Genomic DNA, 56,768 nt, shown 5'->3' with positions numbered 1-56,768 from the left:
ACGTGCTCATGACCGGCAGGCTCGAGGTGCTCAAGGGCGACATGGTGGTCGCCACCATTGCCGAGCCCGGTGCGGTGCTGGGCGAGATGTCCGTGTTGCTGGGGCTGCCATACACGGCGACGGTGCGGGCTTGCTCCGACTCGGTTGTTTACGAATTCGCGGATGCTGCCTCGCTCCTCAAGCGGGAGCCGGAGGTCGCGCTGTTGATCGCGCGGATGCTGGCGCAGCGGCTCAATGCCGCCAACACTTATCTTGCCGATCTCAAGCGGCAATATGCCGGTCACGGCACGCATCTCGCCATGGTCGGCGAGGTGCTGCAGAGCATGATCAACCTGCCGCCGCTCGAGGTCTCGCCAGGCTCGGATCGGCAATCCGATCCAAGGATGTGAGCCAGTCCGGTGGCAGCTCGATAGTCGACGCCGGTCGCTTCAGCGCTGCATCGAGGTCGATCCACTGCGCCTCGCCCGCCGCCAGCCAGAACGCCTTGTTTTCATCCATATCGAGCACAAGGTATGTCGGCGGCCGTCCCGGCTGCAGGCCTGTGTTGAATACCCAGGTCTGACCCAGCCGGTCGAACCACGAGCCGTCCGTGATGAAGGGGGATTGATGCACATGGCCCGAGATCACCATCGACGGCTGATATTGTGTGATCCACTGCACCAGCTCGACGTCGCCGAAGAAACGTTTGCCGCCCCAGCTCGTCGGTGAATTGGCCGGCGGCGCGTGATGTGTCCAGATCCACCGCTGCGCGCGGTTGAGCGAGGCGTCGTGCAGCTGGTCGACGATGCGCTGCTTCACCAGCGGTCCGTCCCACCACGGGCACACCGTGAACAGCGTGTCACCGATGGTGAGATTGTCGCCGTCGCACGCGATGCCAAGCTCGCGCACCTCCGAGATCCAGCGCGAGATCTTCTCGCCCTCCGCATTGCGCTCGTCGAGGTCGTGATTGCCGGAGCAGAGAATGACCCTGGTCTGCGCCGCGATCAGTGCGAGGTATTTCTTCACCACCACGATCTGGGCGCGGAAATCGACCATCGAGCCGATGTCCAGCGCATCGCCTGCGAAGATCACGAGGTCGAATTGGGGCGCCGCGCTGACCAGCCAGTCGAACTGCGGCAGCGAGTAGTGCAGGTCGGCCACGACCAGGCAGCGCATCGATCATCCGTCGGAGAGAGGGCGAAATGTCTGGGAATTCCAAAATGCAATGAAGCAAGAAGCGGACCAGCGCGCCCGGGAGCATGCCGCGGCGTGTGAAATCGGGCAGAGTGTCGCAGGCTGGACCGGGCCGTCGAATTCTGATGTCGTGGAGCACCCTTCATCGCGGCTGTTCGTATGATTTCCTTCAAGACCATTCGTGCACGCGCCGAGAAGCGCAAGGGCGGCCCCAAGGCGCTGGACAGGCTGATGCCTGACAAGCCCGATCTGAAGGGCCTGGCAAAGCTCGGCGACGATCGGATCCTGGCCGAGATGACCAGGCGCGTGTTCTGCGCGGGCTTTGCCTGGAGCGTGATCGACGCCAAGTGGTACGGTTTCGAAGACGCCTTTCTGCGCTTCCAGCCGGCCAAGCTCAGCTTCCAGCCTGAGGATTACTGGGAGGCCCTGCTGCGTGACGCGCGGATCGTGCGCAACGGCGCCAAGATCATGTCGGTGCGTGACAACGCCGCCTTCGTGCAGGAGATCGCGAAAGGGCACGGCAGCTTCGGCAGGTTTCTGGCGAAGTGGCCGCCATCCAACGAGATCGGCCTGCTCGATCTTCTGACCAAGCGCGGCAGCCGGCTTGGCGGCAACACCGGGCAGATGTTGCTGCGCTTCGTCGGCTGGGACGGTTTTGTCACCTCGAAGGACGTCGTCGCCTGCCTGCGCGATGCCGGCCTCGACATCGCCGAGGAGGTCAAGTCCAAAGGCGATCTCGCCAAGGTGCAGGCGCAGTTCAACGCCTGGGCCGAGGAGACCGGTCTGCCCTACACCTATTTGTCACGCATCTGTGCGCTGTCGGTTGGCGAGAACCGAAGCGAGTAGCTGAGGGGATGGTTGGCGCGGAAGCGAGTGGATCGTGGACATCATGTGGCGATCCCGCGACGTGAGCACGGCAGATGCAATGCGCGATCACGAAATGCATTTCCGAGGAACATTTGTGCGCAGCACCCGTTCGGGAATCTGAGCCAGGCGGCACAGGCGCGGGGAACGCGCGCGCTCCGGCCAAAAGACTTGGTTCATGCCATGAAACCCGACATGATGGAACGGAGCAGCTCATGAAGCTCACATCCGAACAGGTGAAGCAGACCGTTAACCAGCTCGGCGCGCAGGTGCTGCCCGACGAGCATCCCGCCATGCCCCAGCTCAACAGCATGTTCGGCGAGCACACCTTCTTTGTCGACGAGATGGGATTGAAAGTCCTCGAGCCAACCCCGTCGATCAGTGCGGATCGAGAGACCGGCGAAGTCGTCAGCCTCGCCGACTGGAGCGATGCAGATCTGACGCGCCTGATGGCGCATGAGCCCGAGCCGACTGGTGTGATCGTCGTGTTCGAGCATGTCAGGCACTGAAATCTGCGAGGACGAGGGCCGCGTTTCGGCCCCCGTCCGGATGCTGCGAAAGATCAGTTGAGATCAGGGGCGGTCGAGCGGACGGCGGAGGTCGCCGGGGCCGCCGAACAGGCCGCGGAAGAAGCCGGCAATGCTTCCCCAGAAGCTTCCGCCGGCGATCGTCTCGAGTTCGGTCTCCGTCAATTCGCGAGCCATGTTCTGCATTTGCAATCTCCTCATGTCACATCGGGCGGATCATTCCGCGCGACACGAAGAGAATGTCGTCGACCACGCTGCGTCGCCGTGACGGAGACCACACAGGCGGCTACCACCCCTGGGCGCCGAAGGGTGGTTGGAGCGGACGTACGACGCGTTGCTGATATCAGGACCCGATCAACGAAGGGCCGGCGCGATTGGTCGCGCGGCTCGGGCCTGTCCCGCCGCAGGTTGAACCTGTCAGCGAGGCCTTCAGCGACTCCAGGAATTTTCGAGCAGGTCGATCGTGCTCTTGATGGGCTCGGCTGGAATGACGCCAAGTCGCATCCCGTGCTGCGTTGGTCCCGGCAGTTGGATTTGCCCGGTCGGTCGGCGATAGGCACGGGAGCTGGCGCGGATCCGTTGGGCCTTGGCGGACGGGTTGCCCAATATAGCCATTGAACAATCGGAAATATTTAGAAGCAGAATAGGCGGCTTTGATGCGATACTCTTTCCCGTTCCTTTAACAACGACGATTTCGATCGGACCGCTGAATCGCATGTCGACCCTGGAAGCCGCGCTGCGAGGAGGGGCAGTCGTCATTCTTCTCTTCCGCGTGGCGATGGCTGCGCGCGACGCGCGGCGCAATCCCATCAGCCGCTATGTCGTATTGCTGAACTTGAGCATCGCGGCCTATATCGTCGACTCGGCCCCGGGCTTCGATGCGCTGGCTCTGCCGCTGCGCATGCCGGTCCATCTCGTCAGCGTCGTGATGCCGGCGGCGTTCTGGATTGTGGTGAGCGCCATCTTCGTCGACGAGTTTCGCCTGCGGTGGTACCATTGGGTCGGCGGCCTTGCGTTGATGGGGTTCGCGCTGGTCGACATGTTCAGGCATCCGATGTCGGTCGATGTGGCGCGCACCTGTCTGTCGGTGTCCTTGCTGCTGCTCGGCGTCTGGCACGTGCTGTCGGGGCGTGCGACCGACCTCGTGGAGAAGCGGCGAAGGCTCCGCGTCTGGTATGCGATGGTCACCGCGCTTTATGCACTGTTCATCATCGGCTCGGACTGGCTCTGGCCCGGGGGCCTTTCGGCGGCGTCGCTCAGCCTCGCCAACGCGGCCGGCCTGACGGCGCTGATTTTCCTGTTCGCCGTGCTGGGCACGCAGGCCTCGGCCGAGACGTCGCTGATTCCTGCGCCTGCGCTGGCAAGGACACTGACAAGCACGCTGGAAAGTCAGCCGGCCACGATCCCGCGCAATCCGCCGTCCGCGGTGCTCGCGACCGAGCCCAATGCCGCCGAACTTGCGGCGCTGCGCGGGCTGCTCGACCACGACAAGGTCTTTCGCGAGCCGGATTTGAGCATCGCAACGTTGTCACAAAAGCTCGACATTCCGGAATACCGGCTGCGCCATCTGATCAACCACCAGCTCGGCCATCGTAATTTCAGTGCCTTCGTCAATGGCTACCGCCTGGCGGAGGCCGAAGCCGCGCTGGGTGCCGATCCTGACCATCGCGCTCGACGCCGGCTTCGGCTCGATCGGGCCCTTCAACCGCGCCTTCAAGGCGCAGACCGGCCTGACGCCGTCCGAGTACCGGCGCGCGCGTGCCGACGGCGTCGCCGAAACCTGACCGATTCCCGGTTTTGGCTGGCCTTTTGCGGGAATCGGCCAGTCCTCGTTGAGGAATCGGCGCGCCACCGCGCTTTGTCGGTGCGATCCATTGCCCCGCAGGCGAGTCGTCTGTGGACACGAGGTTGACATGAAGCCGCTGATTTCCGTTTTGCAATTCGCCCTTCCCGCCGTGATCGCGATCGCGACGCTGGAGGGGCTCGTCCTGGCGCTGGTGATGCGGCGCGACTACAATTGGCGCGCCTATTGGGCCTCGCTGGCCGATGCGCTCGGCCGGCAATATCTGGTTTACACCTTGCTGCCGCTCAGCATCGCGCAGCCGCTGGTCGACCTGGCCTGGAGCCACCGGCTGTTCACCGTGCCGCTCAATAGCGCGCTCTCGGTGGTCGTGCTCGTGATCGCGCAGGATTTCAGCTATTACTGGTTCCATCGCGCCAGCCATCGCGTTCGCTGGTTCTGGGCGACGCATGCGATCCACCATTCCTCGAACGAGTTCAACCTCGCGGCGTCCTACCGCTTCGGCTGGACCGGAAGGCTGACCGGCGCCGCGGTCTTCTACGTGCCGATGATCTGGCTCGGCTTCGCGCCGGGGCCGGTGTTCATCGCCGCCGCCATCAATCTGCTCTACCAGTTCTGGCTGCACGCGGAGTGGATCCCGAAGCTCGGCTGGCTGGAATATGTGCTCAACACGCCGTCGCACCATCGCGTGCACCACGCCTGCAATGCGGAGTATCTCGACCGCAATTATGGCGGCATCCTCATCGTGTTCGACCGGATGTTCGGCACCTTCGTCGCCGAACGCGACGAGCTGCCGTGTCACTACGGCCTGGTGAAGCCGCTGCGCTCCAACAATCCTGTCATCATCGCGTTTCACGAATGGGCCGCGCTGGGGCGCGATCTCTGGCGCGCGCCAACCTGGCGTGCCCGGTTCGCCTGCCTGGTCGGCCCGCCCGGTGATGGTCCGGCGGTGCCGACGGCCGCGCCGGCCAAGGCGTACGATGGCGGTCAAAAGGTCGGGGCTGCAGCGGGATGAAATGGCGCACCCGACACGATTCGAACGTGTGACCTTTGCCTTCGGAGGGCAACGCTCTATCCAGCTGAGCTACGGGTGCAGCGAGGATTCATGTAGCCGATTGGCGAGAGGTGGGCAACCGGTCTTGCCGCGGCAATAGCCGCGCTTTAGGCCGATTTGCGCCGGGCAGGGCCAGGAACCTGACCATTGACCGGCCCATCGTCCCGGCCGAGGCCGGCGAACTCGGCCAGCACCCGCTCGGAGCAGACGACACGGTTGCGGCCGAGCCGCTTGGCGGCATAGAGCGCCTGGTCGGCCGCACCCAACAGCCGGTCGGGGGCGCCGTCGGTCTCGCCGGGGACGTGACTGGCGACGCCGACACTGAGGGTGACGTGGTTGCCGGCCCCATGGGCGCCATGGGCGATCCGCAGGGCCATGACGGCACAGCGGATCTCCTCGGCGATGGCGCAGGCATCGTCGCGGCTCGTTTCGGGCAGGATCAGCGCGAATTCCTCGCCACCATAGCGGCTGGCAAGATCGAGCGGTCGCATCGCATGGCGGCTGACGACGCGCGCGACCTCGCGCAGGCACTCGTCGCCGGTCTGGTGGCCGTGCTGGTCGTTGAACAGCTTGAAATGATCGACGTCGACGAACAGCAGCGCCAGCGGCTGCTGCGTCCGCTGCGCGCGCGCCCATTCGCTCATCAGCATCTGGTCGAACGAGCGGCGGTTCGAAAGCCCGGTCAGCCCGTCCTTGGTGGCAAGCTCCTTCAGCGCCATCTCCGCGCGCTTCTGGTCGGTGAGGTCGCGCAGCGTCTCCACCACGGCGATCAGATTGCCGGCCTCGTCATGAATGGGGCCGGCGTCGATCGCGAGATAGAGCTGGCTGCCGAGCTTCGGCATCACGCACCAGTTCTCCGCGCTGAAGCCGAGGCCGTTGTGGCCGCGCGCGGCATATTCCGAATAGAATTCCGGCAGCTGCTCGGGCCGGTCGAGCGCGACCAGATCGGCGAGGCAAGGTCGCTTGGTCTCGTAGAAGGCCTGCCAATGCTTGTTGGTGCCGATCACCTCGGTGGCGGCAACGCCGGTCAGCCGCTCGCAGGCCCTGTTCCAGATCACGACGCGGCGCTTCGGATCGATCACGAAGGTCGGCACCACCAGATGCTGCATCAGCCGCACCGCGTAGGAATCGGCGACGTCGATAGCCTTGGTGGGAGCCGTGATACGCTTTGCCATCTCAGGCCACCGCCGCCACGGGCATGGCGTCGCCTCGGCCGAACAGCTCGCGCACTTCGGCCGCCGGCTTCGGCCTGCTGAACAGATAGCCCTGCATCTCGGTGCAGCCGAGCGCGCGCAGCATCTCGCGCTGCGCCTCGGTCTCGACGCCTTCGGCGACCGTCGTCATGCGGCTGGCGGAAGCGATATTCACCACCGCCTGCACGATCACGGGCGCACCGCCGGCATCGGCGATGTCGGCCACGAAGCAGCGGTCGATCTTGATCTTGTCGAACGGGAAGCGCTTCAGATAGCTCAGCGAGGAATAGCCGGTGCCGAAATCGTCGAGCGCGATGCGCACGCCGATCGAGCGGAGCTGGTGCAGGATCGAGAGCGCCGCCTCGTCGTCGCGGATCAGCACCGCCTCGGTGATCTCGAGCTCGAGCCGCCGCGGCTCCAGCCCGGAGGCGGCCAGCGCACCCGCGATCCGCAGCGCCAGCGTGTCGCATTTCAGCTGCACCGGCGAGACGTTGACGGCGACGCGAACATGGGCGGGCCAGGTCGCGGCCTCGTTGCAGGCCGTGCGCAGCACCCAGTCGCCGATCTCGTTGATCAGGCCGGTGTCCTCGGCGATCGGAATGAATTCGGCCGGCGAGATCATGCCGCGCTCGGGATGGCGCCAGCGCAGCAGCGCCTCGCAGCCGGAGACATCACCCGATTGCAGATTGACCAGCGGTTGGTAGTGGATCTCGAAGCCGCCATTGATCAGCGCCTGACGCAGATCCTGCTCCATGGTGAGACGGGCCTTGGCGCACGCATCCATTTCCGGAACGAAGAAGCGATAGGTGCGCCGTCCCTCCGCCTTGGCGCCGTACATCGCGAGGTCGGCATTCTTGACCAGCTGGTCGAGATCGGCGCCGTCCTGCGGCGCCAGTGCGATGCCGATGCTGGCGTCGGTGGAGAGTTGGTGCCCGAGGCAATGATAGGGGCGGCGGATCGCCTCATGGACCTGCGTCACGAAGGCCAGCACGTCGGTGGAGGATTCGATTCCGGTCTGGATCACGGCGAACTCGTCGCCGCCGAGCCGTGCGATCAAATCGCCCGGCTTGAGGCAGGCGCGGATGCGGCCCGCGATCGCCTTCAACAGCTCGTCGCCGACATGGTGGCCGAGCGAATCGTTGATGCCCTTGAATTCGTCGACGTCGATATAGAGCAGCGCGAACTGTTCGCCGCCTGCGACCTTCTTCAGCTCGCGCTCGATCTGCTCGCGGAACAGCACGCGGTTGGGCAGATCGGTCAGCGCGTCGTAATGCGCCATATGCGCGATCTTGTCATGGGCGCGGCGCCGCTCGGTGACATCCTCCACGACATTGATGAGGTAGCGTGGCTCGCCGGATTTGTCGCGGATGCCGATCCGGGTCGAAGTGATGTAGCGCAGCCCCATGGTCAGGCTCTGCCAGGGATGTTCGTCCTTGAACAATCCCTCGGCCGTCTGCAGCGCCGCGCTGTCGTCTTCGCTGACCGCCCTTGCGGTGTCTGCCGGATAGATGTCAAAGGGGGTCTTGCCGAACACGGCCTCGCGCGATTGGCCGAACTGCTCTTCGGCGGTGCGGTTGATCAGCAGATATTGCCGCGTCCTGGCGTCCTTCACCGTGATCTGCGACGGGATGTGGTCGATGATCTCGCGCAGGAACGTGTAATTGCGGTCACGCTCCTGCTCCAGACTGCGCCGCTCGGTGATCTCCTCGATCGTCGCGACCCAACCGCCTTGCGCGAGCGGCGTGTTGATGACCTGGAAGGCGCGGCCGTTGGGCAATTGATGCATCTTTGTGGCGACCTTGCCTTCGGCGACGCCCTTCATGACCTCGGCGCAAAACTCCTCGACATTGCCGCTGAACGCGTTGCGCTCCTTGCGGTGGTACATCGCTTCATGGATGTGACAGCCGGGCTTGATGACGTCGTGGGAGAGGCCAAACATGTCGGCATAGCGACGATTGCAGGTGACGATATAGCCGTCGGCGTCGTACAGGATCAGTCCCTGGGACATATTGTTGAGGGCGGTGTCGAGCCGTAGCCGCTCCGCCTCCAGCCGCTGTTGGGCCTCGCGGTTCTGCCGGTTGATCAGGCGGATGATCAGGAACAGGATCAGCGCGATCACGGCCGCCGACAAAGTTGCGGTGGTGACCATGAATCCGGTCTGCTGCCGCCAGTCGGCTAACGCGGCCGACGTGGTGTTGGTCGCCATGATGACAAGAGGGAAATGGGTCAGCGATACGGCCGAGCCGAGCTTCTCTTCGCCGTCGACCGGGCTGGTGACGCGAAGCGTATGCTGGCCACCTCGGGTCAGCACCCTCTGCATCAGCGGCGCGCTCTTGTAGCTGGTCCCGATCATCGATTCGACACCCGGGTAGCGCGCCAGCATCACGCCTTCGCGGTCGAACAGCGAGATCGCGGCACCCTCGGCCAGCGCGACGGAAGCGAAATAGTGCTGATAGCTGTCGGGATCGATCCGACGGACCATGGCGCCGACGAAGGTGCCGTCCGGCAGGCTGAGCCGGCGCGCGACGACCGTGGTCCATTTGCCGATCAGGAAGCTGCGTACCGATTCCAGCAGCACCGGCTCCGCCATCGGATTGGTCTTGAAGGTCTGGAAGTAGGCCCGCGACGAGATGTTGATCTTGGGCAGGGGCTGGGCACGGGACCAGGAGATCAGTTCGCCGTCGGCGTCGTAGATCGCGATGTCGCCCAGGTAGGAGACGGCGCTGATCTTGCTCCTGAGCATCCGGTCGGCCTCGGGCCCCGACATGCGCTCGCGGAACATCTGCGGCGAGGCGATCTCCGGCAGGCGCATCTGCCCGATCAAGTCGGCTGCGACGACGTCGGAATCTTCAAACTGCTGATCGAAGTGCCGTGCAATCAGCTGCACGGTGTTTTCCAGCTCGCGCTCGCGATTGGTCAGCGTGCGTTCGCGAAACTCGCCGACGGCCATCGCGGTCACCGCAAAGATGCCGGCGACCAGCAATGCGCCCGAGAGTGTCAGCCACAGCACGGGACCGCGCCGCATGGCAGCGTCCCAGCCGCCCCTTGCGGTTCGCGACAATCTGGATGCCATGCCTAGAACTAGGTCGCGCATTTCCTCCCCCTGGGGAACAGAAATACACCGCACAAATGGCGCAAAGCTTAGGAAAACCAGTTACCTAAGCATTAATCCGGTTGCGCAACCGCATCCCTGTGCAGCGCTACGCGAATCGTGCAGTGGTTGTGCGGCTGCGATCGCAACCGCTGCGCTACATCGTTAATCGAAGCTTAATGCGAGGCGCCCGCGCTCTTGTTGCCGCCGCCATGGCGCAGCCGTCCGACCACGCCCGTCGGGAAGAAGTACACGCTGGCAATGAATAGCAGCCCGAGCCAGAGCAGCCATCGGTCGGGGTGGAGCAGCCCCGGCAGCAGCGGAAGACCGGCCTCGGACGCCGCCTTCGATGCGACGCCCATCAGCGACTGCAGATAGTTCTGGGCGAGGATGAAGATCGTGGCGCCGATGATCGCGCCGTAGATGGTGCCCATGCCACCGATCACGACCATCAGCAGGATGTCCAGCATGATCGAGAAGCTGAGAGAGGTGTCCGGGCCGGCATAGCGCAGCCACAGCGCGTTCAAGATGCCGGCGCCGGCCGCGACCAGCGCGGCGAGGCAGTTGGCGTAGGTCAGATGGAAGACGGTGCGGAAGCCGAGTGCCTCAGCGCGAAAGCGGTTCTCGCGGATCGCCTGCAACACCCGCCCGAACGGCGAGTTCACCACGCGCAGCAGCGCGAGGATCATCAGGGCCGAGATGGCGAACACCAGATAGAAGGTCAGGATGCGTCCGTTGATCTCGAATCCGAACAGGTTTTTCGAGATCAGCACCGTGCCGGGGCGCAGTAGCTCGGGGAGCTGGAAGCTGCGCCCGTCCTCACCACCGGTCAGCCAGGAGAGTTGCGACGCCAATACCTGAAAGGCGGAGGCGACCGCGAGCGTGATCATGGCAAAGAAGATCGCGGCGACGCGCAGCGAGAACAGGCCGATGGCGAGCGCGAGCAGCGCGGCCAGCGGCAGACCGACGACGATGCCGGTTGCGACCGCAGCCCAATTCGGGCCCATCCCGTACAGCGCGATCGCGATCGCGTAGCTGCCGATGCCGTAGAACATCGTATGCGCGAACGACACCGAGCCGGTGTAGCCGAGCAGCAGATCGTAGGAGGCGACCAGCGCGGCGAAGACGCAGATCTTGGCCGCGACGTTCAGCGCCTTGGCTCCCGGAAACAGGAACGGCGTCGCCGCCAGCGCCAGGATGATGACGACGAGAACGAGCGTGAGGACCCGGCTGCGCGGCGGATCGCCTGATAAAATCATCATCGGCTGGTCACCGCATAGAGGCCGCGCGGCCGCCACATCAGTATGGCGACCATCAGCAGGATGTTGGAGACGAGGGCGAGTTTCGGCACCAGGAAGCCGCCGTAATTGGCGACCATCGCCACCAGGATCGCACCGATGAAGCAGCCGCCGATCGAGCCGAGCCCGCCGATGATGACGACGACGAAGATCAAGACGGTGAGCTCGTCGCTCATGGAGGCGTGGACCTGCTCGCGATAGAGCGCCCACATCACCCCGCCGAGGCCGGCCAGCGCCGATCCGGTCATGAACACGCCGAGGAAGAGACGGCGGATGCGATAGCCGAGCGCCTCGACCATCTCGCGATTCTCGACGCCGGCGCGAATCAAGAGGCCGAGCTTGGTGCGGTTGAGCACGAGCTGGATTGCGATGAACACGGCCAGCCCGATCAGCATCGCCAGCACGCGATACTTGGCGATGGCGACGTCACCGAGGATGAAGGAGCCGCGCAACGACGCCGGCAGCGGCATCGGGATGATCTGCGGTCCCCACAGCGCATAAAGCGTCTGCTCGGCGACGATCAGGCCGCCGGTCGTCATCAGGATCTGTTTCAGATGCTGGCCATAGACCGGCAGGATCAGCACGCGCTCGACGACCAGGCCGAGGGCACCGGAGACGGCCATCGACAGCAGCGCCGCCGGCGCCAGCACCGCAAGATTCACCCAGAGCGTATCGGCCTGCACGGAGGCCGCGAACGGCGCGAACACCAGCGTCGCGATATAGGCGCCGACCGCGATGAAGGCGCCGTGGCCGAAATTCAGCACGTCCATCAGGCCGAACACCAGCGTCAGGCCCGAGGCCATGATGAAGATCATCATGCCCATGGCGAGGCTCGCGGCCGTCAGCGTCAGCCAGGTGCTGGGCGAGCCGACCAGCGGGATCATGATCAGGGCGAGCACGATCGGCAGCAAGATTGGCGCGATGTCGCGCTTCGGCTTCGGCAACGGATCGGTTGCGGCGAGTTCGGTCACTGATGTGCCTCCAGGCTCAGGCCCAGTAGCCGCTCCTGCAGCGGCACGTCGGCGGCGAGCGCCGCCATCTCGCCGCGATGGACGATGGTGCCGTTGTCCATCACCAGCACGCTGTCGCCGAGCTCGCGGGCGGCAAAGAAGTTCTGCTCGACGAGGAGAATGGTCGCACCCTTGCGCTTGATCTCCTTCAGGCACTCGATCAGCGCCATCACGATGGCGGGCGCTAGGCCCTTGGTCGGCTCGTCGATCAGCAGCAGCTTGCGCGGCTCGATGATGGCGCGGGCGATCGACAGCATCTGCTTCTGCCCGCCGGAGAGGCTCCCCGCCCGCGACAGCCAGAACCGGCGCAGCGCCGGGAAGAAGCCAAAGATCCAGTCGAGCTGGGTGTCGTCCATCGGCGCATCGCGGGCGGCGAGGACGAGGTTCTCTTTCACCGTGAGGTCGGAGAATACGGCCATGCTCTCCGGCACGTAGCCGACGCCGAGCCGCGCGATGTCGGGCGTGGTGCGGCTCTCGATGCGCTCGCCGCCGAGCGTGATCTCGCCTGACGAGGCCTGCCACAGGCCCATGACGGTGCGCAGCGTCGTGGTCTTGCCGGCGCCGTTGCGCCCCAACAGCATCGTGACCTGTCCTTGCGGGACCGCGAGGTCGATGCCCTGCAGAATGTGATAGCGCCCGATATGGGTGTGCACGCCGGAGAGTTTGAGAAGGTCGGTCATGCTGCACTCTCTGCAGCGTTCTTGGGAGCCACGCCGAGATAGGCTTCCTGCACGATCGGCGAGGCGATCACGTCGGCGGGCGGGCCGTCGGCGACAAGCTGGCCGTTGTGCAGCACGATGATGCGGTCGGCGAGCGAACGCACCACGTCCATCTTGTGCTCGACGAGGAGGATGATCTTGCTCTTGTCCTGCTTGAGCTGGGCGATCAGGTTCAGCACGACCGGCACCTCGTCGATGCTCATGCCGGCGGTCGGCTCGTCGAACATGAAGACTCTTGGTTCGAGCGCGATCATCAGCGCGACCTCGAGCTTGCGCTGGTCGCCATGCGACAGTGCGGTTGCGGCTACGCCGCGGCGATTGCCGAGCGCGACCTGGTCGAGGATGGCATCTGCGCGCGCGATGAGGTCGCGGCGCACCATCCAGGGACGCAGCATGTCGTAATGGGTGCCATCAGCGGCCTGCACGGCGAGGCGAACGTTCTCCTCGACGGTGAGGTTCGGAAACAGATTTGTCAGCTGGAACGCGCGCCCGAGACCGGCGCGGGTCCGCAGCGGCGCGGAATGCTGGGTGATGTCGGTGCCGTCGAACAGGATGCTGCCGCTCGAGGCGCGGAGCTGGCCCGAGATCAGATTGAAGTAAGTGGTCTTGCCGGCGCCGTTCGGACCGACAATGGCGGTGAGCTCGCCCGGGCGGAACGTGCAGGTGACGTTGTTGACGGCGACATGGCCGCCGAAGCGGATGGTGAGGTCGCGGGTCTCGAGGGTGAGCGTCATTGGCAATCTGTTGAATGATGAGACGAAGCTGTATCCGCGATCACGCTGCGCTCCCTCCCCCGCTTGCGGGGGAGGGGTGGGGAGAGGGTGTTTCCGCGGGCGAGAACCCCCAAGAGGAGAGAGCCTTCTCCCGGCCTCCCCCGCACGCGGGGGAGGTGAAGCAAGAAAGCTCAGCGCTTGTTGCGGACCGGAACGTCCATGTCCTCGATCTTCAGCTCGCGCACCGGCTCGAGCACAGCCCAGGCAACATTCGGATCGACCTTGACCTTGAAGGCGTACATACTCTGCAGCGCCTGGTGATCCTCTTTCCGGAACACCATCTTGCCTTTCGGCGTGTCGAACTCCATGCCTTCCATCGCGGTGATCAGCTTCTCGGTGTCGGTCGACTTCGCCTTGGTGACGGCGGCGACGACGGACATCGCGGCGGCGAAACCGCCCGCGGTGAAGAAGTCCGGCGGCGCGTTGAAGCGCTTCTGGTGCTCGGCGACGAGCCAGTCGTTCACCGGATTCTTCGGGATGTCGTAGTAATAATAGGTCGCGCCCTCCATGCCCGGCAGGCCCTTGTAGGCGGCGAGAGCCGGCAGGATATTGCCGCCGGTCGAGAGCTCGATGCCGTAGCGCTTCGGATCCATGTCCTGGAGTTTCGCCAGCGGATTGCCGGCGCCGGCCCAGATCACCCAGATCACCTTGCGGCCCGGCTTGTCCTTCAGCGCGTCGAATAGGCGCTGGCCGACCGCGGTGAAGTCGGTCGTGCTGGTCGGCGCATATTCTTCCGCGGCGAGCGTCGCGCCGGTCTTGGCGAGGGCCTCCTTGAAGGCGGCGACGCCGTCACGGCCGAAGGCATAGTCTTGCGCCAGTGTTGCAACGGTGACGCCCTGCTTGCCGATCGCGACCGCATTCGAGATCGCGTCCTGCGACGAGTTGCGCGCGGTACGGAAGATGTAGCGATTCCACTTTTCTCCGGTAATCTGGTCCGCGACTGCAGGCTCGACGATCAGGATCTTCTTGTTCTCCTCGGCAACGGGGAGAATGGCGAGCGCTGCGGCCGACGACGTCGTGCCGATCGCGATGTCGGCCTTGTCGTCCTGATAGGCTTCCGCGAGCGCGGCCTTCGAAAGATCAGGCTTGCCCTGGTCGTCCTTGGTGATGATGACGATCTTGCGACCGTCGAGCGTCATCGTGCCCTTGGTGGCGTATTCAAAGCCCATCTGCAGGCCGGTCTCGGTCTGCTTGGCATAGGCTTCGAGCGGGCCGGTCTTGCCGTAGATCAGCGCGACCTTGAGATCGTCTGCGTGCGCGGAGGCGGCCGCGGCCAAGCCGAGGATGGTTGTTGTTATGATGAGTGATCGACGCACGATGGTCCCTCCTGATTAGGATTTTCTGGGCAATAGCGATTTGCACAGCCTGACGCACATTGCAATTCAACCTTCCGGCCGAGACTCCGCATGCGAGGCTGCATCATTTTTGAGCCAGCCGCGCAGCCTGTTGCGCGCCGGTATCTGACGCCGCACCTTCGATCTGACGCCAATCCGATTGCGCCTCGTCGGCGCTCTCGAAAATATGCGGCGCGACGCCGCGCCGCTCCAGCGCCTCGCCGAGCTTGATGCGCAGGAAGCCCGACGTGGTGTAGCGGGATACGCCGACATAGAAGCGATCGACCAGGCCGCGCACCATGGCCGAATAGTCGTCCAGCAGCTCCGGCAGTATCGAGAAGTTGTCATAATTGACGATGGCGTAAACCTTGCGGCCGAGCGGGCTGAGCCTGGCCGCGACAATTCGCCCGATCTCGTCGATCTCGGCCTTGCTGCGCAAGGGATAGCGCTCGAGATTGATGAAGAACAGGTTCTGCTCCTCGTCGAGGCTGAAGCGCTGGTCGAGCGGGATGGTCAGCAGCCGTTCGCGCAGGTCCATAGGGCCGTCGCGGAAGACGCGCGCATCCATCAGGGCGGGATCGCGCGGGATCAGCGGCTTGAAATCCATCAGGCGCAGGATATCGCGCTCGATGTCGACGCCGGGCGCGACTTCCATGAGCTCGAGCCCGTCGGGGCGCAGCGCGAAGACGCAGCGCTCGGTGACATAAAGTACCCGCTGCCCGCGCGCCGCGGCGAACGGGCCGCTGAAGGTGACGTGCTCGACCGTGTCGACGAATTTGCGCGATTTCGCTTCCTCGGCGATGGCGAGACGTCCGTCCTCGACCGCGATACGCTGCTTGCCGGCGGCAAAGGTGCCGACGAACACGACCTCCTTGGCGTTCTGGCTGATGTTGATGAAGCCGCCGGCGCCGGCAAGCTTCGGCCCGAACTTGCTGACATTGAGATTGCCGGTGCGATCGACCTGCGCGAGCCCGAGAAAGGCGGCATCCAGGCCGCCGCCGTCATAGAAGTCGAACTGATAGGGCTGGTCGATCACGGCCTGGGTGTTGATCGCCGCGCCAAAATCGATGCCGCTCGCGGGAATGCCGCCGATCACGCCGGGTTCCGCGGTCAGCGTGATCAGGTCGATGATGCGCTCTTCATTGGCGACGGAGGCAATGCCCTCGGGCATGCCGATACCGAGATTGACGACGCTGTTGGCCTTCAGCTCGAAGGCCGCGCGGCGCGCGATGATCTTGCGCTCGCTCAGCGGCATCAGCGGCAGCGAGGCCGCGCGCACCCGGATCTCGCTGGCGAAAGCGGGATTATATTGCGTGCCAAACGTCTGCCAGTGATGCTCGGGCTTGGCCACGACGACGCAGTCGACCAGCACGCCGGGAATCTTGACCTGGCGCGGATTGAGGCTGCCGCTCTCGGCCACCCGCTCGACCTGCGCGATGACGATGCCGCCGGAATTGTGTGCCGCCATGGCAATCGCCAGCGCCTCCAGCGTCAGCGCCTCCTTCTCCATGGTCAGATTGCCGTCGGGATCGCCGGTGGTGGCGCGGATGATTCCGACATTGATCGGGAAGGTCCGATAGAGCAGGCATTCTTCACCGCGCAGCGTGATCAGCTCCACCATGTCCTCGGTGGTGCGCGCATTGAGCTTGCCGCCGCCGTGCCTGGGATCGACGAAGGTGCCCATGCCGACGCGGGTGATGTGGCCCGGCCGGTGTGCCGCGATGTCGCGGAACAGATGCGTGATCACGCCCTGCGGCAGGTTGTAGGCCTCGATCTGATTGGCGATGGCGAGCTGCTGGAGCTTTGGCGCAAGACCCCAGTGCCCGCCGATCACGCGGCGCACCAGGCCTTCATGCGCGAAATGATTGAGGCCGCGATGCTTGCCGTCGCCCTGGCCCGCCGCATAGACCAGCGTGAGGTTGCGTGGCTTGCCCTGCGTGTAGGGCGCATCGCCCTCGCTGGCCAGATAAAGTTCCTCCAGCGCCAGCGCGATCTCCTCGGCAAAGCCGATGCCGACGAAGCCGCCGGTGGCGACCGTGTCGCCGTCGCGGATCAGCATGACGGCCTCGGCCGCCGTGACGATCTTGCCCTTCTCTGAATTGGGCAGGTAAGCCAAGGCAGGATGCTGGCTCACGGCGTGTCCTCCCATGTTGTCTTGTCAGGAGCGGCCTGCAATGGCCGCTCCGTTTTTGCGGCTCCGTCCGGAGCTAACCGACCTTGCGCGTTTCGGTGGCGAAATAGACCGAGACGATCGTGATGATAGCGAGCGCGATCATGTAAAGCGAGATCGGCCAGGTCGCCGGCGCATAGGCCGTCATCAGGCCCGTCGCGATCAACGGCGACAGCGCGCCGGCGAAGATCGAGGCGAGATTGTAGCCGAGCGAGACGCCGCTATAGCGCACCTTGGTGCCGAACAGCTCGGAGAGGAAGCTCGCCTGCGGCCCGTACATAGCGGCGTGGCCGACGGCGAGGCCCAGCACGATCGCGATCCAGGCGAGTTGCGGGTTCTTGGTCGAAAGCAGCATGAACAGCGGGAACGACATCAGCGCCGAGAACACGGCACCGAAGATGTAGATCGGCCGCCGCCCGACCCGGTCGGACAGTGCGCCGAAGGCCGGAATGGTGAAGGTCTCGACGGCGGCGGCGATCAGCACGCCGTTGAGCATGTCCTGCTTGTTCATGCCGAGCGACTGCGTCGCATAGGCCAGCACGAAGGTGGCGTAGATGTAGAAGAAGCCGTTCTCTGCAAAGCGCGCGCCCATCGCGAGCAGGATGTTCTTCGGATACATCCGGATCGCCTCGAGGATCGGCATCTTCACGTCCTGCTTGGTATCCTTGACCTTCTGGAACTCCGGCGATTCCGCGATGGTGAAGCGGATCCACAGGCCGACCAGCACCAGCGCCATCGAGAACAGGAACGGGATGCGCCAGCCCCAGGCCAGCAGCTGCGCGTCGGTCAGCATCGCCGAGACCACCGAGAACACCAGCGTGCCAAGCACGAGGCCGAGCGGCGCGCCGAGTTGCGGCCAGCTTCCGTAGAAGCCCTTCTTGTCAGCGGGTGCATGTTCGACCGCCATCAGCACCGCGCCGCCCCATTCGCCGCCAAGGCCAAAGCCCTGGATCAGGCGGCAGGTGACCAGCAGGACCGCGGCCCAGATGCCGGCGGTGTCATAGGTCGGAAGGAATCCGATCGCCGCCGTCGCCGCGCCCATGATCAGCAGCGTGAGATACAGCATGGTCTTGCGGCCGATCTTGTCGCCGTAATGGCCGAACACGACCCCGCCGAGCGGACGCGCGATGAAGCCGAGCGCATAGGTCGCGAACGCCAGCAGCGTGCCCATCATCGGGTCGAAGGTCGGAAAGAACAGCTTGTTGAAGATCAGCGCCGCGGCGGTGCCGTAGAGGAAGAAATCGTACCACTCGATGGCCGTGCCGATCAGGCTCGCGGTGGCGACCGTGACGTGCGAGGGCTGTCTCGCCTGAAGCTGATGGACTGAGATCGCTTCACTCATCTTGCGTCCTCCCTGGTTGCAAATGCGCATGTGCAGCACGCGTCATTGTGCAAAGCGAAGAGCAAGGTCCGCGCCAGATGCCGTCGGTTTGTGCAAAACGACGGAAAATCCAGCAGATTCAGTGTGGGCGGCGTAGCCAAGGCGCAACGCGCCCTGTTAGGAATCCGAGACTCCGGACACGCATTGTCTCGAAACTCAGACGGATTCGGTGCCCGAGGCGAGGCCGAACTTGGCGAGCTTCTTGTAAAAGGTCGCGCGCGAGATCCGGAGCATCTTTGCGGCTTCCGAAATCTGGCCGTGGCTGGCGGCGAGCGCCTGTTCGAGTGTGTGCTTCTCGAATTCGGCTTCCGCCTCGGCATAAGGCAGGACGAGACCGGCCGGCCGCATGGGTGCCGCGGGAATCGCCTCCGCCCCAACGGGGAGAATGCGATCGAAGTCGTCGCTGGTGAGGCGCCCCGAATCGCTCAGGATCAGGGCGCGTTCCAGGATATTGCGCAGCTCGCGGACATTGCCGGGCCAGCCATAGCGCGCAAGCGCAGCCAGACCGCTCGGCGTAATCCTGACGTTGAGATAGTCGCCGGACGCGCTGATGTCGTCGAGCAGCCGTCCGCAGATCTCGGGCAGGTCGTCCAGGCAGTGGCGCAGGGGCGGCAGCACGATCGAGAGCACGTTAAGCCGGTAGTAGAGATCGGCGCGGAACGTCCCCTCGCTGACCCGCTTGTGCAGGTCGACATTGGTGGCCGCTATGACGCGCACGTCGACCTTGCTGATCTTGTCGGAGCCGAGCGGCTCGATCTCGCGCTCCTGCAACACGCGCAACAGCTTCGCCTGCAATTGCAGCGGCATCTCGCCGATCTCGTCGAGAAACAGCGTGCCGCCGTCGGCGACCCGGAATTTTCCCTCGCGTCCCTTGCGATCGGCGCCGGTATAGGCCCCCGGCGCGGCGCCGAAGAACTCCGATTCGATCAGCGTATCGGGGATCGCGGCGACGTTGACGCTGACGAACGGCTTCTCGGCGCGGGATGACGCGTTGTGGATGGCCTGCGCCAGCATCTCCTTGCCGGTGCCGGTCTCTCCGGTGAGCAGAACGGTGACGCTCTGGCGCGCGGCACGGGCTGCAAGCTCCTTGGCCTGTGCGATGCCCGCGGTTGAACCGACATAGTCGTCGAAGGTGAAGCGTGCGGCGCGCGCATGGGACAATTGCCGTCGCGCCAGCCGCAGATCGTTCTCAAGCTGGGCGACGCGACCGAGCAACGGCTTCAGGCCCTCGAGGCGGTCATAAAGCACGAAGCCGATCGCGCCGATGATGTTCCCCTTCTCGTCCTCGATCGGCATCCGGGTCACGACGAGTTGCTGGCCGCCGAGCTCCATGATGTCGAGGATGATCGGCTCTCCCGTTTCCACGACCCTTCGCATCAGGCTGTTGGGAATGACCTCCTCGATCGGGCGGCCAAGCGCTTCTGATTCATGCGAGAGGCCGATCGCGGTGACATATTTCTCATTGACATACACCACGCGTCCGCTGCGATCGATGGCGATGGCGCCCTCGCACAGATGCTCGAGCCGCTCGAACAGCGTCTCCATGGCGCGTGCGCGGATATAGGCGGGATCGCTGACGACGGAGACGGGGGTGGCCATAGCGTGCCTCGCGGGAAGCCCGCCTGTTTATTACCAAAAGCGCAGGTATTTCAAAGGGAGAAATGGGGCGTTTGGAGCCCGACCTATATTCGGTCGTCGTCACGGGTTCGCGCTTTGCGCGCCCCGGGACGACACCGAGATTGTTGCTCTACCGTTGCGTGCCCTGCCGCCGTTACCGCCGATATCCGCTCGCCCGCGAATAACCTTGGCGGTTCTGCTGCATCGGGCGGGCGGAGACGCTGGCGCGGGACTCGCTCGAGGCGGGGGTGGCGAGCTTCAGCTCCTCAAGGAAGATCGGGCGGGCGAAATAATAGCCCTGCGCGTAACGGATCTTGGTGGCGGCCTGGAGATAGGCGAGCTCCTCGTAAGACTCGAGGCCCTCGGCGATCACGGTCATGCCGAGCGCTTCGCTCAAGGATTCGATCGCGCGCAAAATGCCCTGGCTGCGCGGGCGCTTATGGATGTCGGTGATGAAGGAGCGGTCGATCTTGATCTCGTCGGCGGTGATGTCCGCGAGCGCCGACAGCGAAGAATAGCCGGTGCCGAAATCGTCGATGGAGACGCCGACGCCGAGCTTGCGGAACATCGGCAGGATCTCGCTCTGAAAATGATTCTTGGCGACGAAGGCGTCTTCGGTCACCTCGATCATGAAGCGTTGCGGAAAGCCGGTCTCGTCCAGGGCCAGTGCAAAGCTGCGCATGAACTCGGGATTGCCGGCCTGCTTGGCCGCGACGTTGATGCTGATGGTCGCTTCCGCGCCGAACGTCTCGTTGATCAGGTCGATCGACTTGACGATCTCGGCCAGCACGAGATGGGTCAGCTCGTCGATCAGCCCGAGCTCGCTGGCGAGATTGATGAACGAGCCGGGCGCCTGGATCACGCCCTCGTCGTCGCGCAGGCGCACCAGCGCCTCGATGCCCTTCACGGCTTGCGTGCGGATGTCGACCTTGGACTGGAAGGCGCAGCAAAAGCGCTTTTCGAGGATGGCGAGCCGCAGCGACTGCTCGATCTTCATCCGCGCCAGCGCTTCGCGCTCCATGCCGGAATCGAAGAAGGCCGCCGTCCCCTTGCCGTTGTTCTTGATGCGGTACATCGCGATGTCGGCGTTCTGGCGCAGCGTCTCGAAGTTGCGGCCATGATCGGGATAGAGGCTGACACCGACCGAGGTGGAGGCGAAGATTTCCGAATGGTCGATGAAGAACGGTGCGGTCAGCCGCTCCAGCGTCGACTTCATGAATTCGGCGACTTCCTCCTGGCTCTGGATCGGCGAAAGCAGCAGCAGGAATTCGTCGCCGGAGATGCGCGACAGCATGTCGGAATCGCGCAAGTCGCGTCCGAGCCTTTTCGACAGCTCCACCAGCAGCGCATCGCCGACGGCGTGGCCATAATAGTCGTTGATGTGCTTGAAGTTGTCGACGTCGAGAAAGGCCAGCGCGAAACGCTCGTCGGCGCGGTCACGCGCCAGGAGGCTGTTGGCGCGATGTTCGATCACGCGTCGCGAGGGCAGGCCGGTGAGCTCATCGAAATAGGCCGAGCGGAACAGCTGGTCTTCAAAGTTCTTCTGCTCGGTGATGTCGGAGGACGCCGAGATCAGCAGTTCCTGTCCGGCGAGGCGGACCGGGCGATGGGTGGTCAGCAGCACCTGGCGCGCGGCTCCGTCGTGGAGTGCTTCTTCGGAGATGACAGGCTGGCCGGACTTCAATGCCTGCTGGCAGGCTTCGCGGCGCGGCGCGAGATCGGGCGAGGGCCGGCTGCCGTCCATGCCGAGCTGGGACGCTGCGACATCGTTAACCAGCAGAAGCTTGCCCTGCGCGTCCTGCACGGTCAGGCCGGCAGGCAGCATTCTAACGATTTCCTTGAGAAATCCGAGTTCGGCTTCACTCGCGCCGTTATATGCGTTGTCGTTCATAGAAGCCATGAATCTTGTTGTTCAGCGCGCGTTTGCAATGGGCGCGATCATGCGCAGTTCCCTCTTAGGTTTGGTTAAGGGGTCCGCAGAAATACGGGGGTGTTTTGCGAGAAACTTGGCGCGTCGCGACGCGCGCCGCCGATCGTCATTAACAGAAGGTCAACAGCGCGTGCGAAAGCGCGAGCAACGCGCGCGGCTCTCTTTCGCTTTCGCGCGGCTCGTTGCGCCATGGGCGTTGATTGAATCTGCGACGTGAGCTCCGGGATCGGTCCACCTCTCCCCGTGGGGGAGAGGTGACCCAACTCTATTCGCTCTTGGGAATGCGGCATTGCATGATGCAATGCAGGCCGGTCTTCAAATACGAGATCTCGGTCTTGCCGTCGAAGGCGGACAGTGCCGATTTCAGAAGCTTGGTGCCGAAACCGGGCGCGGAGATTTCGCCAACGGTCGGTCCCTCGGTTTCGTCCCACGTGACGGTCAGGCGATCGTCACTGACGGTCCATGACACCTGCAACAGACCGCGCGGCGAGGAGAACGCGCCGTATTTGCCGGCATTGGTGGCGAGCTCGTGAAACATCAGTGACAGCGTGACCGCGAGCTTCGGTGGCAGGAACAGGCGGTCGCCGTTGAGGGTGAAGCGGACATGGCCGTACGGGCCGAGCTCAGAGATCAGGAGGTCGCGGATGTCGCAGCCGGCCTTGTCGATCCGCGAGATCAGGTCGTCGGTCGCGGCGAGCGACCGTAGCCGGGGGTCGATCCGGTCCCAGACTTGGGGCTGATCGTGCAGTACCTGGTGCAGCACCGCATGCACGGTCGACAGCTTGTTCTTCAGTCGGTGCTGCAGCTCGTCGACCAGAACCTTGCGATAGTCCTCCTCTTCGATCAGGCGCCTGGAGATCCGGCGCTGCTCCGCCAGCATCGTGCGGTAGTGCTCGACGCCCCAGATGGTCAGCGCCGAGACGCCCCAATAGAGTGTCAGCAGCGCGAACCGCGCGCGATCCGCAAAGGCATCGCCGAAATTCACGACGACGCCGAGCACACCGCCGACCAAAGCCGTCACGACGCCGACCCGAAGACCTCCGAATGCGGCCGCGAAAAACACGGCCGGGAAGTACGGCGTGAAGTAGACGTCGGGGCGGACATGCGCGAGCCCCCAGCGCGCCAGGGTCGCAACCAGCAGGCAGGCCACTGCGAACGCAATGCTCAGGCCGAGCGATGGCGGCGCCACGCCCTGCCAGCCCTTGCGGAATTCGTCGATCAGCTTCCCCATGCGCAGCCCGGTGACGATATGCGTTCGAAAATCTCGTGGCGATTGAGAATGTTACGCATCCCGCATGCGCAAGCAAAGCTTGCCTCATCGGGAGCCGCCAGGAATAGCGATGGTTGCCGCGCCGGCTGCCGCTGCGGCGTCATCGGCCGGTGTCCGCTATTTGGCATCAAATCATTCGAAAACAGGGACATTCCACGGGCGGCTGGATGGCAAGGTTGCGGTGATCACGGGCGCGACGAGCGGGATCGGACCGCGTACTGCGAAAGTCTTCGTTGCCGAAGATGCCAAAATTGTGATCGCGGGTCGCCCTATACCGGAAAGCGAGGCGCTGGTGATGCGGCGCGTGGCTGCCTGTGTTTTCCGTTAGGTGCCGCGTTGTCCCGCGGAAAGCGTTCGATCAGGGCGCATAGCGCGCCACGGCGACGGAGCCGCAGGATGGGCAAACGCGCGCTCTTCGCGCGCCGTGGCCACGATCGGTGCCCGAACCCGGAGAGACGTGGTGGGACGCTTCCGCCTTCGCTCTTCGACAAGTCGCTTTGCCCACCCTGCGAAACCGGGTTTCCATCATTGCGAGGAGCGAAGCGGCACTCACACCGCCTTCACCCGCACCTTCAATCCATCTCGCGGCTTCGGGATCGGCCACATCTGCCAGTCCGGCTTGTAGCCGGGCTCCAGCGACACCTCGATGTTCTGCAGGAAGTGTCGGGCAAAACATTTCGCCTGCATGTAGGCGAAGTGCAGGCCGAGGCACATATGCGCGCCGCCGCCGAACGGCACCCAGGCGAAGCGGTGACGGTTGCGCTGGGCCTCTTCGGTGAAGCGCAAGGGATCGAAGCGATCCGGCTCCGGCCAGATGTCCTTCATATGATGCGTATACAGCGGATTCACGCCGACCGAGGTGCCGGCGGGAATGTGGTAGTTCCTGAATGTGAAGTCGCGCACCGCGCGACGTGGCATCGACGGCACAGGCGGCTTGAGCCGCAGAGCCTCCTTAAAGGCCATTTCCGACAGCGGCAGCTTATCGAGATCGGCGAAGCTCGTCGGCGCATCGGCCGAAAGGCCGAGGGTAAAGACCTCCTCGCGCAGCTTCTGCTGCCAGTCGGGATGCGCCGCAAGCTCGCCGATGAAGGACGTCAGCGACGAGGTCAGCGTGTCGTGCGCCGCCATCATCAGAAAGCTCATATGGTCGATGATGTCCTGGTCGGACAAAAGCGCGCCATCCTCATGAGTGGCGCGGCAGAGGTGTGAAAACAGATCGTCGCCGCCGTGATTGCCACGGCGGAGCGGGATCTGCTCACGGAAATAGGCAATGATGCGTTTGCGTCCCCTCACGCCGGCTGCCATCTGCGTGCCGGGCAGGGGACGGCGGATCGGGGCGACGGCAGCCGCGACCATATCGACGAAGGCGCGGTTGATCTCGTCGACCTCGGGCCCGATGTCGGCGCCGAGAAAGGACGTCGCCGCCAGATCCAGCGTGAGTTGCTTCATCGCCGGATAGAGCTGGATCTCGCCCGGATTTGCCTTCCATTGCGCCACGCGCGCCGAAATGCCGCGATCGAGATTGCTGAGATAAGACTTCATCGGCCCGGACTTGAACGCGACCGAGAGCGCCTTGCGATGCAGCCGGTGCTCATCGAAATCGAGCAGCATCAAGCCGCGCGGAAACAACCGTCCCAGCACGGGGTTCCAGCCGTGCTCGGACGAGAACTGCCTCTGCTGGTCGAACATCACGAGCTCGTTGGCCTCGGGCCCGAGCAACACCACGCTGGTCTCGCCGAATACATGGGTCCGATAGACCGGGCCGTACTTCCGCCCATTCGCCTCGATATGCCCCTTGGGGTCGGCCAGGACCTGGAGGGTCTTGCCTATGATCGGCCAGCCCTCATCGCCGGGAATGTGCTTCAACTGATTGCGCTTGGGCGGCGTAGGCCCAGCCTGCATCGACATGACGATTGCTCCGATTGGCTGTCCGAACAGAGATCGCGCGACCGCAACATAGAGACGGCCTGAGCCAGCTTGGCGAGGTCAGCATAGCACAGGCCATCATGATTTGCTTGTGAACGTCGTGATAGGCGTCACCTCATTGATGCCTATCGCTTCGCCGCCTCCTTCTGCAGATCCGGCGCGTTGACGGCGGGTATCGCGACGCGGCCGGCGCCGGTCACCTTCAGCGCCTCGGCCGCCTTCTCGTTCTGCATGATCTTGGCCATCACCGCCTGTCCCGCACGCTCGAAGATCGCGCGGTTTTCGATCACGAATTTCTGCGACTTGCGCAGGCCGTCAATGTAGCCGTTGATCTCCGGCACGACGTAGCGCGCGACCATGTCCCAGCTCCGGCGCGTGGCTTCCGGATTGGCCCAGTCGTGCACGAAGCCGATGATTGCGCCGACGCCGCCGGACACCTCCATCACGTTCTTGATGGTTTTGACGAGATCGTCGGGCGTGCCGATGGTGGATGCGGCGCCCTCGACGAACGCGGTCTTGTCCACGGCCTCGTCGGGCGAGGAGAATGCGGTCAGGCCCGGCCGTTGCAGCGTACCGACATTATATTCGTTGTGCCAGCGCATCAGCCCGGCGCCGGCCTCCTTGCGCGCCTGCTCGCGGCTCTCGGCGATGTGGAAGCTGAGGAGCACGCGCCAGTCGGCCCGGCTGACCGTTGTGCCGTGCTTCCTGGCGGCGTCCTCGGCGAACTGCCATTGCTGCTGCAGCGACATCAGCCCCTGTGTCGTCATCGAGCCCAGCGAGATGATGCCGATGCCGTATTTGCCGGCGAGCGTCATGCCCGACGGCGAGATCTGCGACGCCACCACGAACGGCATCTCCTCCTGCAACGGCAGGATCTGCAGCGCCGCGTCGTTCATGGTGAACCAGTCGCTCTTGGCGGTGACACGTTCGCCGCTGAAGAGACGGCGGATCACGTCGATCGCCTCATCCTGGCGGTCGCGCTGCGTCATCGGATCGATGCCGAGCGTATGCGCGTCGGACGCGAGGGCGCCGGGGCCGGAGCCGAAGATGGCGCGGCCGCCGGTCATGTGGTCGAGCTGCACCATGCGCTGGGCGACGTTGAAGGGATGGTGATAGGGCAGCGAGACCACGCCGGTGCCGAGCTTGATCCGCTTGGTGCGCTCGCCGGCCGCAGCCAGGAACATCTCGGGCGATGCGATCATCTCCCAGCCGGAGGAATGATGCTCGCCGCACCAGAACTCGTCATAGCCGAGCGCGTCGAGCTGCTCGACCAGATCGAGATCGCGCCGGAACTGGAGCATCGGATGCTCCCCGATCGGGTGATGCGGGGCAAGGAAGGCTCCGAATTTCAGGCGCGCCATGGCGTTCTCTCCGGCTGTCATTTTCTGTTTGTTAGATAGCGGAGGCTACGTGCCCGGTGCCACGAACGCAATCGCACGATGTCCCGCGCGGCGGAATGCTGGCATGCGTTAAGACGCTGCTGCGCCGTCCGAGGTTCGAGCACCTCGATTCCTACCTCCCAGGTAATCGCGCGGGTGACGCCAATCTGCGAGCTTGCCGCGCAAGCACATACCGTGGGCTCGCGCGCGAATGCATCAAACCGTCACAAGGCCAATCGATTCGACCCGCCGCTGGTGGGTGCTGGCGATCGTCGTCGCGGCGCAGTTCATGTTCGGCGTCGACGCCTTCATCGTGAACGTCGCGATCCCGACCATCGCTGTCGACCTGCACGCGACGCCGGCACAGATCGAATCCGTCATCGCGATCTATCTGATCGCCTATGCCACGCTGGTTGTCACCGGCGGCCGTCTCGGCGACATCCACGGCACGAAAAACGTGTTTCTCGCTGGCGTGCTTGGCTTTACCGCGACCTCGTTGTGGTGCGGCATGGCGTTCTCAGGCGCCGAGCTGATTACTGCTCGGCTGGCGCAGGGCGCGACCGCGGCGCTGATGGTGCCACAGGTGCTGGCGACCTTGCATCTGCTCTTCACGGATGATTCGCGCAGCCGCGCCTTCGCCATCTATGGCATCGTGCTCGGGCTTGCGGGTGCCGCCGGCTTCCTGCTCGGCGGTCTCCTCGTCACGATCGACCTTGCCCACGCCGGCTGGCGCTCGGTGTTCTTCGTCAACGTGCCCTGTGGCCTCGTCATCGCGATCGCCGCCTGGCGCATCATGCCGGCGGCGCCGCGCCGGGCCGGCACGAAGCTCGACGTCAAGGGCAGTGCGGTTCTGTTCGCCGGCCTGTTGTGCCTGATCGGCCCGCTGCTGTTCGGTCACGATGTCGGTTGGGCGCCATGGCTGTGGGCGGTGATGGCGACGGGTGCTGCCATCCTCGCAGCGTTCCTGAGGCTCGAGCATGCGGTTGCGCGCGCCGGCGGCATGCCGCTGATCGACCTCTCGCTGCTGGCGGACGCAGCGTTCCTGCGCGGACTCGGCGCTGCCTTCTTTTTCTTCGTCGCCAATCTCTCGTTCTATCTGGTGATGACGCTGTTCATGCAGCGCGGCCTGAAAATTGCGCCGCTCGCCGCCGGCCTCGCCTTCGTTCCGCTCGCGCTCGCCTTCGTCGTGGCCTCGCGCCATAGCGGCGCGCGCGCGAAGCGTCGCGGCACGGGCGTGCTGATCGAAGGCTGCGCGCTGCAGATCGCCGGTCTCGCGGCGCTCGCGCTTGTCGCAGATCTGATCGATGCCCCGACGCCGCTCATGCTCGCACTCGTCATGATCGTCTTCGGCTACGGCCAGGGGCTGGTGATGGCGCCGCTTTCAGGTGTGGTGCTTTCGACTGTGAAGCCTGTTGCGGCCGGTTCTGCCTCCGGCATGTATGGCACCACGGCGCAGATCGGAAATGCGGCCGGAGTGGCCGCAATTGGTGCGATGTTCTTTGCGGTCGAAACGCTGCAATCAGCGCGCGCAGGATTTCTCGTTTCGCTTGCGCTGTTCGCGGCGTTAATCATGATCTGTGTCGCATTTCTGTCTTGGATGCGCCGCACCGCTGCACGAAGTTGAGGCATCGCGGTTAATTCATGCCGATTCCTGCTGGATTTTGCGTGATTCCGGGGGGCCGGCAGCACACGGCCTTTTCATTTTGCACTGCAGCAACTATCTGGTCTGGGTAAACGTTGAGAGCCGCCCACCAGGAATTTACCGTGTCGTTAGCCCGTAATGTCGACCTTCTGAGACGTCTGCCCAGGATGGACGGTCTGCGCTTGCCTGACTTTGGCGCGAGCGCCGATGCCGCCAGTCCGCTGGTGGAGGTGACCGGCTTTGGCGACAATCCCGGTCATTTGCGCATGTTCGCGTTCGTGCCGGCGCAATTGCAGAAGCCGCAGGCGCTCGTCGTCGTGCTGCACGGCTGTGGCCAGACCGCAGCAAGCTATGACCTCGGTGCGGGCTGGTCGACGCTCGCACGTCACTACGGCTTTGCGCTGGTGATGCCCGAGCAGCAGCGCATCAACAACGGCAACACCTGCTTCAACTGGTTCAACCCTGAAGACACCGCGCGCGACAGCGGCGAGGCGCGTTCGATTCGCGAGATGATCGCGCATATGGTCCGGACGCATCGCATCGATCCCAAGCGCATCTTCATCACCGGCCTCTCCGCCGGCGGCGGCATGACCTCCGTGATGCTAGCGACTTACCCGGAAGTTTTCGCGGCCGGTGCGGTCATCGCAGGGCTGCCTTACGGCATTGCGTCGAATCTGCGCGAAGCGCTGGACGGCATGTTCCATTCCCCGGAGCGGCCCGAGCGCGAGCTTGGCGATTTCGTGCGGCGGGCTTCCAACCATCGCGGGCCCTGGCCAAAGATGTCGGTGTGGCACGGCAGCGCCGACCGCACCGTCAATCCCGGAAACGCCAGCGAGATCGTCAAGCAGTGGCTGGATCTGCACGATCTGCCGATGACGCCGATGGCGGAGACCAATGTCGACGGTTATCCGCGCCAGGCCTGGTGGAACAAGGACGGCGAGACGCTGGTCGAGTCCTATGCCATCACCGGCATGGCGCACGGAACGCCGCTCGGGCTTGCCGACAACGACCAGCGCTACGGCGTCGAAGGCGCATTCCTGATCGAGGCCGGCATTTCGTCGTCCTATCACATCGCAAAGTTCTTCGGCCTGACCGGCTGGATTGCGGATGCGAAGAAAAAGACGGAAGCAAAAGCCGCGCCCGCCCGCTCACCCGCGCCGCATCTCGCCCGCTCGATCCGTGCGAAGGTCGCCGAAGAGAAGGCCGAGCCGAAGCGCGAGGAATCCCGCAGCTTCGATCTCGGCCAGATCATCACGCGCGCGCTGACGGCCGCGGGCTTGATGAAGTAGCCCCACTGTCGCGCGCCCCGGAATGACGGCTACTTGGTCTGATCGATCATCTCGATCGGAGTTGCCGTGACCTCGCCGCCGGAGACCTGCCGCGTCATCGCCGAATAATGCTTGAAGAAGTCGCGCGATTGCAGCGTCTTCTGGGCGCCCTCGTCGGCGACGCTGGCGAGGTGAAAATAATGGCCGTCGTCGCGGTTCTTCAGGACGCGATAGCCGATCCGCCCTTTCAGCTCCGGATCAGCGTCGATCGCCTTGATGAAGCGGCCGATCTCCTGGTGCCAAGCCTTTATCGAATCCTCCGTCGCGCCGTTCTTGAACTCGTATTTGATCATGAAGTGCTTCATGTGACGCTCCTTGTCCGCTGTGCACCATCATCTGCGCCTTGTGCGCCACCCTGCAAGTACGGACAAAATTGATAGTATGGACTTTTTCGCCGTCGCTCCTATCCTTCTTCCCCACACATGGAGGAGACGGCATGGCGAAGGCAACCGCTCCGCGCGCCTGTCCGGTCGCGGCGTTTCAAAAGATGATCAGCGGCAAGTACAAGCTGCGCATCGTCTGGGACTTGAAAGACGGCCCGCGCCGCTACGGCGAGATCCGCAGTGGCCTGTTGCGCGGCACATTGGGCAGCGCCGAGATCACCCCGCGCGTGCTCAGCCGCGAATTGAAGGCGCTGACCGCGAGCGGTCTGATCGATCGCAAGGATTTTGGCGAGGTGCCGCCGAAGGTCGAGTATCGCCTCACCCGCAAGGGCAAGAGCTTTGTGCCGGTCGTCGCGGCGATCCGCGAATGGGGCGAGCGCAATCTCGGCGGGACGGCGGCGCTGGCGGACGCCGCCGAGTAGCGCATGATCCGGAAAAGTATGAAGCGGTTTTCCGATCAGATCATGCGCAAACGAAAAAGGCTTACATCTCGCCGGTGATGAACGGATTGGTCATCCGCTCCTGGCCGATGCTCGAGCCGGCGCCATGGCCGCAGATGAAGCCGACATCGTCGCCGAGCGGCAACAGCTTGGTCAGAATCGAGTTGATCAGGGTGGCGTGACTGCCGCCGGGCAGATCGGTGCGCCCGACCGAGCCCGCGAACAAGACGTCGCCGACATGGGCGAAGCGCAGATCCTTGTTGAAGAACACCACGCTGCCCGGCGAGTGACCGGGGCAATGCAGGATGTCGAATTTCAACCCGCCGATCGACACGGCATCGCCCTCGTCGAGCCAGCGGTCCGGCTCGAAATTACGCACGCCCGTCATGCCGAAGCGCGCGCCGCTCTCGACGACGTTGTCGAGCAGGAACTTGTCCGCGACATGCGGGCCCTCGATCGGTACCTTCAGCGTATCGCGCAACTCGGCTGCGCCGCCGACATGATCGATATGACCGTGGGTCAGCCAGATCTTCTCCACGGTGACGCCGGTCTGCTTGATCGCTTCCAGGATCTTCGGCACGTCGCCGCCGGGATCGATCACCACGGCCTTCTTGCCGGGCTCGTCCCAGATGATGGTGCAGTTCTGCTCGAACAGCGTCACGGGAACGATGATCGCGCCGGCCTTGGCTTTCGAGGAGTCCTGGGTCTCATTTTGCTCGGTCATGGCCTCACAATGCCGATTTTTGCTGCGCCGCCAAGCAAAAGATTCGGGGGCTTGTCCGGGAACAGCCGCGCCTTCCGTCACACGCCCGTCCCAATTCGCCCGCCAGTTTGAACCGGGGCGTTGCTTCCGCGTTCTCCCGCGCGAGAAGCAGATTTTGGATGGTCTTTCCGGCATGGCACAGGGCAGCGAGAATTGGTGGCGCGACGGCATCTTCTACCAGATCTATCCGCGCTCATTTCAGGACTCCGACGGTGACGGTGTCGGCGATCTCGCCGGCATTTTGCGGCGGTTGCCTTACGTGAAATCGCTCGGCGTCGATGCAATCTGGCTGTCGCCGATCTTCCCCTCGCCGATGGCCGATTTCGGCTACGACATCTCCGACTATACCGGCATCGATCCGCTGTTCGGCACGATGGCGGATTTCGATGCGTTGCTTGCGGCCGTGCATGAGAACGGATTGAAGCTGATCCTCGATCTCGTCCCCAACCACACCTCAGACCAGCATCCCTGGTTCGTCGAGAGTCGCTCTTCGCGCGACAACCCGAAGCGCGACTGGTACATCTGGCGCGACCCTGGCCCCGACGGCGGCGTGCCGAACAACTGGCTTTCGGAATTCGGCGGCAGTGCGTGGCAGGTCGATGCGGCGACGGGTCAATATTACTACCACGCCTTCCTCGCCCAGCAGCCGGACCTCAACTGGCGCAATCCCGATGTCCGCGCCGCGATCTACGACGTGATGCGCTTCTGGCTGGAGAAGGGCGTCGACGGCTTTCGCGTCGATGTGATCTGGCATCTGATCAAGGATGCCGCGTTTCGCGACAATCCACCCAACCCGCATTATGTCGAGGGCCGGCCGCCGAACGAAAAGATCCTCACTCAATATTCCACCGACCAGGCGGAGGTGCATGACGTCATCGCCGAGATGCGGCGCGTGACGGATGCCTATTCGGCGCGCGTGCTGATCGGCGAGGTCTATCTGCCGCTGCACCGGCTGATGGCCTATTACGGCAACGATCTCACCGGCGCGCAGATGCCGTTCAATTTCGCGCTGCTTTCGACCTTCTGGAGCGCGCGCTCGATCGAGACGATCATCGAGGATTACGAGAAGGCGCTGCCGCGCGGCGCCTGGCCGAACTGGTTGCTCGGCAATCACGATCGTCCGCGTGTGGCGAGCCGCGTCGGGCCGGAGCAGGCCCGCGTCGCCGCCATGCTGCTGCTGACCCTGCGCGGCACGCCGACGCTCTATTACGGCGACGAGATCGGCATGCATCAGCTCGCCATCGCGCCGGAGGACGTGCAGGACCCCTTCGAGAAGAACGTGCCCGGCATCGGTGTCGGTCGCGACGGCTGCCGTACCCCGATGCAATGGGATTTTTCGGAGTTCGCCGGTTTCTCGGAAACCAGGCCGTGGTTGCCGTTGCCGGAGGATCATGTCCGCGAAAACGTCGTAAATCTCGATGCCGACGCGCGCTCGATCCTCAGCCTCTACAAGCGCCTGATCGCATTGCGAAGGACCTGCCCGCCGTTGGTCTCAGGCGACTATCATCCGATCGCCGCGCAGGGCGATCTCCTGGTCTACCGTCGAGAGGCCGCGGGCAGGTCGCTCGTCATCGTGCTCAATCTCGGCCCCGAGCCGATCGCGGTCACCACCAGCGCGCTCCGCTTCGGCAGCGAGATCCTGCTGTCGACGTTTCTGGATCGCGAGGGGGAAAGGCTCGAAGGCGTGCTGGATTTGCGGGGGAATGAAGGCGTGGTGGTCGTGCCGCCGGCCTAGCCGTCGTCCCGGGGGCGATGGCGTCATTCTCCGATGTCGTCCTGGACAAGCGAAGCGCAGATCCAGGACCCATTACCACAGGGGCTGGTTTGGCGACTACTCGGAGTGACCGTCTCCGCGCGACAACGACCTTTTGGGGTAATGGGTCCTGGCTTTCGCCAGGACGACGATGGGGGCTACCCCTTGCGCCCCTTCCGCACCGTCGTCGCATCCACATCGCTCCGCTTCAGCAGATAATCCAGTCCGCCGACGCGGTACCAGCGATAACCGTAGGGCTCCAGCACGACGCGGTGCTGGCCGCGCTTGTCGGCGTGGCTGTGGTCTTCCGCCAGCAGATTGATCAGATGCTTGCCGGCTTCGCCGGGCAGCCCGGCCGAGAACGCGATCTCGCGCGGCTTCTGGTTGAGGTTATGCACGAACAGCACGGAATTGCTGCGCCAGTCATAGCGGATGATGAAGATGGCGGGATCGCGCGTCGGGATCACGGTGAAATCACCCCAGCCGATCTCCGGCACCTCCTTACGCATGCGGACGATGCGTTCGGTCCAGTTCAGCATCGAATTCGGATCACGCCGCTGCTTGGCGACGTTGACGTGCGGATAGCCGTACGGCCCCTGGTCGATCACGGGGCTGGCCGGCTTGTCGCTCTTGGTGAAGCCGCCATGCGGTTCGGTCGACCATTGCATCGGCGTGCGCGCGCAATTGCGTTCGGACAGCGAGAGATCGTCGCCCATCGCGATCTCGTCGCCATAGCGGATCACAGGTGTTCCCGGCAGGGTGCACATCAGGCTGTAGGCGAGCTCGAGCCGCCTGCGGTCGCCACCGAGCATCGGCGCAAGTCGGCGCCTGATGCCGCGATCGTAAAGCTGCATGTCCTTGTCGGGGCCGAACGCTGCAAACACAGTGTCGCGCTGCGCCTTGGTCAGCCGGCCCAGGTCGAGCTCGTCGTGATTGCGCAGGAACAGGCCCCATTGCGCCGAGGCCGGCCGCGGCTTGGTGGCCTTCAGCGACTTCGCCAGCGGACGCGAGTCGCCGGACGCCAGCGCATAGAACAGATGCTGGTTGACGTGGAAGTTGAACATCATGTGCATCCGGTCGGCATCGCGGCCGAAATACTCCATGTCGGTATCAGGCAGCACATTGGCCTCGGCCAGGATGATGGCGTCGCCCTCGCGCCATTGCAGGAATTCGCGGAACGCGCGCAGCATGTCGTATTGCTCGGCGGGCTTTTTGACTTTCGCGCCCTTGGCCGCGATCACGAAGGGCACGGCGTCCATGCGGAAGCCGGAGACGCCGAGCTGAATCCAGAAGCCCATGATCTTCAGGATCTCCGCCTGCACACGCGGATTCGACGTGTTGAGATCGGGCTGGAAATCGTAGAAGCGATGGAAGTAATACGCACCCGCGTCCTTGTCGCGCGTCCAGGTCGATTTCTGCACGCCGGGAAACACCATGCCCTTGTTCGCATTGGCCGGCTTCTTGTCCGACCAGACATACCAGTCGCGATAGGGTGAATTCCTGTCGCGGCGCGCCTCCTTGAACCAGTGATGCTGGTCCGAGGTGTGGTTGACGACGAGATCGATGATGACGCGGATGCCGCGCTGCTTGCAGCCATGGGTGAACTCGACGAAGTCGCCGAGCGTGCCGTAGCGGGAATCGACGCTGTAATAATCGGCGATGTCGTAGCCATCGTCGCGGCCCGGCGAGGTCTGGAACGGCATCAGCCAGATCGTGGTGATGCCGAGGCCGTGCAGATAATCGAGCCGGCGCAGCAGCCCCTTGAAATCGCCGACACCATCGCCGTTGGCATCCATATAGGTGCCGACCGACAGGCAATAGATGATGGCGTTCTTGTACCAGAGATCATCGATCATGCGGCAGCCGCCTCAATGCGCCCGCCGAGGTGCGGCGGCTGCGTGATAAGTGCTGTGATGAGATCGGGTTCCCATCCTCGCCGTCGTCCAGGACAAGCGAAGCGCAGATCCAGGACCCACCACAGGGGGTAGTCTGGCGAAGGCTCGTGGCTAGCCGTTCGCGCGACAACGACCTTTTGGGGTGATGGGTCCCAGCTTTCGCCAGGACGACAGCGGGGGTGGAATCGGCTACTCTCCCCGTATGGATAACCCCGCCCGCAACATCGCTCTTGTTCCGCCGCCCGATCGCCGCCAGTCCGAGACGGCGCTGGCGATCGCGCGGGGCACGGCGCGGCTGCTGCGCTCGCTCGGCTTTTCCTGCATCAGCGAATTGCCGCTGCCGTCGGGACGCCGCGCCGATCTGGTGGCGCTGAACGAGCGCGGCGAGATCTGGATCGTCGAGATCAAGTCATCGGTAGAGGATCTGCGCGCCGATCAGAAATGGCATGAATACCGCGCCCATTGCGACCGGCTGTTCTTCGCTTTCACGCAGGATTTGCCGTGCGAGATTTTTCCGCAAGACACCGGCCTGATCATCGCGGATGCCTATGGCGCGCACATGCATTGCGAGGCGCCCGAGCACAGAATCGCGGCCGCCACGCGCAAGCAGATGACGGTGCGGTTCGGCATGGCGGCGGCATTGCGCATCAACCGCCTGGTCGATCCGCAAGGGCACGCGGATTTTTGGGAATAGCGGCGCCGCAAATGCAAGAGTCGTAGGGTCGGCAAAGCAGAAGCGTGCCCACCAAACCTATCGATGAAACCCGGAGAGAAACCGTGGGCACGGCGCAGTGCGCCTTTGCCCACCCCACGACACCGTTACCTTGGCGCGCGCTTGGCCAGAATCCGCTGCAGCGTACGGCGGTGCATGTTGAGGCGGCGCGCCGTCTCCGAGACGTTGCGGTTGCACATCTCGTAGATGCGCTGAATGTGTTCCCAGCGCACGCGGTCGGCGGACATCGGGTTCGCCGGCAGCTCCGACTTTTCGGCGCTGGTCGAGAGCAGCGCGGCGACGACGTCGTCGGCATCGGCGGGCTTCGAGAGATAATCGATCGCGCCCATCTTCACCGCGGTGACGGCGGTGGCGATGTTGCCATAACCGGTCAGCACGATGGCGCGGGCTTCGGGGCGCTTCTTCTTCAGCGCTGAGACGACGTCGAGACCGTTGCCGTCGCCGAGCCTGAGATCGACCACGGCGAAGGCGGGCGCGGACTTGCCGATTTGCGCGAGACCATCCGAGACCGTGTCACATGACGTCACCGCAAAGCCGCGTGTCTCCATGGCGCGCGACAGACGCTCCAGGAACGGCTTGTCGTCTTCCACGATGAGAAGCGAGCGGTCGGTCTGTTCGTTCAGTTCGGCGATGGCGTTCAAGGTTTTGTCCTCTCTCCTGCACATCTATATATGGCGTCGCAATCGAGCGGTGCCAAGGCCGCCAATAGTCGATCGGCCCTCACGTGCGACGCAAGGTCGCGGCCTATCCTATTGTTTCTTCGAGGCTCTCGATAGCCTCAAAACGCTCGCGCGGCCACGCGATCTGGACCACGGCGCCGTGTTGCGGAAAGGTCCGGTTGGTAAACGAGACCTTGGCGCCGGTGCGTTCCAGCAGCGTGCGTGCGATGAACACGCCGAGCCCCAGGCCGCCGCCGGCATCCTGGGTGCGCCGCCGCGACAGATAGGGTTCGCCGATCCGGTTCATGAGGTCGGGCGGAATGCCTGGGCCATCGTCGGAGATCACGATCTCGATCGTGTCGTTGTTCCACCATGCGTTCACTTCCACGCTGGTGTGCGCGAAATCGACCGCGTTCTCGACAATGTTGCCGACCCCATAAAGCACCGCAGGGTTGCGTGAGCCGACCGGCTCGGCTGTTGCCGTCACGGCGATCCGCACCTTGATCTCGACGCCGAAGTCGCGGTGCGGCGCCACCACCTCCTCGATCAGCTCGGAAAGCTTCATGCGGTCGAACGGCGCGCCGGTCGAGGAAAGCTGGGTGATCTTGCTCAGGATGTCGCGGCAGCGCTGCGTCTGTTCGCGCAACGTCTTGAGATCGGCGGCGAAGCTCGGGTCCTTCACCGTCTTCTCCAGCTCGCGCGAAATCAGGAAGATGGTCGCAAGCGGCGTGCCGAGCTCGTGCGCAGCGGCGGCGGCAAGGCCGTCGAGCTGGGTCAAGTGCTGCTCGCGCGTCAGCACCAGCTCGGTCGCGGCCAAGGCGTCGGCGAGCTTGCGCGCCTCTTCGGTCACCTGGAACGAGTAGAGGCTGGTGACGCCGATCGCGAGCACGATCGAAAGCCACACGCCGACGAGATAGATCGGCGGCAGCACCACGGGATCTTCTGCGTCCCACGGCAGCGGCAGATGGACGAAGAACAGGATCGAGGCGCAAGCCACGGCCAGAATGCCAAGGCCGAAGGTCAGCCGGGCCGGCAAGGCGGTGGCTGAAATCAAGACGGGAGCGAGGAACAGGAACGAGAACGGGTTCTGCAATCCGCCGGTGAAGAACAACAGCCCGGCCAGTTCCACGATGTTCAGCGCCAGCAGCCCGGCCGCCTGGATCGGCTCCAGCCGCCGCATCGGATTGACCGCGGTCTGGAGCACCAGGTTGAGCATGGCCGACAGGCCGATGATGCTGACACAGGGCACGATCTCGACGTTGAACTCGAGCCCCTGCGCCACGATGAAGATCGCGGCGAGCTGGCCCAGCACCGCGAGCCAGCGCAGTCGCAGGATGGTATCCAGGCGGATGTGTCGTTGCGCCGGGCGGAAGTCGGAAGCGGTGGTCTCGGTCATCACAGGCCAATCTAGCGGTGCGCGTGTCCGATCACAAACACGCTGACTCGCGCCCTTCGGGCAGGTTGCGAGCCATTTACATCAAGTCATTTCAAGCAAGTCTTGTCAGGCAAGTCTTATCAGGCAAGTCTTGCGCTCCACCGCGCAATGGCGGAAGAACGCCTCTAGCATGACCGGGAATGACAACGCTTCAAGCCGGCCGACTGTCGCGGATGGTATTTCGTCCGCGGCCATCGAGGTCGATCGCCTCGTCAAGGTCTACAAGCAGACCCGCGCGGTCGACGGCATCTCCTTTTCGCTTCCCTGCGGCAGCATCACCGGGCTGCTCGGCGGCAACGGCGCTGGCAAGACCACCACCATCGCGATGATCATGGGGCTGGTGCTGCCGACCGCCGGCCGCGTCCGCGTGCTCGGCCATCGGATGCCGGAGGAGAGCGCGGCGGTGCTGGGGCGGATGAATTTCGAAAGCCCCTATGTCGACATGCCGATGCGGCTCACGGTGCGGCAGAACCTCACCATTTTCGGCAAGCTCTATGCGGTGAAAGGCCTCGCCGACCGCATCGCCAGGCTGGCCGACGATCTCGATCTCAACGAGTTCATCGACCGCGCCAACGGCAAGCTCTCCGCCGGGCAGAAGACCCGCGTCGCGCTGGCGAAGGCGCTGATCAACGAGCCGGAGCTGTTGCTGCTGGACGAGCCGACTGCCTCGCTCGATCCGGATACGGCCGACTGGGTGCGGGCGCATCTGGAGCGCTACCGCAAGGACAACAACGCCACCATCCTGCTGGCATCCCACAACATGCTCGAGGTCGAGCGGCTCTGCGACCGCGTCATCATCATGAAGCGTGGCCGTATCGAGGACGATGACACGCCCGACGCCATCATGGCCCGCTACAACCGCACCACCCTGGAGGAGGTGTTTCTGGACGTCGCGCGCGGTCGCGTGAACGGTGCCAGAGAGGACGCAGCGCGATGACCGACATCTCCCTCCACCGCGGCATCTCCGTCCAGCGCATCGGCGCGATGATCCTGCGCTACTGGTATCTCCTGTTGTCGTCCTGGCCACGGCTGCTCGAGCTGCTGTACTGGCCGGCACTCCAGGTCATCACCTGGGGCTTCATCCAGTATTACATCGCGCAAAACGCCAGCTTCTTCGCCCGCGCCGGCGGCACGCTGATCGGCGCCGTGATCCTCTGGGACATCCTGTTCCGCGGCCAGCTCGGCTTCTCCATCTCCTTCCTGGAGGAGATGTGGGCGCGCAATCTCGGCAACCTCATGATGAGCCCCTTGAGGCCGATCGAGTTTCTGCTCTCGCTGATGGTGATGAGTCTGATCCGGCTGGCGATCGGAATCATTCCGATGACGCTGCTCGCGCTGGCGTTCTTTCACTTCAATGTCTACAGCCTCGGCCTGCCGCTGATCGCCTTCTTCTGCAATCTGATCTTCACGAGCTGGTCGGTCGGCATCTTCGTCTCGGGCCTGGTGCTGCGAAACGGCCTCGGCGCCGAGAGCATCGTCTGGACCTTGATGTTCGCGATCATGCCGCTCGCCTGCATCTATTACCCCGTCAGCGTGCTGCCATCCTGGCTGCAATACGTCGCCTGGTCGCTGCCGCCGACTTACGTGTTCGAGGGGATGCGCGCGCTGCTGATCGAGCAGACCTTCCGGGCCGATCTGATGCTGGATGCGCTGGCCATCAACGCAGTGCTTCTGCTTGCTTCTTTTGGGGCATTCCTTGCCCTGTTGCGCAGCGCCCGCAAGCACGGCTCCCTGCTCGCGGGCGGCGAATAACGTCACTTTCCCGTGGATTCAGGCCGATTTGGCTGTCCGGGCCACGTAGATGTACGGAACCATGCATTGACGCAATATTACGCATTCGGCAGTATGCTGCGATGCGAAGAGGAACATAGCGATGCCTATTGGTGAGTTTGGCGGCGCGCCGCCCCTGGTGGCTGAAGGCAGTCCGGTCCTGACCACGCCGATGTACTGGATGTACGAGATGGCGCACGCCTCTCTCAATCCGGCACGTGCGGTCACCGACGCGACCAAGCTCCTGTTTCAGAATCCCTTGAATCCCTGGACGCGCACCGAGGTCGGCAAGTCGGTCGCCGCGGCCTGCGAATTGTTCGAGCGCACCACGCGCCGCTACGGCAAGCCGGAATGGGGCCTCAACGACACCGAGGTCAATGGCATCCGCGTCCCCGTCGAGGTCCGCTCGGTCTGGGAAAAGCCGTTCTGCCGGTTGCTCTACTTCGATCGCAAATTCGCCCGACCGCTGCGCAGCCCGCAGCCGCGGGTGCTGATCGTCGCGCCGATGTCCGGCCACTATGCGACGCTGCTGCGTGGCACGGTCGAGGCCTTTCTGCCGGCGCATGAGGTCTACATCACCGATTGGGCCGACGCCCGCATGGTGCCCTTGAGCGAGGGGCGCTTCGATCTCGACGATTACATCGACTACGTCATCGAGATGCTGCACGTCCTCGGCGGCAACACCCACGTCATGGCTGTGTGCCAGCCCTCCGTGCCCGTCGTTGCCGCGGTCTCGGTCATGGAGGCGCGACGCGATCCCTTCGTGCCTACCTCGATGACGCTGATGGGCGGCCCGATCGACACCCGTCGCAATCCGACCGGCGTGAACAACCTCGCCCAGGAGCGCGGCATCGACTGGTTCCGCAATCACGTCATCACCAAGGTGCCGTTCCCGCATCCGGGCATGATGCGCGACGTCTATCCGGGCTTCCTGCAGCTGAACGGCTTCATCAGCATGAATCTCGACCGCCACATGGACGCCCACAAGCAGCTCTTCGCCAATCTGGTGAAGGGCGACGGCGATCTCGTCGACAAGCATCGCGAGTTCTATGACGAGTATCTCGCGGTGATGGACCTCTCGGCCGAATATTACCTGCAAACGGTCGACACCGTGTTCGTGAAGCACTCGCTGCCGAAGGGTGAGATGACCCATCGTGGAACTCGCGTCGATCCTTCCAAGGTGACGCGCGTTGCGCTGATGACGGTCGAGGGCGAGAACGACGACATCTCGGGTCTCGGTCAGACCGAGGCCACGCACACATTGTGCAGCTCGATTCCGGATCATCGCCGCGTTCACTACGTCCAGAAGGGCGTCGGACATTACGGCGTGTTCAACGGCTCGCGCTTCAAGTCGGAAATCGTGCCGCGCATCCATGACTTCATGGTCTCGGCAGCGAATCCGACCTCATTACAAGCGCGCGCTGCCGAATAAGCTGCGGATTTCGGCTTTCCCGTCGAAAAATTGGGCCCTGCTGGCGGCGTCGGCAGGGTCCGGTTCCGGTCAGATTCGCGGTATTTAGGTAGCCTTCTAGGAGTGAGTCACCCCTCACCTCTTGGGGGTGTCGCATGCATCCAGAGAGGGCGAAAAAAGCCGGTTCCAACCCCAGTCTGTAGGGTCTCCCGGACGCCCGACCCCTGTATATTGGGCAAATGATTTGTTTTTGCGCCGAGCGCTTTCCCTGGCGGCGGTTATGGCAGAATCCGGGCGATCTCTTGCTCCCCGGACTGACAGACATGGCCACTCGCGCGCTCCTTTATCGGCGGCCCCACGAACCGAAGACCCTTCTCATCACCCATGGGTCGCAATTCTTTGCGATTCGGCTGCGCAGGCACCGCCGAGCGCGCCGGTATACGCTGAGAATTCATCCGAGTGATCGCGAAGCGATCCTCACGATCCCGCCGCGCGGCACGCTCGCGGAAGCCAAGGATTTTGCGCAGCGTCACGGTGCCTGGATTGCAGCGCGTCTTGGTCGCCTGCCGAAGGCCGCGCCGTTTCAGCCTGGCACAGTGATACCGCTCCGTGGTGTTCCCCATCGCATCGTGCATCGCGCCGGCGCGCGCGGCACGGTGTGGACGGAGACGCGTGACAGCGGCGAGCGCATTCTCTGCGTCGCCGGTGGCCTCGAGCATGTCGATCGCCGCGTCAGCGATTTCCTCAAGCGCGAAGCGCGCAAGGATTTGCAGCGCTCAGCCGAGACCCATGCCGCCGAGCTCGGCGTCAAGGTGAAGCGGCTCTCGATCCGCGATCAGTCCAGCCGCTGGGGCTCCTGCACCTCGGCGGGCTCGCTGTCGTTCTCCTGGCGCCTGATCCTCGCGCCGCCCTTCGTGCTCGACTATCTCGCCGCCCACGAGGTCGCTCATCTTGTCGAGATGAACCATTCGGCGAGGTTCTGGCGCGTCTGCGGCAAGATCTGTCCGTCAATGGAGCGCGCCAAGAAGTGGCTCGATACCTGCGGCAACGATCTGCACCGGTATGGGGTCGAGGACTAGGCCTCGCTGCCAATCGAATGAACGGTGTCATCGCCCGCGAAAGCGGGCGATCGCATTTTACGACGTCGCATCAACGCCTTCGCACCATCCACCGCACATCGCGCCGGGAATCGCCGCCTACTGTGCATGGGGTTGTTTTTGCGTTTTTGTTTTGCGGTCTATCGATTCCCGCCAAACAGCCGGTCCATCAGCCAGCCATCAAGTCCGGCGGCTGCCTCCGGCCGTGCATTGACATTGGCGCGTGTCGGTGGCGGCGGTGCGCGATAGCCGCCATTGCTGACCGGTGCCGGAGCGGGGCCGGGCACTGCCTGTGTCGGCGGCGACACCTGCGATGAGATCTGCACGAGGTTCGACGGCCCCCAATTGCTTTGCAGGTTCGGCAGGGCCGCCACCTGTACGCCCTCGTGCGCGGCGCGCATGAAGCGGGTCCAGACTTCCACCGGGAGGCCGCCGCCGGTTGCCTTCTTGGTCGGCGAGTTGTCGTCATTGCCGAGCCAGACGCCGGTGACGAGGTTCGCCGTGTAGCCGATGAACCAGGCGTCGCGGTAATCCTGGCTGGTGCCGGTCTTGCCGGCCGCCTGCCAGCCGGGGATCTCGGCCTTCTTCGCTGTGCCGGAGATCAGCGTCTCCCGCATCATCGTGTTCATCATGCCCACGTAACGCGGCTCGATCACCTGGTTGTGCTCGTCGGGCTGGCGCATGTAGAGCAGCTTGCCGTCGAGCGTCCTGATCCGCGTCACCACATGCGGCGCGACGGCGAAGCCGCCATTGGCGAACGGGGCATAGGCGCCGACCAGCTCGACCACGGAGACTTCCGAGGTGCCGAGCGCGATCGAGGCGTTGGGCTCGAGCTTCGAGGAGATGCCGAGCCGGTGCGCGGTGCGCACCACGTTCTTCGGCCCGACCTCGAGGCCGAGGCGGATGGCGACCGTGTTGAGCGACATCGCCAGCGCCTGCGTCAGCGTCACCGCGCCGAAATATTCATGCGTGTAGTTCTCGGGCTTCCAGCCCTTGACCTCGATCGGCGCGTCCTGGCGGACGGTGTCGGGCGTCAGCCCTTGCTCCATCGCCGTCAGATAGACGAACGGCTTGAACGAGGAGCCCGGCTGACGCTTGGCGGTGACCGCTCGGTTGTACTGGCTCTCGGAATAGTTCCGCCCGCCGACCATCGCGCGCACTGCGCCGTCGGGTGTCATTGCCACCAGCGCGCCCTGGCTGACGTTGAACTTCACGCTTTTGGCCGCGAGCTCGTCGATGACGGCGGCCTCCGCCACGGCCTGGAGTCTTGGATCGATCGTGGTCTCGACCTTGATGCTGTCGTCGATCTGGCCGACGAGGTCGTCCAGCACCTCGCCGATCCAGTCGGCAACGTAGTTCACGGTGCCGGCGCCGACCGGCTTCACATTGTAGGAGGGATGGCCGATCGAGGCTTGGGCCTGCGCCTCGGTGATAAATTTGGCGTCCGCCATCGCCCCGAGCACGACCTGTGCGCGCGCTTCCGCGCCTTCCGGATTGCGGTTCGGCGCGAGACGCGAGGGCGATTTGACGAGGCCAGCCAGCATCGCGGCTTCCGCGATCGTCACGCTCCTGGCCGGCTTGCCGAAATATCTTTGCGCGGCAGCTTCGACGCCGTAGGCGCCGGAGCCGAAATAGACGCGGTTGAGATAGAGCTCCAGAATCTCGTCCTTGGAATGCTTGCGCTCGAGCCAGATCGCGAGCTCCGCCTCCTGCAGCTTGCGCTGCATGGTGCGTTCCTGGGTCAGGAACAGGTTTTTGGCGAGCTGCTGCGTCAGCGTCGAACCGCCCTGCGACACGCCGCGATGAAGCACGTTGGTGACGAGCGCGCGCAGGATGCCGACGGGGTCGATGCCGAAATGCGAATAAAAGCGGCGGTCTTCGATCGCGATGAAGGCCTTGGGCAGATAGGGTGGCAGGTCTTTCAGCGACACGTTCGCGCCGGCCATTTCGCCGCGCTGCGCCAGCAGGCTGCCGTCCATGCCGACGATCTGGATCGTCGGCGGACGTTTTGGAATCTCCAGCGATTGGATCGGCGGCAAATGGGCACCGACCCAGATCACGACGCCGATCACGGCGATCACGCCCCACAGGCTCAGCACGGCGCCCCAATAGACGAGGCGGCCGAGGCCGGCGCTGATGGATGATTTCGACCGCCGCTTGGCACCGCTGCTTTTGGCCGGTGTCTTGCGCTCGCGCGGCGGCTCGTCGTCGGACGCCTCGGCCTTGCGCTTGCTCGCGGGCTTTTTCGGCTTGTCGTCGCCGCCACCGGGAATGCGATCCGCCGCCGTCAGGCGCAGATCGGCGAGCGCCGCGGGCAAGCCGAACAACGGCTCCTTCCGCCCACCCTTTTTCTTTCCCGACCCCATACTAAAAACGCCCGCTCACCCCGCCCCGCCGCACGCTAGCGGTCGCTGTTTAAGGCCCGGTTACCCCGTGCTTAACGACTGATTAGGAGATGCGGCATTCCCTGGCCGCAGTTCCGCTCATTGAGCGGCAGAGCTAGGATCGCGGCCATAACGAAGAGGGAACTCGCATGGGCCATATCGATCCGACCAAGGAGATTTTTGCACAATTCCGGGAGAACGACCGCCCGGGTCCGATCCACATGCTCAATCTGGTGCGATTGCGCAAGGAAGCGGCCTATCCCGACGGTCGCAAGGCCAGCGGCGGGGAAGCCTATGCGGCCTACGGCCGCGAAAGCGGCCCGGTATTCACGCGCCTCGGCGGCCGCATCATCTGGCAGGGCCGGTTCGAGCTGATGCTGATCGGCCCGCAGGACGAGCGCTGGGACCATTGCTTCATCGCCGAATATCCAAGCGTCGCCGCTTTTGTGGAGATGATCCGCGATCCCGTCTATCGCGAGGCCGTCAAGCACCGCCAGGCCGCGGTGGAGGATTCGCGCCTGATCCGGCACGCGGTGCTGCCGGTGGGGAAGAATTTTGGCGAGATACCGGCCTGAGTGTCGTCATGGCTGGGCGTAGCCGTCCGAAGGACGGCGTCGCTTCCGCTCGCCTATGACCCGGCCATCCGCGACGTCCTTGGTCGCCCTAATAACGTGGATGCCCGGGCCTTCGCCTCGCCGAAGCGGCTTCGGCCGCGCAGGCGGGACAAGCCCGGGCATGACTGTCGTTGAGACAGAAGATTTCGAGAGCTAACCCGCGGGACCCGAATCCTCCAGGATCGGGCCGAACAGCTCCCAGCGCTCGCCGTTGAACTTCATCATCTGAAGCTGCTTGTTGACGCGGTAGTCGGTCGCCGAGGTGTTGGCCTTGATGCCGGGCAGCGCGACGTCGGTCGTGAAGTCCTTCAGTGAAGCGGCCTGCTTCATGACATTCTCGCGCGTGAGGTTGTCGCCGCACTGCTTCAGCACATGGACCAGCAGCTGGGCAGTGCCGTAGCCGTAGGTGTTGAAGTTCGAGTCCTTGTCGCCGTCCGGATAGTACTTGGCCATGAAGTCGAAATACTTCTTCAGGCCGGCGTCGTCTTTCCAGGTCGGATCGAGCGGCTCCTTGCCGTAGTTGACGCTGATCAGGCCCTTGGCTGCGTCGAGGCCTGCAGGCTTCAGCACCGCGCCGACCGAGGTTGCGTTGATGTCGACGATCTGGGTCGGATGCCAGCCCATCTCAGCGATCTTCTTGATCGCCTGGGCGGCCTGCTTCGGCGTGGTCGCGCTGAAGAACAGATCCGCGCCTGCGTCCTTGATCTTGAGGATCTGCGAGTCGACGGTGGGATCTGACACCTCGTAGGAGGCTTCGGTCACGATCATCTTGGCGGCCTTGTCGCCGAGGCCAGCTTTGAGGCCGTTGATGTAGTCCTTGCCGAGGTCGTCGTTCTGGTAGAGCACGCCGATCTTGGCGTCCGGATGCTCCTTGAGAATGTACTGACCGTAGATGCGGCCCTCGACGAAGTAGTTGGGGTTGTAGCCCATCGTCCACGGGAAGTTCTTCGGATCGGTGAACCGCGAAGCGCCGGTTGCTGCGAACAGCTGCGGCACCTTCTTGGAGTTGAGATATTTCTGGACGGCCGCGTTCACGGGCGTGCCGATGATCTGGAAGGTCAGCAGCACCTCGTCGCTCTCGACGAGCTTGCGGATCTGCTCGACGGCCTTCGGCGGCGAATAGGCGTCGTCATACTGGATCAAATTGATCTTGCGGCCGTTGATGCCGCCCTGCTCGTTGATCATCTTGAAATAGGCGGCCTGGGTCTTGCCGATCGACGAATAGGCCGATGCGGGTCCCGAGAACGGCATGGTCTGTCCGACCTTGATCTCGGTGTCGCTGGCGCCCGGATCATATTTCTTCTGGGCATTGGCCGCAGAGATCGACAGCGCCAGGGTCAGCGCCGTTGCCGTGGCCAGATGCAAAACTCCATTCCTCATTCGCAATTTCCTCAGTCTGTTATTGCCGATGGTCTGCCGGACGCACTGCGCGTCCGACGCCATCGCTGAGGGCGAGTGTGGAGGAGAGGTTGCTGCAACGCAAGGCGGGAAGGTGCTGGCCGTTCGTAGGGTGCTTTGGTTCGTAGGGTGGGTTAGCGAAGCGTAACCCACCACTGTTTGTCTTCGCGGACGCAGAAGAGGTGGGGCACGCCCCGCGGACTGCGCTTCGCGCAGCCGCAGGTCTAACCCATCCTACAAGATCGAACTAACCCGCCGGTCCGGAGTCCTCGATGATCGGTCCGAACAGCTCCCAGCGTTCGCCGTTGAACTTCATCATCTGCATCTGCTTGTTGACGCGGTAGTCGTTCGGACCGGTGTTGATCTTGATGCCGGGCAGCGCGAAGCTCGGGGTGAAGTCCTTGATGTTGGCGGCCTGCTTCATGACGTTCTCACGCGACAGGTCGTCGCCGCACTGTTTCAGAACCTGCACCAGGAGTTCGGCCACCGAATAAGCGTAGGTGTTGACGGTGTTGAGCTTATCGCCTTCGGGAAAATACTTGTCCATGAAGGCGAAGAAGGCCTTCACGCCCGGATCGTCCTTCCACTGCGGATCGCCCGGCTCCTTGCCATATTGGGTCGAGATGATGCCCTTGGAGATGTCGAGACCGGCCGGCTTCAGCGTGGCCGAGATCGGGCTCGCATTGATGTCGAGGATATGCACCGGCGTCCAGCCGAGGTCGGCGAGCTTCTTGATCGCCTGCGCCGCGAATTTCGGCGTCGAGGCGTCATAGAACAGGTCGACACCCATCGATTTCAGCTTGACCACTTGCGAGTCCACCGTCGGATCGGTGACCTCATAGGAGACCTCGCCGACGATCATGCTGGCAGCCTTGTCGCCGAGGCCGCTCTTGAGGCCCGCGAGATAGTCGCGGCCCATGTCGTCGTTCTGGTAGAGCACGCCGATCTTGGCGTTCGGATGCTCCTTCAGAATGTACTTGGCGTAGATGCGTCCCTCTGACACGTAGTTGGGATTATATGCGATGGTCCAGGGATAGTTCTGCGGATCGTTGAACCGCGCAGCGCCGGTCGAAGCCAGGAGCTGCGGGATCTTCTTGCCGTTGAGATATTTCTGCACGGCGGCGTTTGCCGCGGTGCCGATGATCTGGAAGGTGAACAGCACCTCGTCGCCCTCGACGAGCTTGCGCACCTGTTCGACGGTCTTCGGCGGCGAATAGGCGTCGTCATACTGGATCAGGTTGATCTTGCGGCCGTTGATGCCGCCCTGATCGTTGATCATCTTGAAGTAGGCGGCCTGGGTCTTGCCGATGTTGGCGTAGACGGAATAGGCGCCGGAGAACGGCACGGTCTGGCCGATCTTGATCTCGGTGTCGCTCGCGCCGATATCGTATTTCTTCTGTGCGAGGGCTTGGTTGGCGGAGAACGCGAAGGCGAGCGCCACCGTGGCAGCTAGATAGGCTCTGCGAGTCTTCATGTTGGTTGTTCCTCCTGACGGAATTTTCCGGCCGACGGTCTTTTCCCGTTTTTGCAACGGTCGCCATCGCTGTCGAAGAGTGTGGAGGAAGGGCAGGCCGCGCGCAAGGATCGCGGCGCTGCGCCGTAGCGCCTCAGGCCAAGGTCTTAAGCCAGGAACAGTGCTGCCAGCGCGATTGCGGCCGGCAGCGCCTGCACGATCAGGATGCGCGTGCTGACGGTCGCCGCGCCATAAGCGCCGGCCACGATCACGCAGAGCAGAAAGAAGACCTTGATCTGGAACGCGAAGGCCGGATTGCCGTGGACGAGCCCCCAGATCAGGCCGGCGACGAGGAAGCCGTTATAGAGGCCCTGATTGGCGGCCAGCACTTTCGTGATTTCGGCTTTCTCCGGCGTATTGCGGAATGTCTTCAAGCCAAGCGGCTTGTCCCAGAGGAACATCTCCAGGATCAGAAAGTAGGCGTGCAATGCGGCGACCAGCGCCACCAGGATATTGGCGATGAAAATCAAGTTGAGCTCCCCCAAAAGCGTCAGCTTTCGGGTGGACGTTAGCACAGCCGGCATGGCAAGTGCGAAATGTGTTTCGATGCCACGGTGTCGCGATGACCGCTCGATCAACCAAACCTCCTGAACGCTTCGGTCTCGATCGGCTGGTGACGCCGATCGGGATCGCGTTGCTCGTCACCGATGCCGACGGCGCGTTGCGCGCGCTCGACTGGGACGACTACGAGCACCGCATGCGCGAACTCTTGAGATTGCATCATGGTGCGGTGGAGCTGATTGATCGGCCTGCGCCGACGGCGATGAAGGCCGCGCTGTCGGCTTACTTCGCAGGGGATCTCGGCCAGCTCGCGCGAATCGAATGGCGCATCGCCGGAACGCCATTTCAGCAAAAGGTCTGGACTGCACTGGCGAAGATCCCTGCCGGCACCACGATGAGTTATGGCGCGCTTGCCGCAAAGATCGACAGGCCGAAGGCCATTCGCGCCGTTGGTCACGCCAACGGCTCCAACCCGATCAGCGTGGTGCTGCCATGCCATCGTCTGATCGGTGCGGATGGCTCGCTGGTGAAATACGGCGGCGGGCTGGAGCGCAAGCGCTGGCTGCTGCGGCACGAGGGCGTTGAGGTTTGAAGCTCAGTCATTCCGGGTTCGATGCTACGCATCGCCCCGGAATGACGGAAGAGGTTCACGCCGCCGGCTGAACCGCCTTGTCGCCCGCCATGACGTGCGTCAGTGCGCTCTTGATCGCGGCTTGGCGGGTTGGCGCGTTGATCTGCGCGCCCAAGAGATCGGTGACGTAGAACACGTCGCGGGCGCGCTCGCCGAAGGTCGCGACATGGGCCGAGGCGATGTTGAGGTTTAGCTTGGAGATCGCGGTGGTCAGCTCGTAGAGCAGGCCGGGGCGGTCGAGGCCCGAGACCTCGATCACGGTGTAGCGGTCGGACCATTGATTGTTGATGGTCACTTCCGGCTCGATCACGAAAGGCCGCGCCTTGCTGCGCACGGTGCGCCGCGCCACCACTTCCGGCAGCCGAAGCTTGCCTTCGAGCACGTCCTCGATCATCTCGCCGATGCGCGTGGCACGCCGGCCCTCGTCCTCGTCGCGGTCGTATTCCCGCGAGATCGAGATCGTGTCCAACGCACGGCCATCGGTCGTGGTGTAGATCTGCGCATCGACGATGTTGGCGCCGGCCGAAGCGCAGGCGCCCGCGATGATCGACAGCAGCCAGGGATGGTCGGCGGCGAAGATCGTCAGCTCGGTGACGCCGCGCACTTCGTCGAAGCCGACATTGATCGCAAGCTTGTGGCCGGCCTGCTCGCTGGAACGGACGAAGCGGGCATGGCGGATCTTGCGCGGCAGCTCGACCTTGAGCCAGTAGGCCGGATAGTGGCGGCCGATATAGGCATCGAGCTCGTCCGCCGGCCACTCGGCGAAGGCGTTACGGAATTCGGCATATGCAGCGGTGAGGCGCTTGCCGCGATCGACTTCCGAGAAGCCGCCGGTCAGCACCGGCTCGGTTTCATAATAGAGCGAGCGCAGGAGCTGCGCCTTCCAGCCGTTCCACACGCCCGGGCCGACGCCGCGGATGTCGGCGGTGGTGAGGATGGTGAGCAGCTTCATCTGCTCGACGGACTGCACCACGGCGGCAAAATTTTCGATGGTCTTGCGGTCGGAGAGATCGCGAGACTGCGCGACCGTGGACATCGTCAGATGCTCCTCGATCAGCCAGGCTATGAGCTCGGTGTCGGCCGCGCTGAACCCGAGCCGCGGGCAGAGCCGGCGCGCGACCTTGGCGCCTGCGATCGAGTGATCCTCGGGCCGTCCCTTGGCGATGTCGTGCAGCAGCGTCGTGATGTAGATCACCGCGCGGTGCTCGGGCCGGATCTTGCGCATCAAATCGCTGGCGAGCGCGAACTCCTCGATGCCGCCGCGCTCGATGTCCTGGAGAAAGCCGACGCAGCGGATCAGGTGCTCGTCGACCGTATAGTGATGATACATGTTGAACTGCATCATCGAGACGATCTTGCCGAAGGCGCGGATGAAATGGCCGAGCACGCCGGTCTCGTTCATCCGCCGCAGCACGATTTCGGCGTTGTCGGAGGTCAGGATCTCCATGAACAGCCGGTTGGCTTCCGGATTCTCGCGCATCTGCGCGTTGATCAGGCCGAGCGAGCGCGTCACGTCGCGCATCGCGTCCGGGTGGAAGGCGAGGTTGTTCTTCTGCGCCAGGCGGAAGATACGGATCAGATTGACCGGATCGTGCTTGAACACGTCGGGCGCGGCGACGTTGATGCGGTTGTTGTCGACGATGAAGTCGTCGCTGTCGGGGACGCGCCGCTTCACAGCCGTGGGACGCAGCCGTGCCATCATCCGGCTCAGCACCGGAGCGGGCTTGGCCTGCTGATCCTCGAGCTTGGCGCAAAGGATGGCGGTGAGGTTGCCGACTTCCTTGGCGACCAGGAAGTAGTGTTTCATGAAACGCTCGACGTCCTGCATGCCGGGATGCGAGGTGTAGCCGAGCCTGACAGCGATCTCGCGCTGCAGGTCGAAGGAAAGACGCTCCTCGGCGCGATTGCAGTAGAAATGCAGATTGCAGCGCACCGACCAGAGGAAATCGGCGCAGCGGCGGAAGCTCCGATACTCCTGCGCGTCGAACACGCCACGTTCGACCAGCTCGTCGGTGTCGCGGACGCGATAGACGTATTTCGCGATCCAGAACAGCGTATGCAGGTCGCGCAGGGCGCCCTTGCCGTCCTTGACGTTCGGCTCGACCAGATAGCGCGACTGGCCGCCGCGACGATGCCGCTCTTCGCGTTCGGCGAGCTTCGCCGTGACGAATTCGGACGCGGTGCCCTGCACCACTTCCTTGTCGAAGCGCGCGACCAGCTCGTCATAGAGAGGCTGGTCGCCGGTGAGGAAGCGCGTCTCCAGGATCGCGGTGCGAATGGTCATGTCGCCGCGGGCCTGCCGGATCGATTCATCGACCGAGCGCGTGGCATGACCGACCTTCAGCCCCATGTCCCAGAGACAATAGAGAATGGCTTCCGCGACCTGCTCGCCCCAGGCGGTCTGCTTGTAGGGCAGGATGAAGAGCAAATCGATGTCGGACTCGGGCGCCATCAGGCCGCGGCCATAACCGCCGGTCGCGACCACAGCCATGCGCTCGGCCCCGCTCGGGATCGGCGATCGGTAGAGATGACGGGTCGCGGCCGAGTAGAGGATGCGGATGATCTCGTCCTGCACATGGCACAGCCGCTCGGCGCAGCGCCGTCCATGGCGATCCTTGAGCAGGATCGCCTGCGCTGCGGCGCGCGCGGCGATCAGCTCGGCCTTGAGCAATTGCGCCATCGCGGTACGGAACGCGTCTTCGCGGCCCTGATGCTTCTCCGCGAGCGCATCGACCGCGGCGGTGATCCGCGCGGTGTCGAAGCGATCATCCACCTCTGGCTTATGCTCGGTCGCAACGCTGTCCATGTCTCACCGGATATAAGAGGTGACAGGCGCTGTCACCCGCCATTCTCTGGCAATAGTCGTTCCATGCTGGAAAAGACCGGCTGGAAGCAAAATTGTTCTCGGGCCGCGCGCTTTCAAGGGTGGGATTTTCTCGTTGATTTCTAGATGTAACTCATTGAAAAATAATGAAGTTTTCAAGGAGGCTGGGCATGGCTGACATGACACGACGCATTTTGCTGGCGGGAGCCGTCGCGCTCGCGCTGACCCCCGCGGCAAGGGCTGCAGATCCGCTCAAGGAAATCCGCATCGACTGGGCGACCTACAACCCGGTGTCGATGGTCCTGAAGCAGAAGGGGCTTCTAGAGAAGGAGTTCGCCAAGGATGGCATCACCATCACCTGGGTGCAGTCGGCGGGCTCGAACAAGGCGCTCGAATTCCTCAATGCCGGCTCGATCGATTTCGGCTCGACCGCGGGCTCGGCGGCGCTGGTCGCGCGCATCAACGGCAATCCGATCAAATCGATCTATGTCTATTCGCGTCCCGAGTGGACCGCGCTGGTCGCGGGCAAGGATTCCAAGATCGCGAGCGTTGCCGATCTCAAGGGCAAGCGCGTCGCCGTGACGCGCGGCACCGATCCGCACATCTTCCTGGTGCGCGCGCTGCTCGGTGCTGGTCTCACCGAAAAGGACATCACCCCGGTGCTGCTCCAGCACGCCGACGGCAAGACCGCTTTGATCCGCGGCGACGTCGATGCCTGGGCCGGTCTCGATCCCATGATGGCGCAGGCCGAGGTCGAGGAGGGCGCAAAGCTGTTCTATCGCAAGGCCGATGCCAACACCTGGGGCATTCTCAATGTGCGCGAGCAGTTCTTGAAGGACTATCCGGACGCCGCTCGCCGCGTGCTCGCGGTGTACGAAGATGCGCGGAAATATTCGCTCGCCAACTACGACGAGCTGAAGAAGACCTTCATCGCGGTCACGAAGCTTCCCGACGCCGTCGTCGACAAGCAGCTCAAGGAGCGCACCGAGCTCACCCACAGCCGCATCGGCGCCCCCCAGCGCGAGTCGATCCTTGCCGCAGGCCTCGCCCTGCAGCAGGCCGGCGTCGTCGACCCCAAGGTCGACGTGAAGGCGACGCTGGACGCGCTGATCGACGACCAGGTGCCGCTGCCGACGAATTAGCTCGGCAAACGCGCGCCACATACTCCGCCGTCGCCCCGGGCGCGAAGCGAGCCCGGGACGACGGCTGTGAGTGTGGCAACACTGTTGCATTCCTTTCCTGGACGCGCTTCCTAACGGCCATGATCTCCGACGCGCCAGTTTTGCAGCAATCTTCGGAACCCGCCGAGAGCACTGCCGTGCCCTCGCGGCTATCGCGCTATGCGCGGCCGATGCTGGGGCTGCTGCTGCCGGTTGCGCTAGCGGTCGGCTGGGAGCTGGTGGTCTGGTTCGGCTGGTCCAATGGCCGGCTGGTGCCGCCGCCCTCGCGGGTCTTCGCCACCATCACCGAGCTTGCACGCTCCGGCGAGCTGGTCCGCCACATCGCAGCGACGCTGTGGCGCGTCGGTCTTGGCTTCGCCTTCGGCGTGGTCGCGGGCACGCTGTTGGGCGCGATCTCCGGCTATTGGTCGCTGGCACGGCGGCTGTTCGATCCGACCGTGCAGGCGCTGCGCGCGATCCCGTCGCTGGCCTGGGTGCCGCTGTTCATCCTCTGGCTCGGCATTTTCGAAACCTCGAAGATCGCGCTGATCGCGGTGGGCGTATTCTTCCCGGTCTACCTCGGCGTGATGGGCGCGATTCTCTCGGTCGATCGCAAGATCGTCGAGGTCGGCCGCACCTTCCGTCTGTCCGGCTTTGCCATGATCCGCCGCATCCTGCTGCCCGCGGTGCTGCCGGCCTATGTCGTGTCCTTGCGTGTTGGCCTCGGTCTCGGCTGGATGTTCGTGGTGGCGGCCGAGCTGATCGGCGCCTCCGAAGGCCTCGGCTATCTGCTGCTCGACGGCCAGCAGCTCGGCAAGCCCGCGCAGATCTTCGCCGCCATCGTGATCTTCGCCATCCTCGGCAAGCTCACCGACTGGCTGATCGAGGTCGCGGCCGCACCCTTCCTGCGCTGGCAGGACGCCTTCGCCCGACCGAAGGGAGCGTAACACGATGCTCGCGCTCGACCGGGTCAGCAAGACCTATCCCAACGGCGTGCAGGCGCTCGCGCGCTTCTCCGCCGAGATCAGGCAGGGCGAGATCATTGCCATCATCGGCGGCTCCGGCTGCGGCAAGTCCACGCTGCTGCGTGCCATCGCCGGGCTTGACCGCGCCAGCTCCGGCACGGTGACGCTCGACAGCGAAGCCATCGCCTCGCCGCATGCCAAGATCGGCATCATCTTCCAGGAGCCGCGGCTGCTGCCCTGGCTCAGCGTCGCCGACAATATCGGTTTTGGCCTTGCCGATCTGCCGGCGACTGAACGGCGCGAGAAGGTGACGCGCGCGCTGGCCCGCGTCGGGCTCGCCGACAAGGCGCAGGCCTGGCCGCGCGAGCTCTCCGGTGGACAGGCGCAGCGCGTTGCGATCGCCCGCGCGCTGGTGCCGCAGCCAGAGGTGCTCCTGCTCGACGAGCCGTTCTCGGCGCTCGACGCCTTCACCCGTCGCGACCTCCAGGATCATCTGCTCGACCTCTGGGCCGATACGCGCCCGACCTTGATCCTCGTCACACATGACGTCGATGAGGCCGTGGTGCTGTCCGACCGCGTGCTGGTGATGCGGCCGCGGCCCGGCCGGCTGTTCGACCAGATCGAGATCAATCTCGGCCGGCCGCGCGACCGCAATTCGCCGCTGTTCGAGAACTTCAAGCGAAGTGTGCTGACGTCGCTCGACCGTTCGCTGGACCGTAACGTGCCCGACCGCGACGCAACCCAGGGTCCCGGTCAGGCCATGTGGTGGTGACAATTTCTCCCTGAGCCGGTACATCGAGGGGCAATTTTTCCGGGAGAGAACAAGATGGACGCCGCAGAACTGCGCCAGATGCAGGCCCCGATCAAGGAGCGCTACAAGACCGATCCCAAGACCGCGATGATCACGCTGAAGGCAAAGGGCTCGACCGACAGCGAAGGCATCGCCTGCAAGGTCGAGACCGGCCGCGCCATCGCGATGGCCGGCCTGCATCCCGCCACCGGCGGCTCCGGCCTCGAGCTTTGCTCCGGCGACATGCTGCTCGAAGCACTGGTCGCCTGCGCCGGCGTCACGCTGAAGTCGGTCGCGACCGCGATCGAGGTGCCGCTGAAGACCGGCAACGTCTATGCCGAGGGCGATCTCGACTTCCGCGGCACACTCGGCGTCGACAAGGAGACCCCGGTCGGCTTTGCGGAAATCCGGCTGCGCTTCGAAGTCGACACCGATGCGCCGCAGGACAAGCTCGATCTCTTGCTCAAGCTCACCGAGCGCTATTGCGTGGTCTACCAGACCATCAAGAACGGCCCGAAGGTTTCGGTGTCGATGCAGCGGATGTGATTGCCTACCTCTCCCATAGGGAGAGGTCGCGCTGAAAGCGCGGCAGAGGGGCTGCGCTTTCTCGTGGGACCTGAATCCCTCACCCGATTTGCTGCACAAATCGACCTCTCCCTGTGGGAGAGGTGCTCGACCCCGCGGACAATACACCTCAACAAGATCACCCCGCGCTAGATGTCCCTCGAACTCTCCTTCATCATCTTCCTTCTCCTGCGCATGGCGATCGCGGCGGCGTTCGTGGTGACGGCATCGATCATCGCGGAGCGCTCCGGGCCGGTGATCGGCGCGCTGGTTGCGACCTTGCCGATCTCGGCGGGTCCCTCCTATGTTTTCCTCGCACTCGACCATGACGCCGCCTTTATTGCGCAGGGTGCGCTCGCGAGCCTGCCCATCAACGGCGCGACGATCGTGCTGGGGCTGATCTATGTCGTGCTGGCGCAACGGCACGGCCTTGCCGTCAGTTGCGGCGCAGCCGTGGCGGTCTGGATCGTGCTCGCCTCGATCATCCGGATGTTCGACTGGTCGCTGACCGCCGGCCTTGCCGTCAACTTCGTCGCCTTCGGCATCTGCATCCCGCTGCTGGCGCGCTATCGCCACGTGAAAATGCCGCTTGTCACGCGCCGCTGGTACGACGTGCCGTTCCGCGCTTCGCTGGTCGCGACCCTGGTCGCGATCGTGGTCTCGACCTCAGGCTGGGTCGGACCAAAGATCAGCGGCATCATGGCGCTCTATCCGATCGTGTTCACCAGCATCATGGTGATCCTGCATCCGCGTATCGGCGGCCCTCCGACCGCTGCCGTGCTGGCCAACTCCGCCTGGGGTCTGCTCGGTTTCGGAATGGCGATTGCCGTGATGCACGTCGCGGTGGTGCAATTCGGCTCCGCCGTCGGTCTATGCCTTGCGCTCGGAACCTGCGTGGCGTGGAACCTGACGCTGTGGTGGATCAGCCGGCGTGCGATGCACAAGGTGTGACAGGAGCAGTGAGACTACGGACTCGCGTGACACCGAGTCGCGAGAAGACATATCCCTCATGTCAGGCCGGCAAACCCGCGGCACGTTGGTCAAGCCATTGAATGAGAAACATCATTTCAAGCCGAGCGGCACGCCGTTCTCGAGGGTAGCCGCATTCGTTGCGCCGACGGCCGCGCCAAACCCTGCCGATTCTCGCTATTTCCATTAGAACTTTGTTCGAGTTTTTCATTTACGAATAATGTTGCATGCCCGCCTCCGCTGCCGTTGGCGCAAAACTTGTCCGATCGGCATTCGATTGTGCGGACCCGCGGGAACTGTGGACTGGACTACGGCAGTGTCGCCGGAGGGGCGTATCCCCGGCGGACGTGTCCGCCCGGGCTTTTTTTCAAGATGGAGATTGTTTGATGTTCGGTCGCAAGTCCCATGGTGATGCACAGGCGCGGCTCGACGCCATTGGCCGGTCGCAGGCCATGATCGAATTCAATCTTGATGGGACGATCGTCACGGCCAACAAGAATTTCCTCGATGCCCTCGGTTATCGGCTCGACGAAATCCAGGGCAAGCATCACTCCATGTTCGTGCCGGCCGACCAGCGCGACACCGCCGAGTATAAGGCGTTCTGGGCTGCTCTGAAGCGTGGCGAGTATCAGGCGC

At 63.9% G+C, this 56,768-nt stretch carries 49 protein-coding genes, 1 tRNA gene and 1 pseudogene (2 of these 51 running past the window's edge); 23 read left to right on the top strand and 28 right to left on the bottom strand.

What is annotated here, in order from left to right; all coding sequences use genetic code 11:
• Positions 1–389 carry the 3' portion of a Crp/Fnr family transcriptional regulator gene (locus ACWAT4_RS39165; protein WP_212302099.1) on the top strand. 97 nt of this gene lie to the left of the window's left edge, so 389 of the gene's 486 nt are visible here — the last part of the coding sequence; its start codon lies beyond the left edge, outside the window; it ends in the stop codon at positions 387–389.
• On the opposite strand, the gene ACWAT4_RS39160 is transcribed toward ACWAT4_RS39165, so the two are convergent.
• Complete coding sequence (locus tag ACWAT4_RS39160; RefSeq protein ID WP_449729537.1) at positions 328–1,155, bottom strand: metallophosphoesterase family protein; 828 nt, start codon at positions 1,153–1,155, stop codon at positions 328–330. The genes ACWAT4_RS39165 and ACWAT4_RS39160 overlap by 62 nt on opposite strands.
• A 177-nt stretch (positions 1,156–1,332) precedes the next feature.
• On the opposite strand from ACWAT4_RS39160, the gene ACWAT4_RS39155 reads away from it, so the two are divergent.
• Together ACWAT4_RS39155 and ACWAT4_RS39150 are read left to right on the top strand one after the other, a co-directional pair.
• Complete coding sequence (locus ACWAT4_RS39155) at positions 1,333–2,019, top strand: DNA-3-methyladenine glycosylase I (protein WP_449729536.1); 687 nt, start codon at positions 1,333–1,335, stop codon at positions 2,017–2,019.
• 233 nt (positions 2,020–2,252) lie between these two features.
• Positions 2,253–2,546, top strand: coding sequence for a hypothetical protein (locus ACWAT4_RS39150; RefSeq protein WP_212302102.1), 294 nt, complete (start codon positions 2,253–2,255; stop codon positions 2,544–2,546).
• A 63-nt stretch (positions 2,547–2,609) separates the two neighbouring features.
• On the opposite strand, the gene ACWAT4_RS39145 is transcribed toward ACWAT4_RS39150, so the two are convergent.
• Positions 2,610–2,750, bottom strand: coding sequence for a ComC/BlpC family leader-containing pheromone/bacteriocin (locus ACWAT4_RS39145; RefSeq protein ID WP_143270143.1), 141 nt, complete (start codon positions 2,748–2,750; stop codon positions 2,610–2,612).
• A gap of 243 nt (positions 2,751–2,993) precedes the next feature.
• Positions 2,994–3,323, bottom strand: a complete 330-nt coding sequence (locus ACWAT4_RS39140) for a hypothetical protein (RefSeq protein ID WP_449729535.1) — start codon at positions 3,321–3,323, stop codon at positions 2,994–2,996.
• Between the two features lie 76 nt (positions 3,324–3,399).
• Between ACWAT4_RS39140 and ACWAT4_RS39135 the strand changes: the two genes are divergently transcribed.
• Together ACWAT4_RS39135 and ACWAT4_RS39130 are read left to right on the top strand one after the other, a co-directional pair.
• On the top strand, positions 3,400–4,476 hold the full coding sequence (locus tag ACWAT4_RS39135) for a hypothetical protein (RefSeq protein WP_449729534.1): 1,077 nt from the start codon (positions 3,400–3,402) through the stop codon (positions 4,474–4,476).
• 1 nt (position 4,477) lies between these two features.
• Positions 4,478–5,380: a sterol desaturase family protein gene (locus ACWAT4_RS39130; protein WP_212302105.1), complete on the top strand. Its 903-nt coding sequence runs from the start codon at positions 4,478–4,480 to the stop codon at positions 5,378–5,380.
• Between the two features lie 2 nt (positions 5,381–5,382).
• On the opposite strand, the gene ACWAT4_RS39125 is transcribed toward ACWAT4_RS39130, so the two are convergent.
• The 13 genes from ACWAT4_RS39125 to ACWAT4_RS39065 all read right to left on the bottom strand — a co-directional run bounded on the left by ACWAT4_RS39125 (position 5,383) and on the right by ACWAT4_RS39065 (position 23,166).
• Positions 5,383–5,459, bottom strand: a tRNA-Arg gene (locus ACWAT4_RS39125).
• 67 nt (positions 5,460–5,526) lie between these two features.
• Positions 5,527–6,594, bottom strand: a complete 1,068-nt coding sequence (locus ACWAT4_RS39120) for a sensor domain-containing diguanylate cyclase (protein ID WP_449729533.1) — start codon at positions 6,592–6,594, stop codon at positions 5,527–5,529.
• Position 6,595: 1 nt separating this feature from the next.
• Positions 6,596–9,637 (bottom strand): bifunctional diguanylate cyclase/phosphodiesterase, encoded by a 3,042-nt coding sequence (locus ACWAT4_RS39115; protein ID WP_212302107.1) that lies wholly within the window; start codon positions 9,635–9,637, stop codon positions 6,596–6,598.
• Positions 9,638–9,879: 242 nt separating this feature from the next.
• Positions 9,880–10,965, bottom strand: a complete 1,086-nt coding sequence (locus ACWAT4_RS39110; protein WP_212302108.1) for a branched-chain amino acid ABC transporter permease — start codon at positions 10,963–10,965, stop codon at positions 9,880–9,882.
• Positions 10,962–11,972: a branched-chain amino acid ABC transporter permease gene (locus ACWAT4_RS39105; protein WP_212302109.1), complete on the bottom strand. Its 1,011-nt coding sequence runs from the start codon at positions 11,970–11,972 to the stop codon at positions 10,962–10,964. Before ACWAT4_RS39105 ends, ACWAT4_RS39110 begins: the two co-directional genes overlap by 4 nt.
• Positions 11,969–12,691 (bottom strand): ABC transporter ATP-binding protein, encoded by a 723-nt coding sequence (locus tag ACWAT4_RS39100; protein ID WP_212302110.1) that lies wholly within the window; start codon positions 12,689–12,691, stop codon positions 11,969–11,971. Before ACWAT4_RS39100 ends, ACWAT4_RS39105 begins: the two co-directional genes overlap by 4 nt.
• Complete coding sequence (locus tag ACWAT4_RS39095; protein WP_212302111.1) at positions 12,688–13,464, bottom strand: ABC transporter ATP-binding protein; 777 nt, start codon at positions 13,462–13,464, stop codon at positions 12,688–12,690. The genes ACWAT4_RS39100 and ACWAT4_RS39095 overlap by 4 nt, the downstream gene beginning before the upstream one ends.
• Positions 13,465–13,634: 170 nt before the next feature.
• On the bottom strand, positions 13,635–14,819 hold the full coding sequence (locus ACWAT4_RS39090) for a substrate-binding domain-containing protein (RefSeq protein WP_212424309.1): 1,185 nt from the start codon (positions 14,817–14,819) through the stop codon (positions 13,635–13,637).
• Between the two features lie 103 nt (positions 14,820–14,922).
• Positions 14,923–16,971 carry an acyl CoA:acetate/3-ketoacid CoA transferase gene (locus tag ACWAT4_RS39085; RefSeq protein ID WP_449729532.1) on the bottom strand — a complete coding sequence of 683 codons (2,049 nt, stop codon included), beginning with the start codon at positions 16,969–16,971 and terminating at the stop codon, positions 14,923–14,925.
• A gap of 73 nt (positions 16,972–17,044) precedes the next feature.
• Entirely contained in the window at positions 17,045–18,349 is a 1,305-nt protein-coding gene (locus ACWAT4_RS39080) for an MFS transporter (RefSeq protein WP_249149124.1), read from the bottom strand.
• A 195-nt stretch (positions 18,350–18,544) separates the two neighbouring features.
• Positions 18,545–19,987, bottom strand: a complete 1,443-nt coding sequence (locus ACWAT4_RS39075) for a sigma-54 interaction domain-containing protein (protein WP_449729531.1) — start codon at positions 19,985–19,987, stop codon at positions 18,545–18,547.
• Positions 19,988–20,159: 172 nt separating this feature from the next.
• The gene (locus ACWAT4_RS39070; RefSeq protein WP_212424312.1) at positions 20,160–21,896 is read right to left on the bottom strand and encodes a putative bifunctional diguanylate cyclase/phosphodiesterase; all 1,737 of its coding nucleotides are present in this window, start codon (positions 21,894–21,896) and stop codon (positions 20,160–20,162) included.
• 304 nt (positions 21,897–22,200) lie between these two features.
• Positions 22,201–23,166, bottom strand: a complete 966-nt coding sequence (locus ACWAT4_RS39065; RefSeq protein ID WP_449729530.1) for a sensor histidine kinase — start codon at positions 23,164–23,166, stop codon at positions 22,201–22,203.
• 160 nt (positions 23,167–23,326) lie between these two features.
• Here ACWAT4_RS39065 and ACWAT4_RS39060 point away from each other — a divergent pair.
• Positions 23,327–23,530, top strand: a pseudogene (locus ACWAT4_RS39060) (SDR family NAD(P)-dependent oxidoreductase); the annotation flags it as partial.
• Between the two features lie 224 nt (positions 23,531–23,754).
• On the opposite strand, the gene ACWAT4_RS39055 reads toward ACWAT4_RS39060, so the two are convergent.
• Both ACWAT4_RS39055 and ACWAT4_RS39050 read right to left on the bottom strand, forming a co-directional pair.
• On the bottom strand, positions 23,755–25,113 hold the full coding sequence (locus tag ACWAT4_RS39055) for a cytochrome P450 (protein WP_449729529.1): 1,359 nt from the start codon (positions 25,111–25,113) through the stop codon (positions 23,755–23,757).
• Between the two features lie 143 nt (positions 25,114–25,256).
• Positions 25,257–26,492 carry an LLM class flavin-dependent oxidoreductase gene (locus ACWAT4_RS39050; RefSeq protein WP_212424314.1) on the bottom strand — a complete coding sequence of 412 codons (1,236 nt, stop codon included), beginning with the start codon at positions 26,490–26,492 and terminating at the stop codon, positions 25,257–25,259.
• Between the two features lie 229 nt (positions 26,493–26,721).
• Between ACWAT4_RS39050 and ACWAT4_RS39045 the strand changes: the two genes are divergently transcribed.
• Both ACWAT4_RS39045 and ACWAT4_RS39040 read left to right on the top strand, forming a co-directional pair.
• Positions 26,722–28,134: an MFS transporter gene (locus ACWAT4_RS39045; RefSeq protein WP_449729528.1), complete on the top strand. Its 1,413-nt coding sequence runs from the start codon at positions 26,722–26,724 to the stop codon at positions 28,132–28,134.
• Between the two features lie 140 nt (positions 28,135–28,274).
• A complete protein-coding gene (locus ACWAT4_RS39040; RefSeq protein ID WP_449729527.1) occupies positions 28,275–29,441 on the top strand; it encodes an extracellular catalytic domain type 1 short-chain-length polyhydroxyalkanoate depolymerase in 1,167 nt (388 codons plus the stop codon).
• Between the two features lie 29 nt (positions 29,442–29,470).
• Here ACWAT4_RS39040 and ACWAT4_RS39035 read toward each other — a convergent pair whose 3' ends face one another.
• Positions 29,471–29,785, bottom strand: coding sequence for a hypothetical protein (locus ACWAT4_RS39035; protein ID WP_212424317.1), 315 nt, complete (start codon positions 29,783–29,785; stop codon positions 29,471–29,473).
• A 131-nt stretch (positions 29,786–29,916) separates the two neighbouring features.
• Here ACWAT4_RS39035 and ACWAT4_RS39030 point away from each other — a divergent pair, with 131 nt between their 5' ends.
• Entirely contained in the window at positions 29,917–30,285 is a 369-nt protein-coding gene (locus ACWAT4_RS39030; protein ID WP_212424318.1) for a winged helix-turn-helix transcriptional regulator, read from the top strand.
• 61 nt (positions 30,286–30,346) lie between these two features.
• Here the strand turns inward: ACWAT4_RS39030 and ACWAT4_RS39025 are convergent, their stop codons facing one another.
• A complete protein-coding gene (locus ACWAT4_RS39025; protein WP_449729526.1) occupies positions 30,347–31,027 on the bottom strand; it encodes an MBL fold metallo-hydrolase in 681 nt (226 codons plus the stop codon).
• Between the two features lie 172 nt (positions 31,028–31,199).
• Between ACWAT4_RS39025 and ACWAT4_RS39020 the strand changes: the two genes are divergently transcribed.
• Positions 31,200–32,801, top strand: coding sequence for an alpha-amylase family glycosyl hydrolase (locus ACWAT4_RS39020; protein WP_449729525.1), 1,602 nt, complete (start codon positions 31,200–31,202; stop codon positions 32,799–32,801).
• Between the two features lie 176 nt (positions 32,802–32,977).
• Here ACWAT4_RS39020 and ACWAT4_RS39015 read toward each other — a convergent pair whose 3' ends face one another.
• Complete coding sequence (locus tag ACWAT4_RS39015) at positions 32,978–34,675, bottom strand: alpha-amylase family protein (protein ID WP_212302126.1); 1,698 nt, start codon at positions 34,673–34,675, stop codon at positions 32,978–32,980.
• Positions 34,676–34,916: 241 nt separating this feature from the next.
• Here ACWAT4_RS39015 and ACWAT4_RS39010 point away from each other — a divergent pair, with 241 nt between their 5' ends.
• The gene (locus tag ACWAT4_RS39010) at positions 34,917–35,408 is read left to right on the top strand and encodes an MmcB family DNA repair protein (RefSeq protein ID WP_449729524.1); all 492 of its coding nucleotides are present in this window, start codon (positions 34,917–34,919) and stop codon (positions 35,406–35,408) included.
• 125 nt (positions 35,409–35,533) lie between these two features.
• On the opposite strand, the gene ACWAT4_RS39005 is transcribed toward ACWAT4_RS39010, so the two are convergent.
• Positions 35,534–36,088: an ActR/PrrA/RegA family redox response regulator transcription factor gene (locus tag ACWAT4_RS39005; RefSeq protein WP_271607750.1), complete on the bottom strand. Its 555-nt coding sequence runs from the start codon at positions 36,086–36,088 to the stop codon at positions 35,534–35,536.
• A 103-nt stretch (positions 36,089–36,191) separates the two neighbouring features.
• Positions 36,192–37,502 carry an ActS/PrrB/RegB family redox-sensitive histidine kinase gene (locus ACWAT4_RS39000; protein WP_212302129.1) on the bottom strand — a complete coding sequence of 437 codons (1,311 nt, stop codon included), beginning with the start codon at positions 37,500–37,502 and terminating at the stop codon, positions 36,192–36,194.
• Between the two features lie 169 nt (positions 37,503–37,671).
• Here ACWAT4_RS39000 and ACWAT4_RS38995 point away from each other — a divergent pair, with 169 nt between their 5' ends.
• The 4 genes from ACWAT4_RS38995 to ACWAT4_RS38980 all read left to right on the top strand — a co-directional run bounded on the left by ACWAT4_RS38995 (position 37,672) and on the right by ACWAT4_RS38980 (position 41,801).
• Entirely contained in the window at positions 37,672–38,478 is an 807-nt protein-coding gene (locus tag ACWAT4_RS38995; protein WP_449729523.1) for an ABC transporter ATP-binding protein, read from the top strand.
• Positions 38,475–39,293 carry an ABC transporter permease gene (locus tag ACWAT4_RS38990; protein ID WP_449729522.1) on the top strand — a complete coding sequence of 273 codons (819 nt, stop codon included), beginning with the start codon at positions 38,475–38,477 and terminating at the stop codon, positions 39,291–39,293. Before ACWAT4_RS38995 ends, ACWAT4_RS38990 begins: the two co-directional genes overlap by 4 nt.
• Positions 39,294–39,414: 121 nt before the next feature.
• Positions 39,415–40,743, top strand: coding sequence for a polyhydroxyalkanoate depolymerase (locus tag ACWAT4_RS38985; protein ID WP_212302132.1), 1,329 nt, complete (start codon positions 39,415–39,417; stop codon positions 40,741–40,743).
• Positions 40,744–40,961: 218 nt separating this feature from the next.
• Positions 40,962–41,801, top strand: a complete 840-nt coding sequence (locus tag ACWAT4_RS38980) for a M48 family metallopeptidase (protein WP_212445437.1) — start codon at positions 40,962–40,964, stop codon at positions 41,799–41,801.
• A gap of 158 nt (positions 41,802–41,959) precedes the next feature.
• Here ACWAT4_RS38980 and ACWAT4_RS38975 read toward each other — a convergent pair whose 3' ends face one another.
• Positions 41,960–44,185, bottom strand: a complete 2,226-nt coding sequence (locus ACWAT4_RS38975; RefSeq protein ID WP_449729521.1) for a transglycosylase domain-containing protein — start codon at positions 44,183–44,185, stop codon at positions 41,960–41,962.
• Positions 44,186–44,352: 167 nt separating this feature from the next.
• Between ACWAT4_RS38975 and ACWAT4_RS38970 the strand changes: the two genes are divergently transcribed.
• Positions 44,353–44,778 carry a DUF1330 domain-containing protein gene (locus ACWAT4_RS38970; RefSeq protein ID WP_449729520.1) on the top strand — a complete coding sequence of 142 codons (426 nt, stop codon included), beginning with the start codon at positions 44,353–44,355 and terminating at the stop codon, positions 44,776–44,778.
• Positions 44,779–44,970: 192 nt separating this feature from the next.
• On the opposite strand, the gene ACWAT4_RS38965 is transcribed toward ACWAT4_RS38970, so the two are convergent.
• The 3 genes from ACWAT4_RS38965 to ACWAT4_RS38955 form a co-directional block, all read right to left on the bottom strand.
• The gene (locus ACWAT4_RS38965) at positions 44,971–46,197 is read right to left on the bottom strand and encodes an ABC transporter substrate-binding protein (RefSeq protein WP_212302137.1); all 1,227 of its coding nucleotides are present in this window, start codon (positions 46,195–46,197) and stop codon (positions 44,971–44,973) included.
• Positions 46,198–46,462: 265 nt separating this feature from the next.
• Positions 46,463–47,689, bottom strand: coding sequence for an ABC transporter substrate-binding protein (locus ACWAT4_RS38960; RefSeq protein WP_212424327.1), 1,227 nt, complete (start codon positions 47,687–47,689; stop codon positions 46,463–46,465).
• Positions 47,690–47,835: 146 nt separating this feature from the next.
• Positions 47,836–48,198, bottom strand: a complete 363-nt coding sequence (locus tag ACWAT4_RS38955) for a DUF1304 domain-containing protein (RefSeq protein ID WP_212424328.1) — start codon at positions 48,196–48,198, stop codon at positions 47,836–47,838.
• Positions 48,199–48,290: 92 nt separating this feature from the next.
• On the opposite strand from ACWAT4_RS38955, the gene ACWAT4_RS38950 reads away from it, so the two are divergent.
• The gene (locus tag ACWAT4_RS38950) at positions 48,291–48,821 is read left to right on the top strand and encodes a methylated-DNA--[protein]-cysteine S-methyltransferase (RefSeq protein WP_212303277.1); all 531 of its coding nucleotides are present in this window, start codon (positions 48,291–48,293) and stop codon (positions 48,819–48,821) included.
• 55 nt (positions 48,822–48,876) lie between these two features.
• On the opposite strand, the gene ACWAT4_RS38945 is transcribed toward ACWAT4_RS38950, so the two are convergent.
• Complete coding sequence (locus tag ACWAT4_RS38945) at positions 48,877–51,666, bottom strand: [protein-PII] uridylyltransferase (protein WP_212303278.1); 2,790 nt, start codon at positions 51,664–51,666, stop codon at positions 48,877–48,879.
• A 188-nt stretch (positions 51,667–51,854) separates the two neighbouring features.
• Here ACWAT4_RS38945 and ACWAT4_RS38940 point away from each other — a divergent pair, with 188 nt between their 5' ends.
• The 6 genes from ACWAT4_RS38940 to ACWAT4_RS38915 all read left to right on the top strand — a co-directional run.
• Positions 51,855–52,826: an aliphatic sulfonate ABC transporter substrate-binding protein gene (locus ACWAT4_RS38940; protein WP_449729519.1), complete on the top strand. Its 972-nt coding sequence runs from the start codon at positions 51,855–51,857 to the stop codon at positions 52,824–52,826.
• A gap of 119 nt (positions 52,827–52,945) precedes the next feature.
• Entirely contained in the window at positions 52,946–53,791 is an 846-nt protein-coding gene (locus tag ACWAT4_RS38935; protein WP_449729518.1) for an ABC transporter permease, read from the top strand.
• A gap of 4 nt (positions 53,792–53,795) precedes the next feature.
• Positions 53,796–54,581: an ABC transporter ATP-binding protein gene (locus ACWAT4_RS38930; protein ID WP_212303281.1), complete on the top strand. Its 786-nt coding sequence runs from the start codon at positions 53,796–53,798 to the stop codon at positions 54,579–54,581.
• A gap of 54 nt (positions 54,582–54,635) precedes the next feature.
• A complete protein-coding gene (locus tag ACWAT4_RS38925) occupies positions 54,636–55,145 on the top strand; it encodes an OsmC family protein (protein ID WP_212303282.1) in 510 nt (169 codons plus the stop codon).
• A 171-nt stretch (positions 55,146–55,316) separates the two neighbouring features.
• Positions 55,317–56,114: a hypothetical protein gene (locus ACWAT4_RS38920; protein WP_449729517.1), complete on the top strand. Its 798-nt coding sequence runs from the start codon at positions 55,317–55,319 to the stop codon at positions 56,112–56,114.
• 404 nt (positions 56,115–56,518) lie between these two features.
• A protein-coding gene (locus ACWAT4_RS38915) for a methyl-accepting chemotaxis protein (protein WP_212303284.1) crosses the window boundary here: on the top strand, positions 56,519–56,768 show its start. It continues 1,427 nt past the right edge of the window; 250 of the gene's 1,677 nt are visible here — the first part of the coding sequence; its start codon is at positions 56,519–56,521; its stop codon lies beyond the right edge, outside the window.

This window comes from Bradyrhizobium sp. T-1, from assembly GCF_053592855.1.
This window is presented reverse-complemented; position numbering and strand designations above follow the sequence as displayed.

Bases quoted from the DNA above. Each gene is read 5' to 3' on its own strand.
- ACWAT4_RS39095 (WP_212302111.1), bottom strand. From the start codon at position 13,464: ATGACGCTCACCCTCGAGACCCGCGACCTCACCATCCGCTTCGGCGGC.
- ACWAT4_RS38930 (WP_212303281.1), top strand. From the start codon at position 53,796: ATGCTCGCGCTCGACCGGGTCAGCAAGACCTATCCCAACGGCGTGCAG.
- ACWAT4_RS39140 (WP_449729535.1), bottom strand. From the start codon at position 3,323: ATGACGACTGCCCCTCCTCGCAGCGCGGCTTCCAGGGTCGACATGCGA.
- ACWAT4_RS39020 (WP_449729525.1), top strand. From the start codon at position 31,200: ATGGCACAGGGCAGCGAGAATTGGTGGCGCGACGGCATCTTCTACCAG.
- ACWAT4_RS39115 (WP_212302107.1), bottom strand. From the start codon at position 9,637: ATGCGGCGCGGTCCCGTGCTGTGGCTGACACTCTCGGGCGCATTGCTG.
- ACWAT4_RS39130 (WP_212302105.1), top strand. From the start codon at position 4,478: ATGAAGCCGCTGATTTCCGTTTTGCAATTCGCCCTTCCCGCCGTGATC.
- ACWAT4_RS39075 (WP_449729531.1), bottom strand. From the start codon at position 19,987: ATGGCCACCCCCGTCTCCGTCGTCAGCGATCCCGCCTATATCCGCGCA.
- ACWAT4_RS38925 (WP_212303282.1), top strand. From the start codon at position 54,636: ATGGACGCCGCAGAACTGCGCCAGATGCAGGCCCCGATCAAGGAGCGC.
- ACWAT4_RS39000 (WP_212302129.1), bottom strand. From the start codon at position 37,502: ATGACCGAGACCACCGCTTCCGACTTCCGCCCGGCGCAACGACACATC.
- ACWAT4_RS39010 (WP_449729524.1), top strand. From the start codon at position 34,917: ATGGATAACCCCGCCCGCAACATCGCTCTTGTTCCGCCGCCCGATCGC.
- ACWAT4_RS39120 (WP_449729533.1), bottom strand. From the start codon at position 6,594: ATGGCAAAGCGTATCACGGCTCCCACCAAGGCTATCGACGTCGCCGAT.
- ACWAT4_RS38975 (WP_449729521.1), bottom strand. From the start codon at position 44,185: ATGGGGTCGGGAAAGAAAAAGGGTGGGCGGAAGGAGCCGTTGTTCGGC.
- ACWAT4_RS38960 (WP_212424327.1), bottom strand. From the start codon at position 47,689: ATGAAGACTCGCAGAGCCTATCTAGCTGCCACGGTGGCGCTCGCCTTC.
- ACWAT4_RS38985 (WP_212302132.1), top strand. From the start codon at position 39,415: ATGCCTATTGGTGAGTTTGGCGGCGCGCCGCCCCTGGTGGCTGAAGGC.
- ACWAT4_RS38940 (WP_449729519.1), top strand. From the start codon at position 51,855: ATGGCTGACATGACACGACGCATTTTGCTGGCGGGAGCCGTCGCGCTC.
- ACWAT4_RS38965 (WP_212302137.1), bottom strand. From the start codon at position 46,197: ATGAGGAATGGAGTTTTGCATCTGGCCACGGCAACGGCGCTGACCCTG.
- ACWAT4_RS39080 (WP_249149124.1), bottom strand. From the start codon at position 18,349: ATGAGTGAAGCGATCTCAGTCCATCAGCTTCAGGCGAGACAGCCCTCG.
- ACWAT4_RS39045 (WP_449729528.1), top strand. From the start codon at position 26,722: ATGCATCAAACCGTCACAAGGCCAATCGATTCGACCCGCCGCTGGTGG.
- ACWAT4_RS39110 (WP_212302108.1), bottom strand. From the start codon at position 10,965: ATGATGATTTTATCAGGCGATCCGCCGCGCAGCCGGGTCCTCACGCTC.
- ACWAT4_RS39030 (WP_212424318.1), top strand. From the start codon at position 29,917: ATGGCGAAGGCAACCGCTCCGCGCGCCTGTCCGGTCGCGGCGTTTCAA.
- ACWAT4_RS39145 (WP_143270143.1), bottom strand. From the start codon at position 2,750: ATGCAGAACATGGCTCGCGAATTGACGGAGACCGAACTCGAGACGATC.
- ACWAT4_RS38990 (WP_449729522.1), top strand. From the start codon at position 38,475: ATGACCGACATCTCCCTCCACCGCGGCATCTCCGTCCAGCGCATCGGC.
- ACWAT4_RS39100 (WP_212302110.1), bottom strand. From the start codon at position 12,691: ATGACCGACCTTCTCAAACTCTCCGGCGTGCACACCCATATCGGGCGC.
- ACWAT4_RS38980 (WP_212445437.1), top strand. From the start codon at position 40,962: ATGATTTGTTTTTGCGCCGAGCGCTTTCCCTGGCGGCGGTTATGGCAG.
- ACWAT4_RS38935 (WP_449729518.1), top strand. From the start codon at position 52,946: ATGATCTCCGACGCGCCAGTTTTGCAGCAATCTTCGGAACCCGCCGAG.
- ACWAT4_RS38995 (WP_449729523.1), top strand. From the start codon at position 37,672: ATGACCGGGAATGACAACGCTTCAAGCCGGCCGACTGTCGCGGATGGT.
- ACWAT4_RS38945 (WP_212303278.1), bottom strand. From the start codon at position 51,666: ATGGACAGCGTTGCGACCGAGCATAAGCCAGAGGTGGATGATCGCTTC.
- ACWAT4_RS38970 (WP_449729520.1), top strand. From the start codon at position 44,353: ATGGGCCATATCGATCCGACCAAGGAGATTTTTGCACAATTCCGGGAG.
- ACWAT4_RS39065 (WP_449729530.1), bottom strand. From the start codon at position 23,166: ATGGGGAAGCTGATCGACGAATTCCGCAAGGGCTGGCAGGGCGTGGCG.
- ACWAT4_RS39035 (WP_212424317.1), bottom strand. From the start codon at position 29,785: ATGAAGCACTTCATGATCAAATACGAGTTCAAGAACGGCGCGACGGAG.
- ACWAT4_RS39070 (WP_212424312.1), bottom strand. From the start codon at position 21,896: ATGAACGACAACGCATATAACGGCGCGAGTGAAGCCGAACTCGGATTT.
- ACWAT4_RS39160 (WP_449729537.1), bottom strand. From the start codon at position 1,155: ATGCGCTGCCTGGTCGTGGCCGACCTGCACTACTCGCTGCCGCAGTTC.
- ACWAT4_RS39055 (WP_449729529.1), bottom strand. From the start codon at position 25,113: ATGTCGATGCAGGCTGGGCCTACGCCGCCCAAGCGCAATCAGTTGAAG.
- ACWAT4_RS39025 (WP_449729526.1), bottom strand. From the start codon at position 31,027: ATGACCGAGCAAAATGAGACCCAGGACTCCTCGAAAGCCAAGGCCGGC.
- ACWAT4_RS39155 (WP_449729536.1), top strand. From the start codon at position 1,333: ATGATTTCCTTCAAGACCATTCGTGCACGCGCCGAGAAGCGCAAGGGC.
- ACWAT4_RS38950 (WP_212303277.1), top strand. From the start codon at position 48,291: ATGACCGCTCGATCAACCAAACCTCCTGAACGCTTCGGTCTCGATCGG.
- ACWAT4_RS39050 (WP_212424314.1), bottom strand. From the start codon at position 26,492: ATGGCGCGCCTGAAATTCGGAGCCTTCCTTGCCCCGCATCACCCGATC.
- ACWAT4_RS39015 (WP_212302126.1), bottom strand. From the start codon at position 34,675: ATGATCGATGATCTCTGGTACAAGAACGCCATCATCTATTGCCTGTCG.
- ACWAT4_RS39150 (WP_212302102.1), top strand. From the start codon at position 2,253: ATGAAGCTCACATCCGAACAGGTGAAGCAGACCGTTAACCAGCTCGGC.
- ACWAT4_RS38920 (WP_449729517.1), top strand. From the start codon at position 55,317: ATGTCCCTCGAACTCTCCTTCATCATCTTCCTTCTCCTGCGCATGGCG.